Consider the following 57671-nt stretch of genomic DNA (forward strand, 5'->3'; position numbering starts at 1 on the left):
GTTTTAATCATTTGATCTCATTGTTAATGAACGTTGCTTAAATTAGTAGACAACTTTAAAGATTATAAATATCTAACTTTATTAATGTAAAGGTATTCATTTATTTTTAAGTTGTGATATTATGCAATTGTGAGTTTAAAATTAATCGTTAGGAGAGAGAATTAGTGTGAAAAAGAAAATGACATGGATAATTTTAATCATTGCGGCAATTCTACTATTATTTATTATCGCAATCATTGTTAAAAATGCTGGAGGCACATCAAATAAGGAAAATACATATAGTGTCTATAAAGCTAAAAAAGAAAGTCCGCTAACTATGCAAGGTAAAGCTTCTCCGGAAACAGTGAAGTCTTACCAAAATAATTCAACTATCGGTACATATATCAATACCACTGTTTCAAATGGTCAAGATGTTGAAAAAGGTCAACAAATTATCAGCTATGATACGAGCCAGAATCAACGTCAAAGCTTACTTGATAAAGTGAACCAATCAGAACGTGCAAGACAAAAAGCGCAAGAAAGTGTCAATCGTGCACCAAATGATGAGCAAGCCAACGAACAACTATCAGAAGCACAAGCAAACTTAAATAAAGCGAACCAATCATTAAATCAATTTGATCAACAAATTAACGATAGCTTATTTGCGGCTTTCCCAGGAAAGATAGAAATTATGCAAGAGGATTATCCTAATGAAGGTGAAACGATTCTTCAATTAATTTCAAAAGATCCGCAAATCAAAACAACAGTAACTGAATATGATTTGAATAAAATTAAAGAAGGACAAAAAATTGAATATAAGGTCAATAGCACAGGTGATAAAGGGACAGGTGAAGTTATAAAGATATCTGAACTTCCAACAAGTTATGAAGACAGTCTGAATGAAAATGCGATGAGTGGTGCTTCTGCTGCAGGTGCTTCTGAAGAAGAAGGAGCAGGACAAGCTTCGAATCCTGTTATGAATGATGTATCAGGTAAAGACAGCTCAAAAGATGCTTCGAAATATAAAGTGCTTATTGGTCATTTATCTTCTCCAGTACGTGCAGGTTTATCACTAGATGCTTCTGTCGCTACTGACAAAATTAAAATTCCTCAAAATGTATTGGACAAAGATAATACAATTTATGTTCTAAATAAAGAAAATAAAATTGAAAAACGTAAAATCAAAGTAGAAAAGAAAGAGGGTTCTATTTACGTTAAGTCAGGATTGAAAGAAGGAGAACGTTTAGTTCAAAATCCTAAATCATCTCTAAAAGAGGGAGATAAGATTGAGGTGAAAGAATGATTAAGTTAGAAAACATCAATCGTTCTTTTAAAAATGGAGATAAAGTGAATCATATCTTAAAGGATATTTCCCTGGAAATAAAAAAAGGCGAGTTTATCGCAATTATGGGACCTTCCGGTTCAGGTAAAAGTACGTTGATTAATATCATAGGTTTCATTGATAGAGGTTATGAGGGCGAATACTTATTTAATAACAACAATTATAAAAAGAGTTCGGATAATCAATTAGCTGAAATTAGAAACCAAGTTGTAGGTTTTGTCTTTCAAAATTTTAAATTGATACAAAATAACACAGTGCTAGAAAATGTAAGTATTCCTTTAGTTTATGCAGGTATCGGAAGTCAAGAAAGAAAGAAGCGTGTTTTAAATACACTGCATAATGTCGGGCTCTACGATAAAGAAAATTTTGTGCCAAATAAATTATCTGGCGGTCAACAACAACGGGTGGCAATTGCGCGTTCCATAGTGAATCAACCAAAGTTTATTATCGCAGATGAACCTACGGGTGCACTCGACTCAAAAACTTCAGAAGATATAATGGAATTATTTATACGTCTGAATCAAGAACAAGAGACAACGATGATTATGGTGACACATGATAGAGCAGTAGCTGAAAAAGCAGATCGCATCTTCCACATCTTGGATGGGCGCATTCAGGAAGAAGAGGTGATAAAATGAGTCGATTATCTAATATACTCATTGTTTCACTACGTTCAATCATGAAAAATAAGCGGCGTAATATCTTCACGATGATTGGGATTATTATTGGTATTGCGGCTGTGATTACTATCATGGCTTTAGGAAATGGATTCAAAAAGACCGCAAATGAACAGTTTTCAGATTCAGGTGCGTCTAAAGATGCTGCGCTTATTAGCTTTATGCAGTCTACGGATGCTGATATAAAAACAGAGCCTTTTGCACCTAGTGATATTCAATTAGCGGAAAGAGAAAAAGGAGTAGAAAAAGCACAGATTAAAAAAGATAAAGATCAAGCATTTACAGCTAAAGTGACGAATTCACGTAAAAATGGCAATGCAAATATTTACGTGAAGGACCAATTTAGCAATGTAGATGAAGGTCACGGTTTTAATCAAGGTGATAATGCGATTGAAAACAAAGTTGTAACCATTGATAAGAAATTAGCTGAGGATTTATTTGATAAACCTAAAAAAGCAGTTGGACAATCACTATATATTAATGGACAAGGATTTAAGATTGTCGGTATAACCACGGGTGATGGCTTTGAAAATAATGTCGTACATATGCCGACACAAACGCTTGAACATTATTTACCCAATCTAACGCAAGATTTTGCACAGTTAGAAGTTAAGATCGAAGATGGTCATAACAAAAAAGAAGTAGGTGAACGTGTCGCAAAGGTGTTATCGAAAAAAGGAAGCGGCCAAGCAGCAGGTAGTTATCAATATTCAGATATGGAAGAAATGATGAAAGGCATCAGTAAAATATTTGATGGAATTACGTACTTTGTAGCAGCAGTCGCAGGTATATCTCTATTCATTGCAGGTATTGGTGTGATGAATGTGATGTACATTTCCGTTGCGGAGCGTTCAGAAGAAATCGCAATACGTCGCGCGTTCGGTGCTAAAGCAAGAGATATTGAGATACAATTCTTAGTTGAAAGTGTCGTACTTTGTTTAATAGGTGGCATTATCGGATTATTATTAGGGATCGGAATTGCTTCGCTTGTCGATGTAGTCACACCTGATTATATCAAGAGTGCTGTAAGCTTAGGATCTGTTTTACTCGCAGTGGGTGTATCAACTTTAATTGGTATTATATTCGGTTGGATACCAGCACGTGCAGCAGCTAAAAAAGAATTGATTGATATTATTAAATAAAAAGAAAGCAGACCGAGAGTTGAAAAGTTCTCTGGTCTGTTTTTCTGGATATATAGCACTTCAGCAGTTGATATTATAAAATAGTGGTATATGTGAAAAGAAAGAAATTGTAAAAAGAGAAGGGGCACAAACATGGATATTAAACAAATGGGATATTTTATTGCAGTTGTACAACATGGCGGTATGACAAATGCCTCTAAAGAACTTTATATTGCACAGCCCACAATCAGCAAAGCAATCAAAGATTTAGAAAACGAACTGGGCAGTGCGTTATTTGATCGTAGTAAACGTCATTTAACTTTGACAGACAGCGGAGAGATTTTCTATAAGAAATCATTGGAAATTATGAATTTGTTTGAGAACCTGCCTAAAGAAGTGAATCAGTTAAAGGGACTTGAAGCGGGTCATATCAGTATTGGATTATCAGCTGTTATGAACATGAATAAATTCATTGATACACTAGGTAATTTCCATCAAATGTATCCAAATATTACGTACAATTTGGTAGAGAATGGCGGGAAGGCATTAGAATCTCAAATCATCAATAATGAAATTGACATTGGCATTACAACTTTGCCTGTAGACAGTGCTATCTTTGAATCTATTCCACTTTATACAGAGGATATTTTGTTGGTTGTTAGTGAAACACATCCATTCGCTGGACGTGAAATGGTAGAAATGCATGAGTTAGCAAATGAAGATTTTATATTGTTTAATGAAGATTTCTATTTAAACGATAAAATTATTGAAACAGCTAAACGTTCTGGTTTTGTGCCTAAGACTATTTCCAAAATTTCGCAATGGAACTTTATCGAAAACTTATTAACAGCTGGATTAGGAGTCAGTATCCTACCAGAAAACATTGTGAAAATGCTGCGTGGGCCTATTCATAGTGCGAAAATTAATGATGCTTCTATGAGATGGCAACTAGGTGTGATTTGGAAAAAAGAAAAGTATATCAACTATGCGACAAGAGAATATATTGATTACATGAAATCATCATTAACTATATAAAAAATTAGACAAAGGATGTCACTTTTTGCGACAGCATAAGGGCGTCCTATTTTTATTGGATTGTAATATACCTAAAGGGGGTATATGATAAATGTGGGAGTAAAGAAAGGGTGAAAGGTATGTTAAAAAGAATCGGAATGGTTATGTTAACGTCGTCTCTGATACTTACCGCTTGTTCAAATGATCAAGAGGACACACAAACCTCAAGTCAAAATGCTCAAAATACAACACAAGATAAACAGACTTCAAAAGAGGGAGAACATCACATGGGGCATCATCATGGTCAAATGCCTGAACATATGCATCATGCACGTCACAGTCAGTTTGATGAGGGGGATGATGTTAGATTAAAAGAAGGCCACATGCCAGGCATGATGAATGCTGACGGTAAAGTTAAAGGCGCTTATAATACATGTGTGTACGAAGTCAGCTATCAACCAACTGATGGCGGTAAAAAAGTTTCTCATCACAAATGGGTCGTGAATGAGGAAATAGAAAATGCACCGAAAGAAGGTTTCAAAAAAGGGGACACTGTTACTTTGAAAGCGAATCATATGAAGGGTATGAAAGGTGCGAAAGCAACAATCGATAAAGTAGAAAAAACAACAGTTTATACAGTGGACTATAAAGATAAAGATAATGGCAAGATGGTTAAGAATCATATGTGGATGACTGAAGATGAATTGTCACCAAGATAAGTAAAGTTCACTAGAATGTCATAATGGGGTATAAAGCGAATGTTTAAGAGGTTGCACAGATCATACAATTATATTTAACGGTATTTTCAATGCTTTCATTTCTAAAGCAAGACAGTTGTTCGGTAAAATGAACAGCTGTTTTTGTGTGCTTTTAAATTTATTGTTAAGACTGTCAGAAAGGGGTATATACGTTATGGAACAAGATTGATGGTAACAAAAGTTCGTATTTGGAAGAAAAGTAATCGATGTTATCGCTTTCATAGAAAAAAGTAATAGGTAGTATCTAAAATCGATATTTTTATTATACACAGAATTGTCATAGAATAAGGAATGTAAGTCAAAAGAATGTGTATAAATAGTGATGGACACTAGATTCAGACACCAGAATTGATTTGGAAATGACCATTTATACGCTTATTTTTAAGGAAAGGTGTTAGCTTATGACATCGAAGGTTTTAAAGATTATCTTCCAAATTATCTTGATTATGGGCATCACGTATTTAGGCAACACCCTTCAGCACCTTTTGCATATTCCATTAGCTGGAAGTATCGTCGGCCTTGGACTCTTTTTCCTACTATTACAATTTAAAATTATACCTGTCAAATGGGTCGAAGCGGGTTCCAACTTCTTGCTAACAACGATGGTGTTTTTCTTTATCCCTTCCGTCGTTGGTGTAATGGATATCATAGGTGACATACACCTCAACTTTATTTTGTTCTTCGGCGTCATCATTCTCGGAACAATAGCTGTCGCTTACGTCTCTGGGCTAATTGCTGAGAAGATGGCCAGAAGACAACATGGTGGTAAGGGGAGTCACACATCATGATTATTTTAAAAGACATCATAATGATAGTACTGACAGTGGTTATGTATCTTGCAGCGAAGAAGCTGCACAAGAGATTTCCTAGCCCATTCTTAAATCCAGCCCTAGTTGCTTCAATTGGAATTATAATCGTGTTATTGTTGTTCCGTCAGAATTATAATTCTTACATGGCAGGCGGCCATTTAATTAATTACTTGCTGAGCTGTACGGTTGTTTGCTTAGCTTATCCGCTTTATATCAATCGTCATAAAATATTTGAAAACTTCAATATTATTTTCACAAGCGTATTGACTGGCGTATTACTCAATTTTGTGTTAGTTTATTCGTCGTTGAAGATTTTAGGCTTCAATAAAGAAGAAATTGTCACATTATTACCGCGTTCCATCACAGCAGCGGTTGGTATCCAAGTATCTCACCAAATGGGCGGTGCAGATACAATTACAGTACTATTTATTATTACCACTGGCTTAATCGGCAGTATGCTTGGCTCATTGCTGTTGCGTATGGGGAACTTTAGAACTTCCATTGCAAAAGGGCTTGCATTTGGAAATGCATCACATGCGTTCGGAACAGCAAAAGCCTTAGAATTAGATTTAGAATCAGGTGCATTCAGTTCAATTGGTATGATTCTGACTGCAGTCATCAGTTCAGTGTTGTTACCAATCCTGATTATTCTTTTTTATTAGCATTAGAATATATAGACACACTTTGCATAACGCAGCATCAAACACTAACTAAAGGGTAGTTTGAATACAGTTACTTTTTTAATGAATAGAAAGGGGCTATTTTTAAAATGGCAAAAATTAAAGCAAATCAAGCACTTGTAGAAGCTTTACTACAATGGGATATTGATCACTTATATGGTATCCCAGGCGACTCTATCGACGCAGTAGTTGATAGTTTACGTACAGTAAGTGAACAAATTAAATTCTATCATGTTCGTCATGAAGAAGTAGGAAGCTTAGCAGCTTCAGCTTACACAAAACTTACTGGTAAAATCGGCGTGTCATTAGCAATCGGTGGTCCAGGTGCGATTCACTTATTAAATGGTATGTATGACGCTAAAATGGATGGCGTTCCTCAATTAGTGCTAGTAGGTCAATCTAATAGTACTGTACTTGGTACTAAAGCTTTCCAAGAAACAAACTTATTATCATTATGTGAAGATGTTTCAGTATACAACCGTCAAATCTCAGAAAAAGATGACGATATCTTTGGTATCGTAAACGAAGCTATTAAAACAGCTTACGAGAAAAAAGGTGTGGCAACTTTAATCTTGCCTAACAACTTATTAACTAACAAAGTTAAAGATACAACTAATAAAGTTGTAAACAAAAAACGCCCAACAATCCCAGCACCAAACACAGCTAAAATTAAAAAAGCTGCAAAATTAATTAATAAAGCTAAAAAACCTGTAATGTTAATGGGTACTGGTGCAAAACATGCTGGACCTGAAGTAGAAGCTTTAATCAATAAAGCACAAATCCCTACAATCATCACTTTACCAGCTAAAACAATCATTCCAGATGACCACCCATATAACTTAGGTAACATCGGTAAAATCGGTACAAAACCTGCATATCAAGCAATGCAAAATGCTGACTTATTAATCATGGTAGGTACAAACTATCCATATGTTGACTACCTTCCTAAGAAAAATATCAAAGCCGTTCAAATCGACATTGATCCAAGTGCAATCGGTCACCGTTTCAAAGTAAATGCTGGAATTATCGGTGACGCTAAAATCGCGTTAACTGAATTAACAAACCTTGTTAAACCAGTTAAAAACCGTAAATTCTTAAAAGAAGCATTAGATAACATGGCTACTTGGAAAGAATGGATGGAAAAAGACCTTAACAATGATTCTTATCCAATCCGTCCAGAACACTTGATGCAAGCTATCAACAGAGAAGCAGACAATGACGCTGTATTCTCAATTGATGTTGGTACTTCAACAGTATGGTCAACACGTTACCTAAACCTTAAACCAAGTAACGAATTCATTATTTCTAGTTGGTTAGGTACAATGGGTTGCGCGTTACCAGGTGCAATTGCATCTAACGTAGCATTCCCTAACCGTCAAGTTATCGGTATCGCTGGTGACGGTGGTTTCCAAATGGTAATGCAAGACTTCGCAACAGCTGTTCAATATAACATGCCAATGGTTATCTTCGTATTGAATAACAAACAATTAGCGTTCATCAAATACGAACAACAAGCAGCTGGTGAATTAGAATATGCAATCGACTTCTCAGATATGGATGTTGCTAAATTCGCTGAAGCATGCGGCGGTGCTGGTTACACATTAGAAGATCCAGCAGACATCGATACTGTTGTTGAAGCTGCATTAAATGAAAACAGACCAACAATCGTAAACGTACATGTTGATGCGAACGCTGCACCACTTCCAGGTAAAATTGTACCGGATGAAGCAATCAACTATGCTAAATGGGCATACAGATCTATTACTGAAGATAAAAAATTAGACTTTGATGAAATCCCACCACTTTCAGTAGCAGCTAAACGTTTCTTATAATATTTAAGAAATGAACTGAATACTCAATTTCGACGAGTAGTGCATTTTGCATTACTCGTCTTTTTTTACATCGAATTGATATTGAAATATTCTGTCAACTCCACTATACTCTAGTTATTCATGAAAAAATACATAGAGTGAAAGCGGGCGATACATGTGGACTTTTTTTATTTTCCAGTAGATGAAGACATAAAGTTAGCACAACCTGAAACATTCATGGCTGAACCTTTATTTCAAGTGATTGAACAAGATAGAGCATTTCTTTCAACGTATTTACCGTTCATTGATCATACATTAACGGTGGAAGATGAACTCAACTTCATTAAGTTAATGTTGAAGAAACAGGCTGCAGGTGAACATCGCCTTTTTGTGATTTACTATCGAGACCAAGTAGTTGGCACTATTGATATACAGCAAATTGATTTAGAAAATAAAAAAGCTTTTGTAGGATATTGGTTGCAGAGTAAGTATAATGGCTTAGGAATCATTGCCCGTTGCCTACATAAAATCTGTGATTTTGCATTCAATACTTTGGATTTAAATAAGTTATCGCTGCACATCAACACTAAAAACAAAGTCAGTCAAAAAGTCGCAGAACGTGCAAACTTCCGTTTTGTTGGAACGGATAAAGATGAGTCATTTGAACGTGGACAATTTGAAGACTTTCATAGATACGCTTTGCTGAAACATGAATTCAATACAGAAACTTCATTGTAAATTAAGATAACACTTATCAACTTTATAAAAACGTTGTTATACTGATGTTATAAAGAAAGATAGGAGTTGTCGGTGTTGAGCGAACGTAAATTAGTGGCAGAAACAGAAATTGAAGTAAACGGCTATGATATTGATGCGATGGGTATCGTCAGCAATATTGTCTATGTCCGTTGGTTTGAAGATTTAAGAACAATATTTGTAAATAAGCATCTTACCCCTTCTGAAATGTTGAAACAAAATATTTCACCTATACTTATGCATACTGAAATTGATTATAAGATACCACTTACTATTCACGACAAACCCGTTGGCAAATGCTGGTTAACGAAAATCAGTCGTTTAAAATGGGTGTTTGAATTTGAAATCAGTACAGGTAATCAAATCCATTGCCAAGGTATGCAGTATGGCGGGTTCTACAATATTGTTGAACAAAAAGTAGTACCAGTACCTGATGCATTCAGAGTTTTATAAGCTACATTAAATCTTCGGAAAATGAATGTTTTTCGAAGATTTTCATATACATAGAAAGAGGATTGATAGTCATGACTGAACATCCGCATTTAAAAGCTATAAAAGCAGCATTTCCTCAAACAATTCCAATTTTCGCAGGGTTTTCATTTATTGGTATTGCTTACGGTATTTATATGCATTCATTAGGATTCCCACCAATTTATGCGATGCTGATGAGTTTGTTGATTTTTGCAGGATCCATGGAATTTGTGGCCGGAAGTTTATTATTAGTTCCATTTAATCCATTAAGTGTCTTCGTATTGACACTTATGCTGAATTCCAGACACTTATTTTATGGTATTTCCATGTTGGATCGATTTAAAGGGACAGGAAAATATAAGCCATACTTAATTTTTGGGATGTGTGATGAAACCTTCGTAATTAATAATATGGCGAATGTACCTAAAAATGTCGATAAGACCTTATTTATGTTCTATGTCACATTATTAAATCAATTTTATTGGTTTTTCGGTACGACAATCGGAAGTCTGTTCGGTGTCTTTATTAAGTTTGATACAAAAGGCTTAGATTTTGTGATGGTCGCTCTTTTCGTTGTAATCTTTTTAGAGTCTTGGTTGAAAGAAAAGAATCATGTAAGTTCATTAATTGGGTTGGCTATCCCTATAGTTTGTTTGGTCATCTTCGGACCTAATCAATTCATCTTACCTTCAATGATTTTAATTGTGCTCGCATTGACTATCCTCAGAGGATATTTCGCAAGAAAGGGTGTGGCTTAATATGACCTTAACCCAACAAATTTTAACGATTGCGGTTGTTGTGATTGGAACGATGTTGACACGCTTCTTGCCGTTTTTAATCTTTTCTAAAGATAAAGAAACACCAAAGTTTGTACAATATTTAGGCGCTGTACTTCCTGCAGCGGTATTTGGTTTCTTAGTCGTTTATGCGTTACGTAAAACGCCTATCTTAACTGGCAATCATGGGCTGCCAGAGTTGATGGCGATTTTAGTGATTATTATCTTGCATGTGATTAAACGTAATATGTTGATTTCAATTGCGGGTGGTACAATCGCTTATATGATATTAGTTCAATTTGTATTTTAAAAAGCAATCCTTACATTTACTTATTTTTAAAGTGAAACGTAAGGATTGCTTTATTTTAGATGAAGGTAAGGAATTGTTATGGTAAGAAAAGTTTTGAATACTCCCGCAACTGTTGTTCTTCAAAGTGATTAAGTTTCCAAATAATCACAGATACTAACCAAAACAATAAGAATACGCCAACGAGCAGATAACCTAAATGATTAAATTCAATTGATGCAACTTCATCCCAAAAAGGACTGTGCAATTTAAAATGTTCACCAATCATTTGTAGTATTTCTACAGTACCGATTATCAACGCAGCTATGACGGAGATAGCGGTAATGGTAATATTGTAATAAATTTTACGAACTGGTTTTAGAAATGCCCAGTGATAAGCAGACTTCATGAGCGCGCCATCTAGTGTATCTAATAAACTCATGCCTGCCGCAAATAATAATGGAAGTGCGATAATGCCAGCAAAAGGTAATGACTGTTCAGCAGCTCCAGATGATAATGCAAGCAAAGCAATCTCACTTGCAGTATCAAAGCCTAATCCAAATAGGAAACCTAATGGTAAAACGTGCCAACTTCTGTTGATGAATTTAAAATAAGGACCAACAAATCGTTGAATAAGCCCTCTAGAAGCTAACAATTGATCCAGTTCATCGTCAGAAACTTGTTCAAAGCGTAAACGCATAAATAAACGAATCAATGACACTAAGATAATTAAGTTCAAAATACCAATTAGTAGTAGAAACAGACCAGAAACCATCGTTCCGATGATTCCACCAATAGCTTGAAAGAGGGGCATCTGTCGCTGTGCCCATGATACTGAAACACCTAATAAAAGTGCCATGATAAAAACTACGCTGGAATGGCCGATAGAAAAATAGAAGCCAACACCTGACGGATTTTGTTTTTCTTGCATCAGTTTGCGAACTGTATTATCAATAGCTGCAATGTGGTCAGCATCAAATGCATGACGTAAACCTAGTGTATATGCTAAGATACCCATTCCGAATAAAATAGGGTGTGTATGTGCACCCATCCATAAACAAGTAACACCTATCAGGTGCAATAATATAATAATGATTAAATAAGGAAGCATATCTTTAATATGAGTAGTCCTGATGTTCAATAGCGTCATCTGCTTTCTGTATTTTATAATTTAGTCAATATAATAAATTAACTATGAAAGAACTCTATTATTTTAATACGAATAAACAAGTAAGTAAATAACTAAAAGAGAATGGAGCTATTGTATTGAAAAAGTGATTTTCAAGTCTGCATAGGGTAAGTGAAAATAAGGATATATAGTGAAAGAGAGGTTTTTATCTGTGTCAGATATTGATTATATTTCATCTTTTGATGGTGTGAATCTCTACAGTAAAATTACGTTAGGTGAACAGCCAATGGCTAATTTGATTATTGTACAAGGATTGTCAGAAGAATTAGATGATTATGATGGTGTGGCTTCAACATTTAATGAATATGATTATAATGTCATTCGTTATGATCAACGAGGTCATGGTAAAACTCCTGGTGACAAAAATCTTTATGAACATGTAGATATCGTCGTAGAAGATTTAAAGGCTGTTGTAGATTATGTTAAAGCACAATTGACAGGAAAAATATTTATTTTAGGCCATGGTGTAGGCGGTACAATAGCGACATTATTTGGTATACGTTATCCGAATGCAGTGCACGGTTATATTTCTGCAGGTGGTTTGTCTCCAACGGGGCAACCTGTCTTTCGTGATGATGTCGTAGATCATTCAGCAGAAATAGAAAATCAGGATGAAGAAACGGATATTGAGAAACATAAAAGAATCAAAGCATTTAGAGAAGCGGTCCGAGATATGGATATCGAATTTTCGAAGTTTGAAGACAAAGTGTTGATTATGCATGGCGGCAGTGACCGCATTGTAAGTTCTGATGATGCAATCCAATTCTTCAAAGAAGCTAAAACCACACATAAATCATTAAGAATTTATGACGGGTTAGATCATGAGTTATTAAATGTAAGTTCATATCGCGGTATGTTATTATCAGATATTGTAAATTGGTTAGATTTTGAATTATCTATGGAGAACATTGATAAGTAAGCACACCAAGAATAAACAACAATTCAACTGATTCAAGGAGTTTGAAAGAAAATGAAGAAAACACAACCGACCTTACATGATATTGCGAGAATTTCTGGCTTGTCGATTGCGACGGTCAATCAAATATTAGAAGATAAAAAGCATGTTTCTAATGATCAAGCACGTGCACGTGTAGTGGAAGCATTAGAAATGTTAGGCTATGAACCGAGTCGATATATTCAATCTTTACGCGGAGAAAGTATTAAAACAATCGCATTTATTATACCGAGACACGATGCTTATTATGCCTCTGTCATTGATGCGATTGAGCATCAACAAGGTTCAGAGTCTATTCGAATTATTGCGATGGCATCTAATGAACAAGTACAACGTCAAGATGAACTGATTGATTGGTTTGTATCACAACAAGTAGATGGTATTATTGTTTCGCCAGTTTCAGCACAAATGCGTATTTCAAAACGTTGGAGAGACATTCCAATGGTAATTATTGATAATCAAATTGAGGATGAACAGATACCTTACATTGGATTAAATCATGAAGATACAGCCTATCAAGCTGCTGAACATTTATTGAAACAAAACCATCAATCAATCGCTTTAATTTTAGGTAATCCTGCTTCTAGTGCAACAGCTGATACAAGAATGGGATATAAAGCAGCATTAGAAGATTTTGAACAACAAATGGATGAACGACTAATTTCATATCAATATACTGATTTAAGTTTACAAGCTACAGAAAAATACGGCTATGACACTGTCCAGCAACTCTTTGCGCAATCAAATCATCCAACTGCATTGATTGCTTCGAATCATGCGATGTTGTCTGGTATTTTACAAGCACTTAAAACAAAGGAATTAAAAGTGCCTGAAGATGTTGCAATTGTTACATTAGAAGAGAATAGTTGGAATAAAGTACATTATCCGTCATTAACCGTTGTAGGTATTCATGCTGAAACTATCGGCGCATCAATTTTTGCACGCTTAAAACAATTTTTTGAAGGAGAAAGTGAACAAATTCAATCAGATTGGTTAATGGCACAGTTAAATGTCAGAGACTCTAGTGTGCGCTTATCTAAAAATGAATAAAAAATAAACAGACTTAGAAACAATGTCTTAAAGAAAGGGAGAAAAGACAGGTTTCTAAGTCTGTTTTTTTAGGGATTTTAGAAATGATATACTAGGGATTTTTCAATCAAACGTCATCTCGGTTTGGGACAACTGAACGTGCATTTTGTCTGCATACGTGAATAAGGGCAATAGTAGAGACAACAATACTCATAATAATGGCTATGACAGCACCCGATTCTGGATGGTCAACGTGTCCTGTTTCTGGCAAGTCAGCGTATGATGCGGTTTCACCCTGATAGTGTGAGCCTGCATCTTCACTTTTTGAAGTTGTTGCTGATGCTTGATGCGCATAGGTTTGTCCTGCTGTTGCTTTTGAGGTTGTGGACTCAGTATCTGCTTCTTTACGATTTCTTTCTGCATCTGCGACATTTGTCTTTGAAACATTTTCTGCAAGGGAAGGATCGGGTTCAACATCAGCAGCTTGAGCCACATCAGTTGGATGCGATGTAGGGATAAATGTTTCAGTTGTTTGAGCAGTATCAGTATTTTCGACCAAAGCGGATAATTCAGCGGACTGTTCATTTGCGTAATCATGACTTTCAGCAGCATTCATCACTCCAGGCATATTAAAGAATAGTAAACCGCTTAAAACTAGCGTAGAAACATGAAGCAAGCTTTTCTTTTTACTTAACTTCATAGGCATGAAAACAACACTCCTATTTCAAAATGAAAGTGTCATGTCATCCATGGTGTTATGAGTATGAGGTATAAACTGTCGGATGAAACAGACAAAACGACAACGAAGAAAATTGATATACACATGCGGATATGTGAGAGATAGATTTCTGGTGTACGGCTTTATGGGATAGTATTGCTTTCCGCAGTGATTCGGCGTTATCATCAATTTCTTCACTTCAAGCATGGCATAGGAATATTAAGCTAACTTAAAATTGAGTTTAAAAAAGGATAAACTTCGTAAATTTTCAGTATATTAGAACTTTTTAGGTATTAAATTGCTCAAAATCCTACGGTATCAAGCATTTTAGCTTTTACCCGATAAAATCACCCGAATTTGTTGGTTTAAAGTTATTTACTAAAGTGTTATAGTTGCTAATGGAAAATAATTTGTATAGACAAATAACAATAAAAGTCTAAAGGGAGTCTTTTAATGTTGTTTTAGGGTTAACAAGATTATTTTTATTAATGGTAAGTGTTTAAATTAATTGCTATCGTTTAAACTAATTGTGACAACTTTATAAACGTTATGATTATAATTACTCTTTATATTTAAAAATAAAGAGTAATAATAGTCATAATAAAGAGTTTGTGAAATTATTCGCAATTTGTTCACAAAATGTTTGCAAAAGGTATTGAAAACACTTTATCAAAGGTAGTATGATGTCGGTGGTAGGAAAATTAAATATATAGTAGGAAAAGAGGTCATTTGGCATGGATATTATTTTGGGAACTGGGACGTTGTTGCTAGTCCTTCTAGCAATGTCGTTATTCTTAAAATTTGCTCCTTATGGTAAACAGGGGCTACAAGCACTTTCAGGTGCAGCATGTGCAACATTTTTACCGCAAGCATTCTTAAGTTATGCGATCGGTGGCGTGTTCCACTTGGAATTCTTCCAAAGAATTGGAGACTTAGCAGGAAGCTTAAGTGGTATTGCAGTAGGTATTTTAACTGGTTTGAAATTGGGAATCTCTCCAGTCTTCGCAGTTATCATTGGTTTAGTTTTACATGATCAAAAATTATTACCGGCATTTATCGCTGCTTACTTAGTGAGCTTCTTGATTAAATTGATCGAGAAAAAAGTACCAGAAGGCTTAGACTTAATTGTCGTAATCTTAGTCGCTCCGGCATTAGCATTCGGAATCGGCGGATTAATTTCACCAGGAGTAATGGCTGTGTTAAGACAAATCGGTGGTGCGATTACAGCAGTTGGTGACAATAATCCTTACGCTTTAGCAATTATTTTAGGCTTAATCATTCCGGTGGTAGGTATGACGCCATTAAGTTCTATGGTATTAACAAGTTTACTTGGTTTAACAGGTGTTCCGATGGCTATCGGTGCATTAACAACTACAGGTTCATCATTCGTTAACTTTATGATGTTCAGAGCACTTAAAATCGGCGGCTTAGGTAAAGCCTTCGCAGTTGCAGTAGAACCTTTAACACAAATCGATACAATCGCAAAATATCCGATTCAACTTTACGGCGCAAACGCCATAGTCGGTATGTTTACAGCGACAATTGTTACGATTGCAGGTTTAGTTATTAATGTAACGGGAATGGCAACACCAATAGCTGGTGCAATTGTATTGTTTGGATTTAACAAACCAATTCCATCACTTATTACTATCGCAGCTGTTATCGTGACAGCAATTATCCTTGGTTGGATTTTAGGTAAGATTATGAGCAAAATCAACTTCAAGAAACTATCAGACAAATTACCTGAAGGCAAAGCAGAACCGTCAAAAGCAAATTAATTAAGCATTTCTTATAAAGAGATTAAGGAGATGACAATACGCTATGGCACGTAAACATGATTACCAAAGCGCATTTGATATAATAGGTCCAGTTATGATGGGACCATCAAGTTCACACACTGCAGGTGCAGTAAAAATCGGTAACGCAGCAAGAATGGTACTTCAAGGAGAACCTGAAGATATTGAAGTTCATTATTATGAATCATTTGCACAAACACACTTAGGACACGGTACAGACGTTGCAATCGTTGGTGGCTTACTAGGATTCAGCACTTTCGACGAACGTATCAGCAATGCAGTAAACATTGCTAAAAACGATGGTATCGATGTTCGTTTCATCGAAGAAACAGGAAGAAGTTTAGGAGAGCATCCTAACTGTGCATTAATTAAAGCAAAACAAGGTGATCGTCACATCGAATTGAACGGAATCTCAATCGGTGGCGGAACTATTAAAATTAAAAGCATTAACGTCAATGGTCAATGTATTCTAATGAACCACGGCTTACCATTATTAGAAATCGATGGACCAACTGACAATGCGACAATCAACCATTTAATCAATGATTTAATCGAACACGGTGCAGACATCAACGAAGAAATCAAAACGATTAATCCAGATGGCTGTTTAATGGCTTTACACTTAAACAAAGCCTTACCAGAAGAAGCACTTAGCGATTTAAGAGAGAAATATAGCGACTTAAACTTTGCATATATAAAATAAAGAGGTGTAATGTATGTTTGATTCAATTAAAGAGATCATAGATTATGCGAATAAACATGATATGAAATTCTCAGAAATTATGATTGAAGAAGAGAAAGAATTAAGTGGGAAATCACGTGATGAAATCCGTGAACAAATGAGACAAAACTTACAAGTAATGCGCGACGCAGTTGAAAAAGGGACAACTGGCGAAGGCGTTAAAAGTGTAACAGGGTATACTGGTCAAGACGCAATTAAAATTAAAAACTATAACGAAAACAACCATGCGCTTTCAGGTAATGAAATGATGAGTGCCGTTATGGGTGCAGTTGCGACAAACGAAGTGAACGCAGCAATGGGTATCATTTGTGCTACTCCAACAGCTGGTTCCTCCGGTACAATTCCAGGTACACTATTCAAATTAGAAAAAACACATGGCTTAACTGAAGATCAAATGGTGGACTTCTTATTCACAGCAGCTATCTTCGGCCGTGTTGTAGCAAACAACGCAAGTGTTGCTGGCGCAACAGGCGGTTGCCAAGCTGAAGTTGGTTCAGCATCAGCTATTGCTGCAGCAGCTGCAGTTGAAACATTCGGCGGTAAACCAGAAGCTTCAGGTCAAGCAATGGCTATCGCAATCAGTAACTTATTAGGTCTAGTTTGTGACCCAGTTGCTGGTTTAGTAGAAATTCCATGTGTAATGCGTAACGCAATCGGTTCAGGTAACGCATTAATCTCAGCTGACTTAGCATTAGCTGGCGTGGAAAGCCGTATCCCAGTAGATGAAGTAATTGAAGCTATGGATAAAGTTGGACGTAACTTACCAGCTGAATTACGTGAAACTGGTCTTGGTGGTTTAGCAGGTACACCGACAGGTGAAGCAATCAAACGTAAAATCTTCGGTGACTCACAAGTTAAATCATAATTGCCTGATGAATATGTAAATTTCATTAAAAGTTAAATTGATAAATTCTAGAAACACGCAACCTGAAAAAGGTTGCGTGTTTTTATTTATAAAAACATAAGTTGTCACAAAATTCAAAATACATATTGCAATTTGTATCTTTTATGGGTAAACTAGTCAAAAGGGGATGATGGGATATGATAACAAGATTACTATACATTTTTATTGCTTTCTTCATTAACTCAGCCATTACGTTTTACCTGACAGATATCGGTACAATGATGAATAGTCTGTTGAAATCAATGTCTATCAGTATGATTATTGTATTCTTATTCTATTACACAAAGTTAATGATGGAGACCAAAGGGGAATAACTAAATAGTACGACTTAAAATGAGATGACTTCGGGGTACATCTCATTTTTATTTTGAATGAAAGGAAGGATTATCATGTCCACATTAGTAATTATTGCACATCCTGATATTCAAGAAGGCGACGTTAATCAAGTATGGAAGAAAACATTAGAAGATCGTTCTGATTTAGTGACGGTACATGACTTGTATCAAACTTATCCAGATGGAAACATTGATGTTGAATATGAGCAAGCGTTATTACAGAAACATGATTATATTATCTTTCAATATCCCATGTTTTGGATGAGTTATCCGCCACTTTTACAGCAATGGTTCGATGAAGTCTATACACATGGTTTTGCGTTTGATGGCGGTGACGCTTTAAAAGGAAAACATTTCGCATTAGCCATTTCATGCGGCCAACCAAAAGCACATTATAAAGAAGATGGACCGATAGGGTATACGATTGACGAAATTTGTAATCCATTAAAAGGTGTTGTTAATTTAATCGGTGGCCATTTCTTTGGCATTCATGCGATTTACCAAACGGATGACATCGATAATTTTGCGACTCTTGCAGAAAATGCTGATGAATATGTGGCATTTGTTGAAAGACTTCAAAAACAGTAACCACAAGCATTTTCCTTTAGACTCCTTGGTAGGTTCACTATACTATAGGTGACTACATAAGATGAGGAGCGAAAATAGTAATGGAACAACAAGCAATACGCGATCAAATTTTACAAGCATTTAATTTTAGACATGCGACAAAACGTTTTAATCCAGACAAAAAAGTGGGTGCAGAAGATTTCCATACCATTATTGAAGCTGGACGTCTTTCACCAAGCTCAATCGGTGCGGAACCATGGCGCTTTTTAGTCGTTCAAAATGAAGACTTACGTCAAAAATTAAAAAAAGTATCTTGGGGTGCACAAGGCCAATTAGATACAGCCTCACACTTTGTGATTTTACTTGCGCGTAAAAACGTACGTCCGGGTACAGAATATTTAACACATATTATGAAAAAAATAAAAAATGTACTAGATGATGTATTAGAAGATATGAATAAACGTTATGAAATGTTCCAAAATGATAGCTTGGATTTATATGAAAGTGAACGTTCATTATGGGACTGGGCAAGTAAACAAACATACATTGCCTTAGGTAATATGATGTCAGTAGCCGCATTTTTAGGTGTAGACTCTTGTCCAATTGAAGGTTTCAGTATGAAAGAAGTCACACAATTGCTTTCTGATGAAGGAATTATGAATGAAGATGAGTTCTTACCATCCGTTATGGTAGCTTTCGGTTATCGTGCAGAAGATCCGAAACGTGTCAAAACTCGTCAAGCATATGAAGATGTCATTGAATGGCTTGAATAGTTATTTAGGAAAGACTTGAGCTTTAACAGCTTGAGTCTTTTTATTTTAATTGTCTGAATCTTGTGTTTCTTACCTTTGTTTCAATGCTATAATATTACCTATATTCTTGATTTATAAAGATGTAATACATATTAAAGGGGAGTTTTAAGATGGTAAGAATAAAAATGTTTGATGTTGCACCTTATGAAATTGACGCAATTAAAAATTGGTCAGCAGAACACCAAGTAGAAGTGGATTATGAAAGCAATCCTTTAACTATGGACAATATTGAACAAGTAAAAGGATATGATGGCTTATCATTATCTCATAATGGGCCATTCAATCCTGAGATTTATAGTAAATTAGAAAGCTATGGTATTAAACAAATTGCACAACGTAGTGCTGGATTCGATATGTATGACTTAGAAGAAGCCAAAGCACATAATTTAATCATTACAACAGTACCCAGCTATTCACCAAGTTCTATTGCTGAATATGCAGTCACAGGCGCTTTGTATTTTGTGAGACAGTTGCCACTTATCAAACAACGTATGGAGAATCATAACTTTGTATGGGATGCACCATTGATTTCACGTCCTGTCAAAGACTTAACTGTAGCGATTATCGGTGTAGGACGCATCGGCAGTATTTCAGCGCAATTGTTCTCAAATTTCGGTTGTAAAGTTGTTGGTTACGATATCGAAGATAAGCCGGAATTAGAAAATATTGTTGAATTTAAAGATTCGTTAGAAGAGGCAATCGCACAAGCAGATATCGTTTCACTTCATGTCCCGGGAAATAAAGAGACGTACCATATGTTTAATCAAGCAACATTTAATCAGTTGAAAGATGGTGTGATCTTTGTCAACTGCGCACGTGGTATGGTTGTTGAGACACAAGCTTTGCTAGATGCATTGAATAGTGGTAAAGTAGCGGGTGCTGTTATCGATACGTATGAAAATGAGGCGCAATATTTCCGAAGAGATTTTTCAAATAGAGAGGTTCAAGATGAAACCTTACTAGAGTTGATTGAACGTGATGATGTGTTAGCTTCTCCTCACATCGCATTCTTTACACACGAAGCTGTAAAAAATCTTGCTGAAGGCGGATTGAACAGTACTATGGAAGTATTAGAAACAGGAGATGCACAAACAAGAGTCAACTAAAATGCTGTTGATAAATAAAAAGATAAAAGAAAGGAGGAAGTGATGAGATGAAAGTGTTTATGCATTTAAGCTGGTTTTTTAAACAAGAGAAGTTGAAGTATATTGGCGGGCTATTAGTATTACTCTTTATCGCATTATTTCAGCTTATTCCGCCGCAAATCATCGGTAAAACGATTGATGCGATTGCAGCTGATCGTTTAACGGGAAGGCAGCTATTTACTTATATGATGATACTTGCTTTTGCGGCAGTGATGATTTATATTCTACGCTACTCTTGGCGTGTTCTGATTTTTGGAACAAGTAATAAGTTAGGGAAGATTTTGCGTAACCGTTTATATGAGAAATATACTTCTATGAGTCCATCTTTCTTCCAAAGACGTCGAACAGGTGACTTGATGGCCCATGCGACCAATGATATTAATGCTGTTCAAGGTGCCGCAGGTCCAGGTGTGTTAATGATTGGCGACTCTTTAATTACAGGAACATCAATTTTAATTACGATGGCACTGACAATCAACTGGAAATTGACGTTGATAATTATGCTGCCTTTACCTATTTTAGTCTTATTAACAAGTTATTATGGTCGTTTGATGAGCAAAGGCTTTAAAAAAGCACAAGCGGCATTCAGTCGTTTAAATGATAAGACACAAGAAAGTATTGCTGGTATTAAAGTTACTAAAACAATGGGTTATGAAAAAAGTGACCAAAAGGACTTTAAAACTATCAGTGATGATGTGGTTCGAAAAAATTTAAAAGTTGCGCAAATTGATGCCTTATTCAGTCCAACGATTATGTTAGTGATTGGTACAAGTTACTTCCTTGCATTAGTGTTTGGGACATTTATGATTTTCAATCATACAATTACGTTGGGTCAGTTAATTACTGCAACAACGTATCTTGGTATGCTAGTATGGCCGTTACTTGCGTTAGGTTTCTTCTTTAATATTATTCAAAGAGGTCATGCATCCTATGAAAGAATTAGTGGTATTTTAGACACGGAAAATGAAATAGATTTAACTTATAAAGTAAATGGTTATCCATCAGGACCCATCACTTATCAAATTAAATCTTTTACTTTCCCGAGCAGTGAACATCCTTCGTTAAGAGATGTACACTTTACTATTGAAGAAGGTATGACTGTCGGTATAGTTGGGCGTACAAGTTCAGGAAAGAGTACGTTATTACGACTATTAGTACGTGAATTTGATACGCAACGTCCTGAAGATATTACTTATGGCGGTATTCCAATCCGTGATTATGAAATCCAACATTTACGTGCAATGTTTGGTTATGTACCGCAAGACAACTTCTTATTCTCTACAACTATCCGAGAAAATATTGCTTTTGCGGTACCGAATAGTACAGAACAACAAATTCAACAAGCAGCTGAGACCAGCTATGTTCATCATGATATTTTAAATTTCCCTCAAGGGTATGACACGGTTGTTGGAGAACGTGGTGTTTCATTATCAGGAGGTCAAAAACAACGTGTTTCTATCGCACGTGCAGTCATTTCGGATCCGCCTGTCTTGATGTTTGATGACTCTTTGTCAGCAGTTGATGCAGATACAGAAGAACATATTCTTAATAATATGAGAGACCAAAGACAAGGCAAAACGAATATTATTACTGCCCATCGTATGAGTGCAGTGAGTCATGCGGATTTAATTATCGTGATGGATGAAGGTACAGTGGCAGAACAAGGGACACATGAACAATTGATGCGCAATCAAGGTTGGTATGCGAAAACTTATCAGTCACAACAATTACGCGATCAATTAACTAAAAAGTTAGATGAAGCGGCACATGAAGAGGAGGGTGATTATCATGGCTAGAAGACAGAAAATGCATGGTGATAATCAACTCAGTGCGCGTGATCAGTGGCATACATTAATGCGCTTGATGCGTTATACCTTTCCGTTTAAATGGTTGATTTTAGCTGCCTTTGTGATGCTTGGGATTTCCACAGCAGCAGGTGTGGCAGTGCCTTATATTGTGAAAGTGTTTATTGATGATTACTTAACACCAAGACACTTTCCGCAACATGAAATCATTTGGATGATTGTTATCTTTATCAGCATTGAATTGATTGGTGCGATAACAACATATATTAACATTTATATGTTCCAAAACTTCGCATTTAAAATTATCCAACAATTACGTATTGATGCGTTTGATAAAATGGGCGAACTCGGCATGAAGTATTTTGATGAGGTGCCAAGTGGAAGTATCGTGTCACGATTAACGAATGACACAGAAGCCATCGTTAACATGTTTGTCGGGGTGTTTTCTTCCTTTATGATGGCATTATTTACAGTCATTTCAAGTTTTATTATGATGTTTATTCTAGATGTCAGACTTGCGTTAATGGCTTTATGTTTTATGCCGATTATTATTATTATTTTAGCTTTATATCGTAAATATGCTTCAATATTCTTTGCGCAAGCACGTCAACGGTTATCTGATTTGAACGCGAAACTTGCCGAATCTATTGAAGGTATCCGTATGATTCAAGTCTTTAACCAAGAACGCAGACTACAAAAAGAATTTGATGAAATTAACGAAGAGCACTATCAATATAACTTGAAAACGATTCGCCTAGATGGTCTATTATTACGTCCAGCCATCGGTATGTTAAGTATCTTTGCGACAGTAATGATACTAAGTTATTTCGGATTATTAAGCTTCTCTTCGACTGTGACGGCAGGGGTTGTTTATGCGTTCGTACAATATATGCAGCGCTTCTTCGAACCCATTAACCAAGTCAGTCAAAATTTGAATATATTCCAACAAGCTATTGTCGCAGCTAACCGTGTCTTTACATTACTAGATAACGACACATTAGAACCTAAACAAAATGAAATCGCTGACCATCATATCACAAAAGGTAAAATTGAATTTAAAGATGTAACCTTCAGTTATGATGGAGAACACAATGTATTAAAACATATTACATTTACTGCTAATCCTGGTGAAACAATAGCGCTTGTAGGCCATACAGGTTCTGGTAAAAGTACGATTATTAATTTATTTATGCGCTTTTATGAATTTCATCAAGGTGAAATATTAATTGATGGTCAATCTATCAAATCAATTCCAAAGCAAGAATTGAAACAAAAAGTAGGGCTAGTTCTGCAGGATCCGTTTATCTTCTATGGAACAGTCTTATCTAACATCCGCTTATATCATCCAACAATGACATTCGAACAAGCAAAAGCTGCTGCAGAATTTGTGCATGCTGATCGCTTTATTGAACAACTGCCAGATCAATATGAGCATAAAGTAATAGAGAAGGGTAGTGCATTCTCTAGTGGTGAACGTCAATTAATCGCATTTGCGAGAACGATGGCAATTGATCCTAAAATTCTTATTTTAGATGAAGCAACTGCTTTTATTGATTCTGAAACAGAAGAGCAAATACAAAACTCATTGAAAGATATGCGTAAGGGACGTACAACGCTCGCAATTGCACATCGATTGTCGACGATTCAAGATGCAAATCAAATTTTAGTGTTAAATCAAGGTGAGATAGTCGAACGGGGTACTCATGAAGAATTACTTGCGCAAAAAGGCATCTATTATAATATGTATTTGCTGCAAAATGGATAAAAGAATAAGCGTAACAAAAGAAGCACCTAAAGCCGTTTGAACTTTAGGTGCTTCTCTTTAGTTTATGTAAGTGTTATTCCTTACCAGCTAAGAATAGTTTAAACTCTGGGAATTGTTCAATCACACGTCTTGCGAATGAACAGCTCGCAGTGATTTTAAGTTGATTTGCATTCGCGTAATCTACTACTTTTTCAACGAGTTTCGTTCCGATACCTTGGCCGCCTAATTCATCACTGACAGCAGTATGGAAAATATCAATCACATTTTCTTGCTCATCTCTGAATTCAATGATGGCGCTCGGTGAACTTTCTTCCCCAATAAAGAACTTATGGTCGCCTTGCTTTAAATCTGTCATAGTCATAATCCCCTTTATCTATTTAATGTTACTCCTATCTAAATGGTACAAAACAAAGCGGGTCAGAAACAAGGGTTATTACAAAAATTATATGTTTTCTTTAATGTAAGCGTTTTCTTTAATTTATAAATTTACAAAATAATTAGCACCAAATTAAAAAGAGTACTTTTCTCTTTAATGTGTATATGAATAGTGAACCTAACTGTTTTTTAATTATAAAATATTAGGTTGAAAATTTCAGAATTCTGAGAATCTAAAAGATTTCATGAATACCATTGCAATTTAGTGTATTTAAGGGTATAGTTTAAAACATAATGATTACGATTTGGAGGGACCTTTTAAGATGAAAAAGACACTTTTCATAATGTTATCTTTAGTCTTAACAGTTGTATTAGCAGCTTGCGGTAATGGTGACAGCAGCAAAGACAGCGGTAATAAAGACAGTAAAGATGCTAAGTACAGCGAAAGCAATAAGATGAAAGTTAACACAACTGTATTCGCATTCCAAAGTTTTGCGGATCAAATCGGCGGTAAATATGCAGATGTGAAATCAATTTACCCACCAGGTACAGACTTACATAGTTTTGAACCAACACAAAAAGAAATCATGAACATTTCTAAAGGCGACTTATTTATTTATACAGACAAAGAAATGGACCCAGCAGCGGGTAAAATTGCGAAAACAATTAAAGACAACAAGAAAGTGCTTGAGTTAACAAAAGGCTTAGACAAAAACGCGATTCTTCCTGGTGAAGAACATGAGCATGAACACGAACATGAACATGGTGACCACGAAGAAGGTGAACACCACGAACACGGTGATCATGAAGAACACGGTGAACATGAAGAGCATGGTGATCACGAAGAACACCATCATCACCACGGCAAATACGATCCACATATTTGGTTAGATCCAGTAGCAGATAAAACATTTGCGAAAGAAATCAAAGATGAATTTGTGAAAAAAGACCCTGATCACAAAGATTACTACGAAAAGAACTACAAAAAATTAGTTCAAGACATCTCAGATGTAGATAAAGAATTAAAAGACGTTTCTAAAAACAAAAAACGCGACAAAGTGATTATCTCTCACGATTCATTAGCTTACTTAGCTAAACGTTATGACTTCGAACAAGAAGGTATTAATGGCATGAACAACGATGAACCAACACAAAAAGAATTAATGGCTATCGTTTCTGATATCAAGAAAGAAAAACAACCATATGTATTATACGAACAAAACATCACTTCTAAAGTGACAGATATCATCAGAAAAGAAACTAACACGAAACCATTACCATTCCACAACTTATCAGTTTTAACAAAAGATGAATCAAAAGATAAAGATGTTACTTATCAATCATTAATGAAGAAAAACATCGAGTCACTGAAAAAAGCTTTAGACAACTAATGTGATTAACGTTTATGATACGCATTTCCGGTTAAATCGGAAGTGCGTATTTTTTATTTACATGAAACAAAATACTGGTATAAAAATTATACTGGTGTTATAATGAGTTTAACAAAGTAAGTATAATAATTATACTGAATAAAGGAGGTTTCCATATATGGAAAATATTAAACGCATACATCATATTTCAGCAATTGTAGGTGACGCACAAGAGAACTTAGACTTCTATCGTAATGTACTTGGCTTACAATTGATTAAACAAACAGTAAACTTCGATGACCCAGGTGTTTATCACTTATACTTCTCAAGACAAGATGACGACAAACGTATGGTAATGACATTCTTTAACTGGCCAAATCAACATAAAGGTCGAGTGGGAAGCGGACAGGTTGGACGTATCGCATTCAGAATTCCTAAAGGCTCAATGGATGCTTGGGAAGCACATTTAAATGAACAAGGTATTGAAACTAAAATTTCTGGTTTGTTTGACGAAGCAACATTAGAATTTAATGATGTGCATGGACTAGCTTTAGCATTAGTTGAAGGACAAGAAGAAGCTGAAGATAATGCTATTATAGGTTTCCATGGTACAGAACTATTATCTGCAGATCCAGCAGGTACTCGCAGTACATTAGTTGATGATATGGGATTAAGAGTTGTTAACGAAAACCTTCTAAAATCCACTTAGAAACAGAAGGCGAAGAAAAACACCAAATCATTATGTCTGCACAACCATTGCCAAAAGGTTTATTCGGTGTAGGTACAGTGCATCATGTGGCTTGGTCTATCCCAACAGAAGCAGAACATTTAGAATGGCAAAAACACATGGAAGACCATGGTTACTTTGTGACAGAAGTTAAAGACCGTAACTACTTCAAAGCGATTTACTTCAAAGAAAAAGGTGACATCGTATTTGAAATGGCGACAGATGGTCCAGGTTTTGCGGTAGATGAGCCGAAAGATCAATTAGGTCAACATCTTCAATTACCGCCACAATATGAAGATAGACGCGAAGCTTTAACGCAAAATCTTAAACCGTTGAAATTATAATATCAGTTATATAAAAGAACTCCTGTGCTTACTTATTTAGAGTAAGTGACAGGGGTTTTTTCGTTTGAATAATGATAATAACAAGATGAGGAATTATTTTTTAAAGGTGCAAAGTGCCATAAATATTTTAACTTCGAAACATTTGGACATATAAAAGAAAGATTTGGATATTCTATTGTTTTCAGAAAAATGATAACGTTTACATGAATAGAAAATTAATTATTTGAAGGTACAAAGACAACACCAGAAATAACAATCTATAGATAGAGGTGAAAGGATTGGAAAGAAAATTAACGCGCTTTGAAAAGTATGCATTTGGATTCGGAACAGTAGGAAAGGACGCCATTTTTAATATTGTCAGTTTGTTTTTAATGTTCTATATTACGGACATTGTTGGACTCTCACCCGCATTCGTCGGAGTGTTGTTCTTCGCAGCACGTATTTGGGATGCGATTAACGACCCGATTATGGGCATGATTGTTGATAATACACACAACCGCTTCGGCAAATTCAAAACATGGCTCGTTATTGGTACATTAATTAACGCTGTCATCACAGTATTACTCTTCACAAACTTTGATTTCGCAGGCAACGGCATGTACATTTACATCTCAATCATGTACATCATATGGGGTATGACTTATACCATTATGGACATCCCATACTGGTCTTGGTTGCCGAACCTAACAAATAATCCGCGTGAACGTGAAGAAGTTGCGGTAGTGCCACGTTTCTTTGCGAGCTTTGCGGCATTTGTGATCGGAAGCTTCGGTTTAATGTTCATCCATAAATTAGACGATTTCTTAGGTCAACCATTCAGAGGTGCAGGTATTTTTGCGCTTGCAATCATCTGTAGTATTACATTTATCATTACTATTGGTATTACAGTATTCTTCGTTCATGAAGACACTGAAATTGAAAGACAAAACGCAATTAAAGTCCGTTTTAAAGATATTTGGCGTATTCTCTTTAAAAACAAAGAGTTGCTTGCGGTAATTGGTGTAATCTTAGCATTCAACTTATGTGGACAAATGATTAACGCAATTATCTTGTATTACTTTAAATATGTGGCTGGCGTAGAAAGCTTATTCTCTGTCTTTAACACAATGATTATTATGGAAATGGGATCATTATTGATTTTCCCATACTTAGTTAAGAAAGTCGGACGTAGTGCAGTATTCAACTACGCTGTATTTGGAATTATTATTGGTTTAGTAGTTATCTTGCTTGCAGGCTTTATTGCGCCGCACGCAGCAATCTGGGTAATTATTGGCGGTGCATGTATCCGCTTCGGTACAGGTACACTTGTCGGAATCAACACAGTCGCGTTAGCTGACGTAATCGACTACAGTGAAGTGAAATTCGGTCAACGTAACGAAAGTGTCATCACATCAACACAAACATTCTTAGTAAAATTAGCACAAGCATTTGCGGGATTAAGTGTCGGTGTCGGTTTATCAATGATTGGTTATGTGCCAAATGTTGAACAAACAACAGATACAATCTGGGGTATCAGAATCGGTATGATTGGGGTACCAATCTTCTTTATCATCATTTGTAGTATTTTATATCATAAAGCCTTCAACTTAAAAGGCGACTTCTTACGTGATATTCAACAAACACTTGAATTTAAACGTAAAAGAGAAGGACGTCCGCCGATTCATAAAGAAGAAAAACTGTAACAATACAATAAGCAGTGTTAGAGCTTTTATTCATAACTCTATCCACTGCTTTTGTTTTACAGCAACAAAAAAGTAGCTGCTTGATAGTTTCATTTATTCAGATTGCAATGCTTTTCTGGCCTTATAATTTTTGCGGTATTGCGTAGGTGGACAGTTAAAGTACTTAGAGAAAGCCTTGGAGAAAGCAAGTGACACATCATAATTAAGTTCATCTGCAATGGCTTGCACAGTTTTATTTGTGAATTTCAGCTGTTCAGCCGCAAAAGCCATACGAAGATCGGTGAGATATCTGCTTGGTGAAGCGCCAAATTGCTTTTTGAAACGTTTATAGAGCTGACTACGGCTCATGTTTGCGACTTGAGCAGCATTATCAACAGTAGTATCTTTGCTTTTGAAGTTGTCATTGAAATATTCTAAAGCATCTTTTAAATCTGTTGCTTCACGTTGATCAGGAATTACAATTTCTTTTTGGTTTTGTTGTGTTAGGAAATATAACAATTCAAATAGTCTTATCTTTAGTAAGATATCGTGGGTGTCCTCAGGGGTATGGCTGTTTGCCAGAATGCAGATTTTAAAGATTAATTTAAACAGTGTTTCAGTGTTTTGATTTAAGAGGACGAATTCATCTGATAAAGAAGTACGTGTAATAAAACTGATGGCATGTGTGCCGCTGAAGCCGACCCACATATAATGCCAAGGTGTTTCTCCTGTCGCATGATATTTGACATGCATGCCTTTGAGCAATAAGAAGACATCACCTTTCTTTAAATGGTAAGTCGTATCATTCACAGTAAAGGTGCCGGTTCCTTGTGTCACGATATGCAAGACAGCAGGTTTAGTGACTTCATATTCATAGCCGTTACCTACGTATAAGTTTTCTTTGCCGCATTCATCAACTTGGGCTTCGTAGCTTGTTTTTTTAAGTTTTGTCCAAAAGACTTGCACTTGTCTCACTCTCTTTCTCTCTATGATAGAGCCATTATAACACGTATATTTAACAAAATTATATAATTTTTGAAAAATACTTAGGAGGGTCATACCGTGAAATTAGATTTACACTATAACTTAGAACAATTACATGTTAATACATTACCTTATGCCGCTTATTTTATCCCAAAGCCGCAACAACACAATACTTCTGTAACACAGTTATCTGGTGACTGGAACTTCGGTTTCTTCAACAGTGTGGCAGAGTTCGAAGCAAGCCGTCATAAAGCGACACAAACTTTACCGGTACCGTCTGTGTGGAATTTACATGGATTTGACCAAACACAATATGTCAATATTAAATATCCAATCCCATTTGATCCGCCGTATGTACCAGAAGATAATCCATGTGGTTATTATGAACGCAACTTTACCATCGATTCTATCTATGACAATGACCATCAATTTGTGTTGAACTTTGACGGTGTCAGCAGTGCGTATTATGTATGGATCAATAATACATTTGTAGGCTACAGCCAAGTTTCACGCAGTGCGTCACGTTTTGATGTCACATCTTTTGTTCAAGAAGGGGACAATACGATTCAAGTATTAGTCGTTAAATATTCAGATGGTACGTATTTTGAAGATCAAGATATGTTTAGACATTCAGGTATCTTCAGAGATGTGTATATTGTAGAACGTCCTAACAATCGTATTGAAGATTATACGATTCAAACGACAGTCGATACAGCTGTACAAACAGGTGCAGTCCATTTAGATGTGACGCAAGTAAATGGTAAACCTGATTATACAGTAGCGCTGCTTGACCAAGAAGGCGGCGTCATTACTGAACAAAAAGGGACAAATGAAGATGTTTTAGTATTAAATGTAGAAAATGCTGCTTTTTGGAGTGCTGAAACACCTTACCTTTATACGCTAGTCATCACAACTGCGGATGAAGTTATCACTGAACAGGTCGGTTTACGTGAAGTTGAAATTAAAGATCAACAGTTATGGATTAATGGTAAATCTGTGAAATTGCGTGGGGCTAACTATCACGACAGCAACCCGGAAACGGGATATGTCTTAACTGAAGCGCAAATGCATGAAGATTTGACATTAATGAAACAAGCCAACTTTAATGCGATTCGTACAGCACACTATCCGAAAGCGCCTCGCTTCTATGAGTTAGCTGATGAATACGGGTTCTATGTGATGAGTGAAGCGGATATAGAAACACATGGCGTAGTGCTGTTTTATGGAGATGAAAATACCAAAGACTTTAATATTATCGCAGATGACCCGCAATACGAAGCACCGATTTTAGATCGGATTGAAGCGTCTATTGTACCGCTGCGCAACTTCTCATCTATTATTATGTGGTCATTAGGTAATGAATCTGGATATGGTGTCAATATTGAGAAAGCAGCTGAACTTGCGAAGGATTTAGATGCAACACGTCCGGTCCATTATGAAAGTGCCTTTTACGCAGAAGGTGGGGAATATTTCTCTAAACTAGATATGATCAGTCGTATGTATCCGTCACCTGAAGAAATTAAAGAGCGTTATTTAGATAATCAAAATATTACACAACCCTTTATCTTATGCGAGTATGCACATGCGATGGGGAATTCACCAGGCGGTCTTTTAGAATATCATGAATTATTAGAAGCGTATCCAAGCTTTATTGGTGCGTTTGTTTGGGAATGGTGCGACCACGCAGTAAATATCAGTCAAGATGAAGCGCAACCAGTCTTTCGTTATGGCGGAGATTTCGGAGAAGATTTACATGACGGCAACTTCTGTGTAGATGGTATCGTGTCGCCAGATAGAACGCCGCACGAAGGTTATTATGAATTCCAACAAGTGAATCGTCCGGTGATTTTATCTCATTATGATAAACAGACGTTAACGTTTTATAATCGTCTCGATTTTATTGATGCAGATGAAGTCTTGCAATTACGTTTTACGATTACGACATTATCAGGTGAACAATATGAAGAGTATGCAGATTTAACAGGATTTGAACCACATACTGAAATTTCTGTGGAACTGCAGACGTTTATTGATGAAGCGATTTTAAACCAAATCAGTGATATTTTAGTAGAGTATATTTCACTTAAAGATCAAACAATTTTAGGTCATGATCAAATCGTTCAAGAACGTTTGGAATTTGAAACAGTAACAGAGCATGAAGCTGCTTATCAAGTTTCAGTGGATGATACAGCACATACTATTCACATTTCAGGAGAGAATAGTGATTATGCGTTTGATACGCGAACTGCTTCATTAACGCACGTTACACAAGCAGGTAAGCTCGTGCTTCATGAACCTACTGCAATCCGCATTTGGCGTGCACCGACAGATAATGACATTAATATTCGTAAGCAATGGGAAGAAATGGGTTACGAACATGCGCATACGCGTGTATATGATTATTCGATTGTCGAATCTGAAGGCGGCGTAAGTATTCAATTCCAAATCAGTATTGTGCATAAACGTGTGCCGAAAATCTTAACGGGTACTTTAACTTGGTTAGTGCATGCGGATGGTAAGATTGAAGCGGATTTAGAACTTGAGAAGAATGCACGTATGCCGTTCTTACCGAGACTTGGCTTAGAATTCAAGTTATCAAATGACTATCAAAAATTAGCATACTATGGTCATGGACCCTTCAGCAGTTATGATGATAAGCAGCTTGCGAGTCATTTAGGTTACTTTGTTTCTACAGTCAATGATAATTTCTGGCCGCATATCAGACCGCAAGAAGACGGCAGTCACAATAATACAACACATGTGACATTAAACAATACAACAACACAAGTTGCGTTTAACGCTGAAACACCATTCAGTTTCAATGCGAAGCCTTATTCAGATGCGCAACTTACAACAGTAGAACATGCGGATCAATTACACTTAGATGGTTACACATATGTTAATATCGATGTCGGTCAAAGTGGTATCGGTACAAACAGTTGTGGACCGGAATTACCAGAACGTTATCGTATGGATGATGTAGAGTATCACTTAAACTTTACATTGCAGTTCAATGCATTATCTTAAATCCTAGTACACGAGACAAATCACAAGCTATAAAAATAAGATATAACCACAAAAAAGCAGAAGGTGACGTTTAATCAGTCAACCTTCTGCTTTTCTTTATGGTTATTAATCTGTATAGCGATGAGACATAAGTTCTTTTAAGTTGCGGATTTCTTCTTTGATGAATTGTCCTGTGTTCGTATCGCGGATACGTTTACGTTGAAGTTCTTTATCGACAAGACGTTTTGTAGATAATTCATCTGCACCGTATCGTAATACGTTTTCTTTCGTGTTGAAGTGTTGGTGTGCCACTAGCTGCATACCGTAAGAGTTGTACAGTAACGTATAACCCGCAATACCTGTTGTAGATTGATACACTTTAGAGAAGCCGCCATCAATGACGATCATTTTACCGTCGGCTTTAATCGGATCTTCACCATCAATTTCTTTGACTGGTGTATGCCCGTTAATGATATGACCTTGTTCAGGATCTAAATCAAAGTCTTCTAAGAGTTTGCCTACAACTTTAGGGTCTTCACGTAGTGAATAATATGGGTTCTTTTCTTCTTTATGAGTTGCTTTATCTTTAATGAAATAACGTTCGAATGTTGTCATGGCACGTTTTCCGAATAATGAAGAATATTTACCTGTCCATAAATACCAAACTAAGTCAGTTGCTAAATCATCGGTAATATCTTTATTTCGGAATGCTTTACGCATATACATTTCGAATTGGTCTAATAATGGACGGCCAGCATAGAATGTGCCATCAATTTCCATGCCTTCCATATTGCCATGTTCATCAATCGGGATACAGCCGTGAATTAATAAATTACCGTTGTAAGGTAAGTAAAGTGAACCTTTATCCATTAAGAATGTCATATGACGTTTAAGCTTTTCTGATTCTTGTACAGAAACTAATAATTTATCAATGACTTCTTGTTCTTCTGGTAATAATTTAGCTGGGTCTTCTGGATCTACCGTTACGAAACATGTATCTGTTAATTCATGTGTTTGGCCATGTAATGTATACGTTAAGTTATCATAGTCAACATGTTCTAAGACTAAGCGTTCTTCCATTTCGAAAGAAGGACGACGTTTGATAATCGGCATTTCTAATTTGAATTGAATCATCGCAATGGCTTGATGAATTTTAGTGATTTGAAGTTGTTCTTGTTCAGATAAGTTAGAATCAGAACGTAATTTTGGACGGAAAGCTGGGTTATCACCATAGTATTTTTCAGCTAAGTTTAATAATGGACGTAAGTTGATACCGTAAGCATCTTCAACGATATTCAAGTTATCGTAACGTGCACAAATACGTAAGATGTTAGCTAGGCAGACACGAGAACCGGCATAGGCACCAATCCAAATCGCATCGTGGTTGCCCCATTGGATATCAACAGAATGATAGTTGATTAATGTTTCTACAATTTTTTCAGGTTCAGGACCACGATCATAAATATCACCGACAACATGTAAGTGATCTACGACTAGACGTTGAATTGTGTAAGATAAACCGATAATTAAATCGTCTGCTTGTTGAGTTTCGATGATTTGACGCATCAACGTATTGTAGTAAGGTGTTTTATTCTCAAGTTCGTTAGTTTTATAAAGTAACTCTTCGACAATATAAACAAACTTTTTAGGTAATGCTTTACGTAATTTAGAACGTGTATATTTTGAAGCGGAATATTGAACCATTTGAATCATTTGGTCAATACGTGTTTCATACCAACGGTTTAATGGCTCTTTTGTTTCGAAGCTGCTTTTAACCATTCTTAATTTATCTTCTGGATAATAAATTAAAGCAGTGAAGTCGCTGATTTCTTGGTTCGACATTTTATCTTTGAAGATGTCGTTGACTTTCGTACGAACATTGCCTGAACCGTTACGTAAGACATGTTGGAAAGATTCATATTCTCCATGTAAGTCACTGACAAAGTGTTCTGTACCTTTTGGTAATTCTAAAATAGATTCTAGACTGATAATTTCTGATGCAAGTTGTTCTTCATGGTTGAATTTCTCTGCAAGTAAATCGAAATACTTATTTTTAAGTTCACGTTCGTTGGTAATCATTTGTGCCTCCTGGGTTTAATAATAATAGCGCTTACATTTGATTATTGTACTTTTTTAACAATTTTTCAATGGTGACGTTTTAAAAAACTGAAAAAATAATGTGTGGTTGGATTAGAAAGAGGGAGAATAGAGAAATAAACTAAATATTTGAATCAGCTATGTTAAAATAAAAATAACATAAAAATATCAGGAGGTCTTATGACACCATTATTATCAGTACATCATTTAACGAAACAGTTTTCTAATAGCCGCTTCTCCATCAATGATGTCTCCTTTCAAGTTGATCCAGGTGAAATTGTCGCTTTAATCGGCAAAAATGGTTCAGGCAAATCAACGTTAATTCGTATGATTGTGGGAGATTATCCTTTAACTAGCGGAGAAATCTATTTTTTCGGTCAACGTGTCTCACCTGAAGATACAGCTTACAAAAATGACATAAGTGTTGTATTTGATTCCATGAATTTCACTAAAAATATGACCGTTGATAAGTTGAATCGTATGTTTCAAAAGGTGTTCCGCCATTTTGACAGTACTTTGTTTAATGATTATATCCAGCGTTTTGAACTGCCAGAAAAACAGGCAGTTAAATTCTTTTCAAGAGGTATGTCTATGAAACTCTCTATGGCAGTCGCATTGTCACACAAAAGTCGATTATTGATTTTAGACGAAGCGACAGCAGGATTAGACGCAGCAAGTCGTGATGAGATTCAAGATGAAATTGAAAAGTTTGTGCATGATAGCAATCGTGGTGTGTTGATGACATCTCATATTGCAGAAGATATTGACCGCTTAGCGACAAAGTTAGTTTTTCTGAGACATGGCCAAGTTTATACGCAAATTGACAAAGCAGCATTATTCAACAATTATGCACGTTTAACATGTGATGAAACAGAATTTGAAAAACTTGAAGACGAAGATGTGTTGGCAAAAAAACACCACTTAGGTGAAGTTCAAGCGATTGTGTTAAAAAATGAACGTACTTTATCTTTTGATTTAGAACCTATCGAGTATATTGATCAAGTCAACAAAATAATCTTAAGAGGTGAAGACATATGAAGGGTTTAATTTATAGTCAGTATTATTCAACTCAGAAAGCATTGTGGATCTACCTAGGTATCGGTTTATTGTTAGGTATCGGGTTCACAGCTGTGGATTTAGAAGGGTTTCAACCGTTAATTAGTTTAATCATTTTAATGTTTTCTGTTTCAGCTGCGACTGATAATTTGAAAAATGAAGCAGCAGCGGGTTGGTATAAATATGCGATTACATTACCTGTCAGTCGCAAAGAAATTGTACAAGCACATTATGCATATTATTTTCTGTCTGCTGGATTAGGGTTAGCCATTGTTCTGTTTATTTTTGCAGGCAGATATCTATTAGGCTTCGGTACTATTACTGAATCCCTTTCAGCTATCATGTTAGGGATAGGAATTTGTTTGTTAGTGTCATTGTTTTATCCGTGTACTTATGTGGTTGGTGCAGATAAATCGAATATAATTCAAATGATTATCACAGGAATTATAGTAGTTACATATATCGTGTATAACACTGTAACACTTATCATTGGCGGTTATATGTATGGCTCAGGTAATGATGCCATGCAACATACTGGTTTTGAACTGGGACGCATGTCTATCTTCCTTGTCTTTGCGCTAATACTTGCGCTGTTTGGTTACTTCATAGGTTTGAACAAGTTTAAAAATCAGAATTTCTAAAAAAGCAAAATAAATCATAACAAATAGATAAAGCACACTTCATTTTTTTGAAGTGTGCTTTGTTTTCGTATTGTTTAGTTTTGTCTATGACGGCGTTTCGCATTGTAACGGTAAGCAAAGTATACTAACGCAATTGCGATAATAGCATACATGATATATGAGTATGTATGCATTACATTTAAAATATCGTGCCAGTTATCGCTTAACGATTTACCTAAATAGATTAAACCGAAGTTCCAAATTGTTGTGCCGACTAATGACAATGTCGCAAATGTGACGATGTTCATTTTGTTGACGCCTGCAGGAATAGTAATCAATACACGTAAGACTGGAACGAAGCGACAGATAAAGACTGCGATTGCACCGTATTTTTTAAACCAATTGTTGGCACGTTCAACGTCTTTACCTTTAAGTTTAATCCATTTACCGTATTTGTCTACGAAGCGGTAAAGTTTCTGTTCATTAACTAAGCTACAGATGTAATACAGAATCAATAGCCCCATAAATGAAGCGACTGTTGCGATAATCAATAGCAGCCAAATAGAAATATGTGATTTTGCGGCTAATACACCTGCGAAAGTCAGCACAATTTCTGAAGGCACGAAAGGCAGGATATTCTCAGCAAGAATTAAAATGAAAATTGCGAGATATCCCCAACGCGAAATAAAGTCAGTCAGTATTTGTTCCATGGTAATGCGATGACTCCTTTTTATGTACAAGTTTTATAATGTTTTAATTTTATTTAAAGAACACCTGTGGTTTTGTGTCCAAGCTATATTGTACTAAAAATAGAATCAAATAACATCTATTTATATATCCAGCATAAGCATGTCCAAATTTAAAAATCGTAAAAGTCAGGCGTAATCATGGTTTATTCGAGGTGTTTTATAAATAACGAAATAATATTGTGTCATTCATAGTGTTCAAATTTCTGTAAAAAAGTTATTGTGAACGGTTTCAAATAGTGGTAATATTTACTAGAACAACTTAGGTCATATGATGACCTAATGTATTTTGAACACAGAAAGTTGGGATATCTATGAGTGAAAGAAAGAGTAACGTACGATGGTTCTTCGCATTTGCGTTCTTTATTATTGGGGTTATTGCCTATATGGACAGATCTAACATCTCCTTAATTGCGGCACCAATGATGGAAGATTTACATATGACGAAGGCTCAGTTTGGTTTATTAGCAACATTCTTCTCAGCGGGCTATGCGATGATGCAAGTCCCATCCGGTATTCTTGCGGAAAAATTCGGACCGCGAAAAATGTTGACGATTGCGTTGATTTGGTGGAGTGCATTTACGATTTTAACTGGTTTAGTTAAGAACCACGGTTTATTATATACTGTGCGTTTCTTATTCGGTGTAGGGGAAGCGCCGATGTATCCATCAAACGCAGTATTCAACTCATATTGGTTTACTAAAAATGAAAAAGGGCGTGCATCTAGTGCGTTGCTTGCAGGGTCATATTTCGGTCCGGTTATCGCACCGATCGTGACAGTATGGATTGTAAGTTTATTTAACTGGCAGGCCGTATTCTATATCTTCGGGGCAGTTGGTTTTGTGATTGCGTTATTGTGGGTGATTATCGCAAAAGACTTACCTGAACAACATAAAATGGTTAACAATGCTGAAAAACGTTATATCATTCAAGGTCGTGACGTGGTTGATGCAGGTGAAAAACAATCTGCACCATGGAGCGCATTCTTTAAACATTTCAGTTTCTATGCGATTGCAGTTCAATATTTCGTAGTACAATTTATTGTTGGTTTATTCTTAATTTGGTTATCGACTTACGTAATGGAACAATATCATGTTAAATATACAGCATTAGGCTTATTGGCAGGGGTGCCATGGCTTGCGATGTTTATTTGTATCATGATTGCTGGTGCAATTTCAGATAGAATTTTACAAGCTGGCAAATCACGTTTTGTCGCTCGTGGTTCAATTGCGATTGTAGGTATGGTTGTCTTTAGTATTGGTTTATTATTCGCAATCCGCAGTGAAGTATTAGAAGTGAATATCGCTTGGTTAGCAGTATGCTTAAGCGGTATGGGTGTCACTACTGGTATGAGCTGGGCAGCAGCTGCTGACATCGGACGTAACTTCTCAGGTACAGTTTCAGGTTGGATGAACTTATGGGGTAACGTCGGTGCGATGTTAAGTCCATTAATCGCTGGTATTTTAGCTGATTTGATCGGTTGGACTTGGACATTACAATCATTAATTATTTTAGTTGCGATAGCTATATTAATGTGGTTCTTCGTTAAACCAGATAGTCCGCTTGTAGTCAATCGTTCTAAAATGTAAGCACAAGTATAAAATAAGATAGTAAATACAGGTCATGTTACGATGAATGAGAGAAAGGGTCTTATCAAGCGTAGCATGACCTTTTAATTTTATTATGGTTCGTTGAATTATTTTAGGGGAAAGAAAGTACTGGTAAAATATAGAAATTGGAGAGGGAAAATATGATTACAGTAATTGTTAAAACAAAAGTCAACGATATGAATTATGATAAATATACACAATTAATGGGACAATTAGTCGCAGCATCACAAGCTGAAGCATCAAATATCAGCTATGAACATTATGAAAATGCGAATATCCCAAATGCCTTTGCGATTATTGAACAATGGAGTTGTGAAGAAGGCTTTGAAAATCATAAGAAATCTGATCATTTCCAAGTGTATTGGCAAGAAATCGTACAACTTTGTCTAGATGAGCCAGAAATTATTGTCTTTGATAACCAAGAAACACTCACAGAAAATTAAGCAACAAATAAGGCAGGGCATGACTTTAGTGCTATAATAGGACATAAATAGACAAAGACATAAAAATGTCTGTCATGTCAAATCAGTAAGGAGAATGAAGAGTATGATTTACCAACATGGAACTTTGGCGACGTTAATGGCTGGAATGCTTCAAGGCACAGTATCTGTAGATGAGATGCTTGAACAAGGAGATATGGGCATCGGTACATTGACAGGTTGCGACGGTGAAGTCATTTTTATTAACGGTAACGCTTATCACGCAGATGAATACGGCGGTTTCAGACACTTAGACGGTCATGAGATGTTGCCGTTTGCGACCATTACGAAATTTGACCCTACACAGGCATTTGAAGTGTTGAATGTTACAACTCAAGATGAATTGTACGATCAAATTATGGAACGCATGAAGAGCCGCAACTTATTCTCAGCAATCCGTATCACAGGCAGTTTCAATCATGTCCATGTACGTATGATGCCGAAACAAGAGCCGCCATATACGCGATTAATGGAATCAGTGAATCGCCAACCAGAACACCATTATGATTATTTAAATGGTACAATTGTCGGTTTCTTCACACCTGAACTGTTCCACGGTGTTGGCTCAGCAGGTTTCCATTTACATTTCGTGGACCAAGACCGTACAGTAGGCGGCCATATTTTAGGCTTTGAATTAGAACGAGGCAGTGTAGAAATTTCTGATGCAGAAACGTTCGAGCAACACTTCCCAACTAAAGATGAAGCATTCTTAGAAGCAGATATTGATTACGAAAATATCGATGAAGAAATCAGAATGGCAGAATAAGCGAAACAACATCCTAACGTCAGGATATAATACGCGGGTATTATGTTCTGGCGTTTTTTATTTTCATATAGGACATAACCATCTGATAAGTTAAAAGATAGATGACTTTAATATTTGAGAGGAGAAATCGTATGGCGCACTATATCAAGTCGCTATTTAAATTTAATAAACACAATGTGAATTACAGTAAAGGAATAAGACAAGGCTTATTGATGCTGACACCGTTACTGTTAGGATATCTGTTAGGTTACTTCCAATTTGGTTTATTAATAGCGACAGGGACATTGGCTAATATTTATGTCTTTGGCGGATCTGATAAATCTAAATTACGTATTTTATGGTGGTGTGCTGTCGGGTTTGCGTTATGTATTACATTTGGAACACTGACAGTTGCAACACCGTTGCTGTTTGGAATATTGTTGCTGCTTGTTACTGTTGTAGCATACTACATATTCAGTGCTTTAGAAATTCCTGGTCCTTCAGCAACTTTCTTCATTGTAACGTTTGCGTTACCGATTAACATGCCGATTGCGCCGGAACAAGCATTGACACGTGGCGTTTTTGTATTTATCGGCGGTATCTTTGCGTTAGTAGTTGTAGCAATACTGTTAAAATTACAAGAGAAAAATACACAAGAGCGTGCCATTGAAGCGGAGTATCAAAGCTTATTAAAACTTGTTAAAGAATACGCAGATAGTGAGAAATTCAAGAAAAATACTGAGCAGTTGGTTAATCAGTTTAAATCTACAGATAAACAGCTGATTACTTCTTTTACTTCTAATAAGAAACAATCTGAACAATTACATCGTTTATATTTACTGCATAATAACGCAGAAGGTATCTTTGCTGAATTGTTAGAGTTGAAGACTAAAGAAGTCGAAACATTACCAGATGTTTTAATTGAAATGATGCAGTATATTGAACGAAGTGTTTCTTCAAGGTTAGAAGAACAAGAAATCATGCAGTGGAGAGAAAAAATAGAGCTGCCGGTTAGCTTTCAACGTTTAGAAAAACAGATTTATCGTACAGATGAAATCTTACATAGTCCGACAGGTCAAATTGAATACGAAGCGAATCTAAGACAACCATTATACGGACAACAGTTAAAATATAACTTAACATTAGATTCACTCGTATTAATGAATACTTTACGTTACAGCATGATTATGGGTGCCGCCATCTTTATCGCGTTGATGTTTGATTTTGATAAAGCGTATTGGATTCCATTGACGGCACATACGATACTGATTGGAACGAATACGATTCATAGTATGGAACGTGCCGTTGCCAGAACAATTGGTACGTTTATCGGGGTCCTCTTATTGACCGTTATTTTATCCCTTCACCCGCATATGATTGTTAGTATTATTGTACTTGCGTTAAGTGCGACGATTACTGAAGTTATTATCGGTGCGAATTATGCGATAGCGATGATTTTCATTACAACGCAAGTTATTATGTTGAACGGCCTTGCATCAGGTAAGTTATCTATTTTAATTGCTTTACCAAGGGTTGTAGATGTAGTCATCGGTGTGATTATCGCAGTCATCGGTCTCTTAATACTAGGCAGAAAAAATGCATCGCAAACATTACCAGATGCGATCGCTGAAGTGGTTCGTTATGAAATGTCTTTCTTCTATTATGTCTTCTCAAGAAATGAACATTTAGCAAAACAAGCACCGAAGTTCAGTGAATTAAAATTACGTATCAAACTAAGCAATATGAATAGTATGTACCAAAACGCACATGGTGAGTTATTTGCGGATAGTACAAAAATCAGTGCGTATTATCCAATTATCTTTGCGTTAGAAGAAATCAGCTTTATGTTATCAAGAGCGCAAAACAATCCAAAACCGCAAACGATTGATGATGTCGTTATGGGTCAGTATTTAATTGCGTTTGAAGGTATCGCGACGCACTTTGAACAACATGTACCGCTTTATCAAGGCACAGGCTTACCTTCTTTACCGCAATATACGAATATTCGCACTGCACTGTTGAATATCCAGCAGTATGCACGTTTAAGAAATTCGGACAAGATTGGAAATCCTCAATAAGTGGTATAGCAATATTAAGTGATATTGAAGAGGAGGGCGTTATATGCCTTGGACATTAGATGACTATCCAAATACTTGGAAGAACTTAGATAAGTTAGAACGCAAGAAAGCGATTGATATCGGTAATGCGATGTTAAAAGATGGTTATGACGAAGGTACATTGATTCCGATTGCGACAAAGCAAGCTGAAGAATGGTATAAAAATGCGTCGAAAGAAGAACTTGATGAGTTGAAAAATAAAAATATTACAAGTCATCAAAAAGATAAAGACGCGCGTCCGGAATTAAATGAAAATGATGTCGAAGTCTATAAAGAAGATAACGAGTGGAAAGTCAGAACGCATGGTGCGAAACAAGCTGCAGATAGTTATGATAAGAAAGAAGAAGCGGTTAAACGTGCCAATGAAATCGCAGATAACCGTGGCACAAAAGTACATGTGAAATCTTAAATTAAGTGCACGATAATGATTATTTAAAACAGGACTTGGGTATTTTAAAAGTACCGATTCACAGCATGCAATATAATAAGAAACTGAGCGCGTTGCATAGTGAATCAAGGGAGCAACAGATACGTTATTATAGAAGAAAGCCTCTTAACAAATTGCGTTAAGAGGCTTTCGTTTGTCTAATATACTGTTGTTTATGCTTGTGTGATTTGCCATCCATAAGGTTCTGGTAGTTGAGACCAATCTTGATCGTATTCTTCTGTTGTTAGTAAGCATTCATCTAATGATTTTGTTAATGCTTCTTGGTCTAAGTCTGTACCGATAATCACAAATTGTGTATGGCGGTCGCCAAACTCAGGATCCCAGTTTTCACGCACATCTTCACGTTCATGCAAGATTTCACGTTGTTGTGCTTCAGACATTGCCGCAACCCAGAATGTAACAGGGTGGATAGAGACTGAAGAACCTGCTTGTGACATTAAGCACGCCACATGATTATATTGTGCTAACCAAACAATACCTTTAGCACGTACAATTGTATTCGGCATATTTTCTAACCACTTATGGAAACGTTCTGCGTGGAATGGCATACGACGTTCATATACAAATGAAGAAATACCGTATTCTTCTGTTTCTGGTGTATGTGTCGCATGGCCGCCTTCTGTTAATTCTTGAAGCCAGCCTGCAGAGTTTGATGCAGCTTCAAAGTCGAATAAGCCAGTGTTTAACACATCGCTCAGTTCAACTACTGAGTTTTGTGTACGGATGAATTTCGCAGTTGGTTGTAATTTGCGTAAAATACCTTCTAGTTTGTTTAATTCTTCTTCTGAAACTAAGTCTGTTTTGTTTAAGACTAAAACGTCACAGAATTCGACTTGGTCAATTAATAAATCAGCAATAGTACGTTCATCTTCTTCACTTGTACCTTGATCACGGTCAACTAATAAATCTTCTGATTTGATGTCGTTGATGAAGCGGTTCGCATCAACAACAGTAACCATTGTGTCTAAACGGCAGATGCTTGTTAAATCGATACCAAGTTCTTCATCGATATATGAGAATGTTTGTGCGACAGGTACAGGTTCAGAAATTCCTGTTGATTCAATCACGATTTGATCAATGCCGCCACGTTTAACAATATTTTCAACTTCTTTTAATAAGTCTTCACGTAATGTACAGCAGATACAACCGTTAGAAAGTTCTACTAATTTTTCATCAGTACGTGAAATGCCCCCGCCTTCAATTACTAAGTCTTTATCGATATTCACTTCACTCATGTCATTAACAATGACCGCAATGCGTAAGCCTTCTCTATTTTGTAAGATATGGTTTAATAAAGTTGTTTTACCTGAACCAAGGTACCCACTCAGTACCGTTACTGGTATTTTAGCCATAAATAAATCCTCCTATTTATATATACACGCGTTTAATCGTAATTATTACGATTTATATTGTATAGAAAAAAAGAACGGTGCGCAAGGTGATGAACCTAAACTATGAATGTTTAAAAATAAAGAATTGTCTATTAAATATGCAGAGACTCGTTTTGTATCTTTTGAAAAATTATGCGCAAATATTCGTTTGTGAATTACAAATAATTAATTTTAACTACAAACTTCGTTATAATAAAGATGTCTGAAGAACGGGGGATTATTATGTATGTAGAGAGAAGAGAAACACTTAACCTTAATGCGCTTAAGGAAGATTTAAAACGTAATATCACAAAGTTTCAAGAACAAAATTATCGAATTGAAGAACTCGTGGACTTTGTGAGCTTACATCATTTGTATGCATCAGCGTTAGAAGAAGTCAGTACGAAGTTGAGTATTTTAGATAATGACTTCCAAATCTTATATGAACATAATCCAATTCATCATATGGAACGACGTGTTAAAGAAATCAGCAGTTTAGTACGTAAGCTGGAAACAAGGGGATTGCCAGTAACGACTGACTCTGCACGTCAAAATATTACAGATATCGCTGGAATTCGTGTGGTATGTAATTATTTGGAAGATATTGAAGTCGTAGCTTCTTTATTATTAAGACAAGCTGATGTTAAATTATTAAAACGTAAAGATTATATAGAAAATCCTAAAGAGAATGGCTATCGCAGTTTACATCTTGTAGTATCAATACCGGTGTTCTTAACAGATACGGTTGAGTATGTACCAGTCGAAATTCAAATCCGTACGATTGGTATGGATATGTGGGCCAGCCTTGAACATAAATTACGTTATAAAAATGCGACAAATACAGAAGTTTATAAAGATACATTAAAAGAATGTGCTAAAGAGATCGAAACAGTAGAGTATAAGTTGCAGAAAATGCATGGAGACATTTTAAAACAAGTCAGCCATGAAGATTAATCGGAAAGAAGTTGAGTCTATGAAGATTCAACTTCTTTTTTTATGAAAAAATCAATGTAATGTACACAGAGGTACTCAGATGGTTGGTAAATTAGTTATTTGGTATATTTAACCGAAAAAATCCAAAAAAACTTAAAAAACTTTGAAAAATGCATATTTAGTACTTGATTTATGCATAAATATGCGTTATAATTACATATGTAAGGTTGATAGAGGCGATAACTAAAGGAATTAAGTTATTTGACTTTAATTGACCAAATAATAATTATACAAATTTTAACTTGAAAACAAGACATGAAATTGCAAGGACACAATAGATAATGTAGAAGTAGAGAAATAAAAAGAACATGTAATATTAAAGTGTTTTGAATCTTTGACAAGGTGGGTATATTTGAAATGTAAGAAGTAGTTTATCTTGTCAACTAATTGAATATCTGAATTTAAAGCACTTATCTGTTAATAATATGACACGCACAGCGAAAAAGTATTGTGTACTTGCCACAGGAAATAACATGAATGGAAGTGTAAAACAGTTATTTTAAGTCAGACAGAGATTCTTAAAATAATGGATTTTTACCAATTAACGGAGGTTATGAATATATGAATAACGGATTTTTCGGAAATGAATTTGACTCAATTTTTAGAAGAATGATGCAAGATATGCAAAATGCAGATGGAAATAAAAAATATTATATTAATGGTCGTGAAGTATCACCTGAACAATTACAAGCATTACAACAACATCAAGGTGGTCACCCTTCACAACAAGTACAAAGTGCACAACCAGGACAAGCTGGCGGTGGACAAGGCGGCGAAGACTACTTAGAAAAAGTAGGCCGTAACTTAACTGAAGAAGCAAGACAAGGCTTATTAGATCCAGTAATCGGACGTGACAAAGAAGTTCAAGATACTGCAGAAGTATTAAGCCGTCGTAATAAAAACAATCCAATCTTAGTCGGTGAAGCTGGTGTAGGTAAATCAGCAATCGTTGAAGGATTGGCACAAGCAATTGTGAAAGGTAATGTACCAGCAGCAATTAAAGATAAAGAAATTATCTCAGTAAACATTTCTTCATTAGAAGCAGGTACTCAATACCGTGGTGCTTTCGAAGAAAACATTCAACAATTGCTAGACAGCGTTAAAGAACGAAAAAATGTCATCTTATTCTTTGACGAAATTCACCAAATCATCGGATCAGGTTCTACTGGCGGAGATTCAGGCAGCAAAGGCTTATCTGATATTATCAAACCAGCATTGAGCCGTGGTGAAATTTCAGTTATCGGTGCAACTACTCAAGACGAATATAGAAACAACATCTTGAAAGACCCAGCTTTAGCACGTCGTTTCAACGAAGTAGTTGTTAAAGAACCATCAGCACAAGATACAATCAAAATCTTAGAAGGTGTTCGTGAAAAATTCGAAGAACACCACAATGTAACATTACCTGATGATGTATTGAAAGCTTGTGTAGACTTATCTATCCAATACGTGCCACAACGTTTATTACCGGATAAAGCATTAGATATCTTAGATATCACAGCTGCACATTTAGCTGCACAAAATCCTGTAGTAGACAAAGTGGAAGTTGAAAAAGAAATTAAAGAATTAGAAGATAAAAAATCTAAAGCAGTCAGTGAAGAAGCTTATTCTGATGCAGACAAATATCAAAAAGAAATCAAAGAATTACAAGACAGACTTGAATCAGGTCATGGTGAAGGTTCAACAGCAACTGTTCAAGATGTAGCAGACACTGTAGAACGTATGACTGGTATTCCGGTATCACAAATGGACGACAATGATATTGCTCGTTTGAAAAACATTTCTAAACGACTAAAAAGCAAAATCATTGGTCAAGATAAAGCAGTAGATATGGTAGCTCGTGCCATCCGTCGTAACCGTGCAGGTTTCGATGAAGGTAACAGACCAATCGGTAGCTTCTTATTCGTAGGTCCTACTGGTGTAGGTAAAACTGAATTAGCAAAACAATTATCAATCGACTTATTCGGTAATAAAGAAGCGCTTATTAAATTAGACATGAGTGAATACATGGACCGTACAGCTGTATCTAAATTGATTGGTACATCTGCTGGTTATGTAGGTTATGATGATAACTCTAATACTTTAACTGAAAAAGTTAGACGTAACCCTTACTCAGTCATCTTATTCGATGAAATCGAAAAAGCGAACCCACAAATCTTAACTTTATTACTACAAGTAATGGATGACGGTAACTTAACAGACGGTCAAGGTAATGTCGTAAACTTCAAAAATACAATCATCATCTGTACTTCAAACGCAGGTTTCGGTGATGAAGATGAAAAAGATCGCGAAGCATTAATGGACGACCTTAAAAAATTCTTCCGTCCAGAATTCCTTAACCGCTTCAACGGTATCGTAGAATTCGTTCATTTAGACAAAGATGCATTACAAGATATCATCAACTTATTATTAGATGATGTTGCTGATACACTTGATAAAAAAGGTATCTCACTTGAAGTAAGCCAAGATGCTAAAGATTGGTTAATTGATCAAGGTTACGATGCAGAACTTGGTGCACGTCCATTACGTCGTGTGGTTGAAAGAGAAATTCGTGACCGTATCACAGACTACTACCTAGAACACACAGATGTGAAAGACATCGAAGTAACACTTGATGGCGATGACATCTTAATCAACGGTGAAAAAGTAGATTCTCTATAATCCACCACGATTGAATAATTAAATCACATTTAAATTTCACGCTCTCATCTATAGAAATATGGATGAGGGCTTTTTTATTACTTTCTTGTAAGCGATTGCAATCTTCGAAACTTTGTATTAATATACTTGTATACAAGTATGTAGAACGAAAAGAGGTGCGTGATGGAAAAACAATATCCGAAACAATGGTTAGCGAATATGACAACAGGGGAAACAGTTGCGGCTGAGTTACGTTTGAAGATTATCAATGGTGAATTGACATCAGACGATGCCTTGACTGAAAATCAAGTCGCTAAACAATTCAATGTCAGTCGTTCTCCTGTGCGTGATGCGTTTAAATTATTGAAACAAGATCAATTGATTCGTTTAGAACGTATGGGGGCAGATGTCTTAACATTTGGAGAAGCTGAACGTCGTGAAGTGTATGATTTACGCATTATGATGGAATCTTTTGCGTTTGCGCGTATTAAAGATGAAGAACGTGCAGCGTTAGCTAAAACTATGCGTAAGCATTTAGAGATGATGAAAGTAGCGGTACAGTTTGAAGATGCAGAATCTTTTACTGAACATGATATTTTGTTCCATGAAGTGTTAATTCATGCGACGAAGCACCGTTATTTACTCAGCAGCTGGAATAATATTAAACCTATTTTATTGTGTTTAATCTTGTTATCGATGCGAGATAGAATGCAGACGGACCCTGATGATTTTGAAAGAATTCATGCCAACCACGAAGTATACGCACAAGCCGTTGAACATAACGATACGACATTATTACGCGATGCATTCCATCGTAATTTTGATGATGTCGGAGATTATATCAGCGCATTATTTTTAGAGAAGAAATAAGGAGGTCAAACCATGCAGTATATGATTGGAGTCGATATTGGCACAACGAGTACGAAAGCTGTTCTTTATAATGAAAATGGTCAATATTTGTTAAAACATAATATTGGTTACGACATGCAGACACCAGATGTCGATACCTCTGAAGAAAATCCAGATGAAATTTTTGATGCCGTTTTAATGACGATTAAAGCAGTCATACGAGAAGGCAAAGTAGGACCAGATGATGTGAAGTTAATCGCATTCAGTGCACAAATGCATAGTTTAATTGCGATGGGCAACGAACAAAAACCATTAACACAAAGTATTACTTGGGCCGATAACCGCGCAAGTCGTCATGCTGAAGAAATTCGTCAACAACATCACGGACACGAAATCTATAAACGTACAGGGACACCGATTCATCCAATGTCTCCGTTATCTAAAATCTATTGGTTGAAAGATGAGCATCCAGAGATTTATCAACAAGCGACAAAATATATTGATATTAAAAGTTATGTCTTATACCAACTTTATGGACGCTATGTGATGGACCATTCTATCGCTTCAGCAACAGGTATGATGGACCTTGAAACATTGACATGGGATAAACCAGCATTAGATTTGCTTGGGATTACACCAGAACAATTACCAGAACTTGTGCCGACAACATATATTTTAAAAGGAATGAAACAACGCTATGCGACACTATTAGGTTTAAACAAAGAAACACCTGTAGTTATCGGCGCAAGTGATGGCGTGTTATCAAACTTAGGTGTGAACAGCTTCAAGAAAGGCGAAGTAGCGGTTACTATCGGTACATCAGGTGCGATTCGTACTGTGATTGATCATCCAAGAACAGATGAGAAAGAACGTATTTTCTGTTATGTCTTAGATGAAGGACAGTATGTGATTGGCGGTCCAGTAAATAATGGCGGTATTATTTTACGTTGGTTGCGTGATGAATTGCTTGCGAGTGAGGTAGAAACAGCGAAACGTCTTGGTGTCGATCCTTATGATGTTTTGACAAAAATCGCAAGCCGTGTAGAACCAGGTGCGAAAGGTCTGATTTTCCATCCTTACCTTGCGGGTGAACGTGCACCTTTATGGAATGCGGATGCAAGAGGTTCGTACTTTGGTTTAACGTTATCACACCAAAAAGAACATATGATTCGTGCAGCGCTTGAAGGTATTTTATACAATCTGTATACCGTTTATCTTGCGTTAATTGAGATGATGGGTGAAACACCAACGGCCATTAAGGCAACAGGTGGTTTTGCGAAGAGTGAAATGTGGCGCCAAATGATGTCGGATATTTTTGACACGGATTTAATTGTACCTGAAAGTTATGAGAGCTCTTCTCTTGGTGCGTGTGTTCTAGGCCTGAAAGCATTAGGAGAAATTGAAGACTTTTCAATTATCGAAGACATGGTCGGAACAACACATGCACATCAACCGAACCAAGAAGCGGTAGAGATTTATCAGCAATTGATTAGTATTTATATTGATTTGAGTCGTAGTTTGGCTCCGCAATATCGTAAGATCGCAGATTTCCAAAGAAAACATTTATAAAAACAAAAAGCCATGAGCCACTGAGAAAAAGCAGTTGAAGTGTCTACCCATAATTATTAAGCACTTCGGCTTTTTCTTTGACTACTGATGTAAACGCTGTCAGTAAAGGTGCTCATAAGGAAAGCGAGGAAAAGTTATGTTTACAGAAATTTGGCCGTTAATCACGGTGGTCATTGGTATTTTAATTTTATTAGCACTCATTATTGTATTGAAGTTGAACACATTTATTTCCTTAATTATTACATCAATGGTCACTGCGTTGATGTTAGGTATGCCGTTAGATAAAGTCGTTGAAACCGTCGAAAAAGGTATGGGCAGCACGCTCGGACATATCGCAATTATCTTCGGTTTAGGTGCAATCTTAGGTAAGTTGCTCTCTGATGGTGGCGGTGCAACACGTATCGCAGATACCTTAATTGATAAATTTGGAGAGAAACATGTCCAATGGGCAATGGTTGTCGCTGCCTTTGTGATCGGGATTGCGTTGTTCTTCGAAGTTGGACTTGTACTATTAATTCCTTTAGTCTTTACTCTAGCAAAACGTACGAAAGTATCTCCACTTAAAATAGGATTGCCGATGATTACAGCGTTATCTGTAACGCATGGCTTCTTGCCACCACACCCTGGTCCAGTCGTTATCGCGAAAGAATTACATGCTTCATTAGGAGAAGTATTATTATATGGTTTCATTATCGCGATTCCAGTTACGATTATTGCAGGTCCGGTATTCGGTAAAATTGCACAAAAATTAACACCGACTGCTTATACAAGAGAAGGTGACATTTCATCATTAGGTGCACAAAAAGAATTTAAAGACTCAGAGATGCCGGGCTTTGGTATCAGTGTGTTAACTGCGACACTTCCTGTTATTTTGATGTTAATCGCTACAGTTGTTCAATTGATTACAGGGAATGTAGACAATTCTAAAAATGCATTTATCGGTATTATCAACTTTATCGGTACAGCTGATACAGCGATGTTGATCGCGGTACTCTTTGCGATGGTTACAATGGGTATCCGACAAGGCCGCAACAACAAAGCGATTATGCAGTCTGTAACAGATGCGATTTATCCAATCGGTATGATGATCTTGATTATCGGTGGCGGCGGTACATTTAAACAAGTACTGATTGATGGCGGTGTCGGTGATACAATTGCGAAGATGTTCGAAGGTTCAACGATGTCTCCGATTTTACTAGCATGGATTGTTGCGGCAGTTCTACGTCTTGCGTTAGGTTCTGCGACAGTTGCGGCAATTTCAACAACAGGTATTGTATTACCGTTGCTTCAAGCCAGTGATGTCAATGTCGCATTAGTTGTGCTTGCGATTGGTGCCGGCAGTGTGATTTTATCTCACGTTAACGATGCAGGATTCTGGATGTTTAAAGAGTACTTCGGTTTAACAATTAAAGAAACATTCTTAACTTGGTCATTACTTGAAACGATTATTTCTGTTTCAGGACTTATCTTTATTTTATTCTTAAGTTTATTTGTATAGATTTAGAACGCACGTGTCTTTCATTAGATGCGTGCTTTTTTGTTATAGTAAAGATGAAGAGGTGAAGACCATGACACGCATTGTGATAATAGAAGATATTTCGCTTACCGCAAAATACATATTAGAGACTTTGAATTCGGGACACTATGAAATTGTTGTTGTATATGATTCAAATCGAGAACCTGATCAATACCCAGGTATAATTTATCAACCAATGAATTATTTAGACTTAGCGCATTGGCAGAAATACATAGAAAAAGAAGATATCGTGCTGATGAATGCATTGCCTGAAATGTTTGGAGATGGTTTGTGGCATGGTAAGCCTCATGTCCTACGTCAATTAATTAAAGATTATGTATGTGCGGCTGGACCACTTGAAGTGATTGAGTATCATGACATTATCGCATATCAAAAAGTGAAGACGAAACAAGCTGCGTCACTTCAACAAATGTCGGTATCTCAAGACTATACAGCTCATCAAAGTATTACTGCTTATGCGCATTACTTAAAGAAAATGTCTTTAGGTCTTATTCAAGTGAAAGGACAACCTGAACGCTTTGATATTCACTTACTCAATATGAAACGTCCTTTGATTGCGATGAATCAAGTGCCATTAACGCATGGTGTCAAACTTACGCTTCAAGCAAACAGCTTGTTGTATCAACCTAAAAGTAACGCCTCAGTTTTTTATTTTATTCAAAAGCAACAATCGCTATATACCTGTTTAACGCATTTTACGCCGCATTTACCTTGGCGCATTTATCAATCTACACAAGCAGTGATACATGAATGGGTGATGCGAGGATTTCGCAGTTATTTAAGACGCTTAAATCAGGGTAACGAGAAGTGAAACAAACATAAAACAAACAATCACATTTAGAAAGGAAGAGGAACATGGAACGTCGCTTATTTGAGTTGTTGAAATGGTTAGTGGAACATCCTACAGAAAGTCCGCCAGCACGTAATACAGATCCGTTGCAAATAGAAATACAAAATTACTTAGAAGGATTAGGCTTTGAAGTCAAACGTGAACCTTTATATGAGAATGACAGTATAGTGGTTGGTGTATTAGCGGGTGAAAATAAGGATGCACCGAAGTTGATATTAAACGGTCATGTAGATGTCGCAAATGTAGAAGATCCTAAACATTGGCAATATCCGCCATTTAAATTAACTGAAGTAGATGATGCAGTGTATGGTCGAGGTGTCAGTGATATGAAAGGCGGCATGGCTTCGCTCTTTTATGTTTTAGAACAACTGCATGCACAAGGATTAAAACCAGAAGGTGACATCATTGTACAATCGGTTGTGGGAGAAGAAGTCGGAGAAGCAGGTACTAAGACGGCATGTGAATTAAGTCCTAAAGCTGACTTGGCATTAGTATTAGATACAAGTGATTCACAAGCGTTAGGGCAAGGTGGCGTGATTACCGGCTGGATTACAATACAAAGTAAAACGACAATTCATGATGGTGCACGTAGCCAAATGGTACATGCAGGCGGTGGCCTACATGGAGCGAGTGCGATTGAAAAGATGGCTAAAATCATTACAGCGTTAAAAGAGCTAGAACAACATTGGGCAGTTATGAAATATTATTCAGATATGCCTGCAGGTGCTAATACGATTAATCCAGTGGTTATTGAAGGCGGTCGAAATCCTGCCTTTATCGCAGATACTTGTCGTTTATGGATCACAGTTCATTTCTTACCGGATGAAGATTATCATGAAGTGATTAAAGAAATTGAAGCGTATTTAAATCGTGTGGCTGAAGCGGACGTCTGGTTAAAAGACAATCCACTTCAATTTGAATGGGGCGGTACTTCTATGATTGAAGACCAAGGTGAAATCTTCCCAAGCTTCACACTGCCAGTAGAACATGAAGGTTTCAAAACCTTAGCAAAAGCCCATGAAACTATTCATCACACACCGCTTGAGACAGGCATGTCCACAACAGTGACAGATGGTGGTTGGCTTGATGATTACGGTATTCCGACGATATTGTATGGTCCGGGATTATTAACAGAAGCACATAGTGTGGATGAGAAAATCAATAAACAAGATTTAACGGAGTATAGTGCGGTATTATTGGAATTCTTAAAAGATTGGTATCAACATCCTCAGTCAGCATCAACCATGAAAAAGCAGTAGGCAGAAGAAAATGGAAAATAGAAATGAATAAATGAAAAGACCCGCGGCTTGCGGGTCTTTGCTTATTTCTCACACTTTATTGATATGAGACTTATCTTAAGATTTAAATGTATTTTTTAAACGTGAAATCCAATTACGTCTTGGTTGAGACGTACCCTTGGGACGCGCCTCAGTAAATGGTGTTTTGTGTTTGATAGCTTTCGCTAATTCAACTGCTTGATGCATCAAGTAAAGTTGTGAATTTAAAGGCAGTTGATTGTTGTTAACGTAATGGTAGACGCCATTCTTATCTTGATAACGACCTTTTTGGTTATCAGATAATTGTAAGTTCACAAAGTTTAATAAGCGTTCTCTGATTTTCGCATCATGAACAGGGAATAAAATTTCTACACGTTTAATCATGTTACGTGTCATCGCATCTGCTGATGATAAATAGATTTTTTCATCTCCATTGTTATGGAAGTAGTAGATACGAGAATGCTCTAAGAAACGACCTACAATACTTACAACTTCGATATTGTCGCTCACGCCTGGAACACCAGGTTTCAAACAGCAGATACCACGGATAATCAATTGAATTTTAACACCTGCTTGTGATGCTTCAAATAACTTTTTGATAATCGTTTTATCTGTTAAAGAGTTCATTTTCATAATGATATGACCATTGCCATATTCTTGATGATTTTTGATTTCAGTTTCGATACGTTCTACGAATACATCACGAATATCAAACGGTGCTACAATCAATTCATTGTAGTGAGGTTTGATTGAATAACCGCTTAAGTAGTTGAAGAAGTTAATCGCATCTTCAGCAATACCTTTATGTGTTGTGATGATACCCATATCTGTATAGATTTCCGCTGTTTTATCGTTATAGTTACCAGTACCTAAGTGTACAAAGGGTACAAGACGACCTTTTAAGCGTTTAACCACTAATGTAATTTTACTGTGTGTTTTCAGATGTGTCATACCGTAAATTACATGACAACCTGCATCTTCTAACATACGTGCCCAATGGACGTTGTTTTCTTCATCGAAGCGGGCTTTCAATTCAACAAGAACAGTGACTTGTTTACCTTGTTCAGCCGCATATTTCAAACTTTTGATAATCGGTGAATCTTTGCTGACACGATACAATGTTTGTTTAATCGCAATTGTATCAGGATCTTCAGCAGCTTCACGGATGAAGTCGACAATCGGTTCAAATGATTCGTATGGGTGATGGAAGAAAATGTCACGTTTTAACGCTAAATCATAGACATCATTGTAACCTAATGATTCAGGAATTTGCGGCGTATAACGGTCATAACGTAAGTTTGGCAGTTGTGGTGTTAAATAACCAACTAAACCAAATACCATTGTTAAATCTAATGGACCATCCACAAAGTAAACATCATCGTCATGAATTTCTAATTGTTCTTTTAGACCTTCAATGTCTAATTCATTTGTATTACGTGAATCAACTTCTAGACGTACAGCTGAACCGCTTTTACGCATTTTCAAGAAGCGTTCGATTTCGATTAATAAATCTTCAGCACCGTCTTCATGAATTGTTAAGTCAGCATTACGTGTAATACGGAATGTGAAAGTTTTTCTGATGTCATAGCCTTGGAAGAGGAATTCAATGAAATAATCGATAACATCCTCAACCATTAAAACGTATTGTTTATCTTCATCTTTTAAAATCATGAAACGATCAATTAGTGATGGAATTTGAACAATTGCTGTATTTGTTGTTTCATCAGTATCTAATTCTACAAAGATATTCAAACTTTTATTAACAAGCTTCGGGAATGGATGATATGCATCAATGCCCAGTGGTGTTAACGTCGGTAAAATATTATTTTTGAATTCTTGTTCTAATTCATTTTGTAACGTTTCATTTAAATCTTGTGGTTTGGTAGTAATCACATTATATTCGCGTAAACGATTCGTCAATTCGTTATAGCGTTCGTACTGTAAATCAACAAGTGGCGTATTTTTTTCTTTTATAGCAGCCAGTTGTTGTTTAGGTGTCATTTGAGATTTGTTCTCGGGTTTGTTGAAGTTCATTTTAACTTGGTCTTGCAGCCCAGCTACACGGACCATAAAGAACTCGTCTAAGTTAGATGCGAAAATCGCAATAAAATTTAATTGTTCTAATAAAGGATTTGTTTTGTCGCTCGCTTCTTGTAAGACACGATAGTTGAAGTCGAGCCAGCTTAATTCTCGGTTATTGTAAAACTCTGGTTTGTTGAGATCTTTTTCAACGACTTGATTTTCCATAATGACCACCCCATGGTAAGTAAATAGACTTTATTTAAATAAAAAAATTGAAATGACTATGTTCTGTGATGTCATTCAGAGATGTCAGTAATTGCAATTTAAATTTTATATTGAACGCTCAAGTGCAACTTGTTGTATAACTTATTTCATTGTATACAAATGCTTAAATCCACAGAAACATCCATTTGTAACTTAACATATTAATGTTAAGATTTTGTAAAGTTTATTGATACTTTTCCTTTTAATACTTTTTCTAAGTGTTTCTTTTGACGGTTTGCTTGATATTCTTCTGCAATCGGATGACCGGTGTAATAGGCATTTAAAGTATAATGCTCTTTATCATTTTTCACGAGTTCAATACGTTTGATTGGATTGGTATGTGACACATTCAAGGCATCGATGAATTTTAAAATACCGCCAAGAGATTGTAAGTCGCTTAGTTGGTCACTGTTCAACCAACCGGTTTCATCATTATAGAATTTTAATAAGCTTTTATTTTTAAAGCTTGCCATTAACGCTAATTGAACACGATCATGGTGACTAAAACCATCAATCATTGAGTTTGAGATAATGTAATACGTATGTTGTGATGCTGAATCGGCATCGATAAAACGACCTAAATAATAAATATAAGCCGCTTGTTTAAAAAGGCGTTGGTCTTTCTCAGATAACTTGATAATGTCCTGTTCTTTTAATTGATCTAATAAGTCACCAGCTAAAACGACACGTTGTTTGGCACCTACACCTTCATGTTTATAGGTGTTAGACAATTGATATAATGCACGGTTACGAACGTTAAAACGATCAAAAGCATCTTTGATCTTTTGGTTGAGTTGATACATCACATAACCTTCACGTAAACCTTTTCTAGAGAAAGTGAATTGTGTCGCATCTACTTGTTTGAATAATGCTTTAAAGACAGCGACAGCAGGTAGAATGATATCTACACGGTCACGACTTAAGCCGTCTAAGTTTGTTAAGTCGTCACGTGAACTGTCTTCAATTAAATCAAAAACTTGATTTAAGTCATCACCCGTCATGGTATAACAATGCACGCCGCCAATAGGGTAAGCGACTTCAGATTGATGGATACGTGCTACGTTACGTGCAGAACCGCCGACACCGACTAAAGCTACTTTTTGGTTATTGATCCAATCAAGTGAACCAAAGGCTTTGTCTAAGAATTTCTGCATTTTTTTAATCGCATCTTTGTCATTATGATCTTTACCTTCAAAGAATTTACGAGATAAAGTAACGACACCGAATGGGAAACTGTGAGAATGAATTAACTCTTTTCCTTTAAATAACGTAACTTCAGTAGAACCACCACCGATATCGACAGAAAGTCCATCTACAATGGCAGTAGAGTTAATAATCGCATAGAAACCGTAATAAGCTTCATCTAATTCTGGAACAATAGATAGTTTCATACCGATTTTTTTCTTCACTTGTTTTAAAATGTCGTCTCTGTTTTTCGACTGACGAATTGCAGCTGTCGCAATCGGATGCAGTTCGTCTACTTTATATTCATCTGCGACTTTCTTAAAGCTTTGTAATGCTGAAATTAAGACATGAACACCTTCATCGTTCATTGTTAAGTCATCTTCTAAATATTGACTTAAACGTGCAGGTGTTTTTATATTTTGTATTTCCGTAAGGCCTGTTTTACTATCGTATTCAAACACAACTAATCTAATGGTGTTTGAACCGAT

General features: G+C 36.2%; 48 protein-coding genes and 2 pseudogenes (1 of these 50 running past the window's edge). 41 read left to right on the forward strand and 9 right to left on the reverse strand.

Translation table 11 applies throughout. The features are described from left to right. Positions 1 to 166: 166 nt before the first annotated feature. The 12 genes from CD112_RS03730 to CD112_RS03785 all read left to right on the forward strand — a co-directional run bounded on the left by CD112_RS03730 (position 167) and on the right by CD112_RS03785 (position 10504). Entirely contained in the window at positions 167 to 1282 is a 1116-nt protein-coding gene (locus CD112_RS03730) for an efflux RND transporter periplasmic adaptor subunit (RefSeq protein ID WP_103363883.1), read from the forward strand. Then, positions 1279 to 1959, forward strand: coding sequence for an ABC transporter ATP-binding protein (locus CD112_RS03735; RefSeq protein WP_103363884.1), 681 nt, complete (start codon positions 1279 to 1281; stop codon positions 1957 to 1959). The genes CD112_RS03730 and CD112_RS03735 overlap by 4 nt, the downstream gene beginning before the upstream one ends. Further along, positions 1956 to 3140, forward strand: a complete 1185-nt coding sequence (locus CD112_RS03740; protein WP_002479831.1) for an ABC transporter permease — start codon at positions 1956 to 1958, stop codon at positions 3138 to 3140. The genes CD112_RS03735 and CD112_RS03740 overlap by 4 nt, the downstream gene beginning before the upstream one ends. Positions 3141 to 3272: 132 nt before the next feature. After that, entirely contained in the window at positions 3273 to 4154 is an 882-nt protein-coding gene (gene cidR, locus CD112_RS03745; protein WP_002479830.1) for a cidABC operon transcriptional activator CidR, read from the forward strand. Between the two features lie 119 nt (positions 4155 to 4273). Next, positions 4274 to 4852 (forward strand): YdhK family protein, encoded by a 579-nt coding sequence (locus CD112_RS03750; RefSeq protein WP_060803683.1) that lies wholly within the window; start codon positions 4274 to 4276, stop codon positions 4850 to 4852. Positions 4853 to 5292: 440 nt separating this feature from the next. Then, positions 5293 to 5679, forward strand: coding sequence for a CidA/LrgA family protein (locus CD112_RS03755; protein WP_002479828.1), 387 nt, complete (start codon positions 5293 to 5295; stop codon positions 5677 to 5679). Next, the gene (locus CD112_RS03760; RefSeq protein WP_002479827.1) at positions 5676 to 6362 is read left to right on the forward strand and encodes an LrgB family protein; all 687 of its coding nucleotides are present in this window, start codon (positions 5676 to 5678) and stop codon (positions 6360 to 6362) included. The genes CD112_RS03755 and CD112_RS03760 overlap by 4 nt, the downstream gene beginning before the upstream one ends. 107 nt (positions 6363 to 6469) lie before the next feature. Continuing rightward, positions 6470 to 8212 carry a pyruvate oxidase gene (locus CD112_RS03765; RefSeq protein ID WP_002479826.1) on the forward strand — a complete coding sequence of 581 codons (1743 nt, stop codon included), beginning with the start codon at positions 6470 to 6472 and terminating at the stop codon, positions 8210 to 8212. Positions 8213 to 8368: 156 nt separating this feature from the next. Further along, positions 8369 to 8929, forward strand: a complete 561-nt coding sequence (locus CD112_RS03770; protein ID WP_070847751.1) for a GNAT family N-acetyltransferase — start codon at positions 8369 to 8371, stop codon at positions 8927 to 8929. Positions 8930 to 9001: 72 nt separating this feature from the next. Continuing rightward, entirely contained in the window at positions 9002 to 9400 is a 399-nt protein-coding gene (locus CD112_RS03775) for an acyl-CoA thioesterase (RefSeq protein ID WP_037557637.1), read from the forward strand. A 71-nt stretch (positions 9401 to 9471) separates the two neighbouring features. Next, complete coding sequence (locus CD112_RS03780; protein WP_023015109.1) at positions 9472 to 10176, forward strand: AzlC family ABC transporter permease; 705 nt, start codon at positions 9472 to 9474, stop codon at positions 10174 to 10176. 1 nt (position 10177) lies between these two features. Continuing rightward, complete coding sequence (locus CD112_RS03785; protein WP_023015108.1) at positions 10178 to 10504, forward strand: branched-chain amino acid transporter permease; 327 nt, start codon at positions 10178 to 10180, stop codon at positions 10502 to 10504. 76 nt (positions 10505 to 10580) lie between these two features. Here CD112_RS03785 and CD112_RS03790 read toward each other — a convergent pair whose 3' ends face one another. Further along, positions 10581 to 11651, reverse strand: a complete 1071-nt coding sequence (locus CD112_RS03790; RefSeq protein ID WP_373364854.1) for a HoxN/HupN/NixA family nickel/cobalt transporter — start codon at positions 11649 to 11651, stop codon at positions 10581 to 10583. A 169-nt stretch (positions 11652 to 11820) separates the two neighbouring features. On the opposite strand from CD112_RS03790, the gene CD112_RS03795 reads away from it, so the two are divergent. Then, positions 11821 to 12588, forward strand: coding sequence for an alpha/beta hydrolase (locus CD112_RS03795; protein WP_103363886.1), 768 nt, complete (start codon positions 11821 to 11823; stop codon positions 12586 to 12588). A gap of 51 nt (positions 12589 to 12639) precedes the next feature. After that, positions 12640 to 13674 (forward strand): LacI family DNA-binding transcriptional regulator, encoded by a 1035-nt coding sequence (locus CD112_RS03800; protein WP_103363887.1) that lies wholly within the window; start codon positions 12640 to 12642, stop codon positions 13672 to 13674. A gap of 106 nt (positions 13675 to 13780) precedes the next feature. Here CD112_RS03800 and CD112_RS03805 read toward each other — a convergent pair whose 3' ends face one another. Continuing rightward, positions 13781 to 14359 carry a prolipoprotein diacylglyceryl transferase gene (locus CD112_RS03805; protein WP_103363888.1) on the reverse strand — a complete coding sequence of 193 codons (579 nt, stop codon included), beginning with the start codon at positions 14357 to 14359 and terminating at the stop codon, positions 13781 to 13783. A 746-nt stretch (positions 14360 to 15105) separates the two neighbouring features. On the opposite strand from CD112_RS03805, the gene CD112_RS03810 reads away from it, so the two are divergent. The 9 genes from CD112_RS03810 to CD112_RS03845 all read left to right on the forward strand — a co-directional run bounded on the left by CD112_RS03810 (position 15106) and on the right by CD112_RS03845 (position 24242). Continuing rightward, positions 15106 to 16149, forward strand: coding sequence for a PTS sugar transporter subunit IIC (locus tag CD112_RS03810; protein WP_002479817.1), 1044 nt, complete (start codon positions 15106 to 15108; stop codon positions 16147 to 16149). A gap of 43 nt (positions 16150 to 16192) precedes the next feature. Further along, positions 16193 to 16870, forward strand: coding sequence for an L-serine ammonia-lyase, iron-sulfur-dependent subunit beta (gene sdaAB / locus CD112_RS03815; RefSeq protein ID WP_002479816.1), 678 nt, complete (start codon positions 16193 to 16195; stop codon positions 16868 to 16870). Positions 16871 to 16883: 13 nt separating this feature from the next. Beyond that, the gene (gene sdaAA / locus CD112_RS03820; protein ID WP_002479815.1) at positions 16884 to 17774 is read left to right on the forward strand and encodes an L-serine ammonia-lyase, iron-sulfur-dependent, subunit alpha; all 891 of its coding nucleotides are present in this window, start codon (positions 16884 to 16886) and stop codon (positions 17772 to 17774) included. Positions 17775 to 17950: 176 nt separating this feature from the next. Next, positions 17951 to 18127: a hypothetical protein gene (locus tag CD112_RS13560; RefSeq protein WP_002479814.1), complete on the forward strand. Its 177-nt coding sequence runs from the start codon at positions 17951 to 17953 to the stop codon at positions 18125 to 18127. Between the two features lie 75 nt (positions 18128 to 18202). Continuing rightward, complete coding sequence (locus CD112_RS03825) at positions 18203 to 18736, forward strand: NAD(P)H-dependent oxidoreductase (protein ID WP_070848191.1); 534 nt, start codon at positions 18203 to 18205, stop codon at positions 18734 to 18736. Positions 18737 to 18816: 80 nt separating this feature from the next. Beyond that, the gene (locus tag CD112_RS03830) at positions 18817 to 19488 is read left to right on the forward strand and encodes an NAD(P)H-dependent oxidoreductase (RefSeq protein ID WP_103363889.1); all 672 of its coding nucleotides are present in this window, start codon (positions 18817 to 18819) and stop codon (positions 19486 to 19488) included. A 149-nt stretch (positions 19489 to 19637) separates the two neighbouring features. Beyond that, a complete protein-coding gene (locus CD112_RS03835; protein ID WP_103363890.1) occupies positions 19638 to 20633 on the forward strand; it encodes a D-2-hydroxyacid dehydrogenase in 996 nt (331 codons plus the stop codon). 47 nt (positions 20634 to 20680) lie between these two features. Further along, positions 20681 to 22468 carry an ABC transporter ATP-binding protein gene (locus tag CD112_RS03840; protein WP_103363891.1) on the forward strand — a complete coding sequence of 596 codons (1788 nt, stop codon included), beginning with the start codon at positions 20681 to 20683 and terminating at the stop codon, positions 22466 to 22468. Then, positions 22461 to 24242: an ABC transporter ATP-binding protein gene (locus CD112_RS03845; protein ID WP_373364852.1), complete on the forward strand. Its 1782-nt coding sequence runs from the start codon at positions 22461 to 22463 to the stop codon at positions 24240 to 24242. Before CD112_RS03840 ends, CD112_RS03845 begins: the two co-directional genes overlap by 8 nt. Positions 24243 to 24315: 73 nt before the next feature. Here the strand turns inward: CD112_RS03845 and CD112_RS03850 are convergent, their stop codons facing one another. Further along, complete coding sequence (locus CD112_RS03850; protein ID WP_002479808.1) at positions 24316 to 24597, reverse strand: GNAT family N-acetyltransferase; 282 nt, start codon at positions 24595 to 24597, stop codon at positions 24316 to 24318. 343 nt (positions 24598 to 24940) lie between these two features. On the opposite strand from CD112_RS03850, the gene CD112_RS03855 reads away from it, so the two are divergent. From CD112_RS03855 to melB, 3 genes and pseudogenes are all read left to right on the forward strand, one after another. Beyond that, positions 24941 to 26008, forward strand: a complete 1068-nt coding sequence (locus tag CD112_RS03855) for a metal ABC transporter solute-binding protein, Zn/Mn family (protein WP_002479807.1) — start codon at positions 24941 to 24943, stop codon at positions 26006 to 26008. Positions 26009 to 26165: 157 nt separating this feature from the next. After that, a pseudogene (locus tag CD112_RS03860) lies at positions 26166 to 27058 on the forward strand (VOC family protein). A gap of 278 nt (positions 27059 to 27336) precedes the next feature. Then, a complete protein-coding gene (gene melB, locus CD112_RS03865) occupies positions 27337 to 28740 on the forward strand; it encodes a melibiose:sodium transporter MelB (RefSeq protein WP_023015097.1) in 1404 nt (467 codons plus the stop codon). Between the two features lie 93 nt (positions 28741 to 28833). Here melB and CD112_RS03870 read toward each other — a convergent pair whose 3' ends face one another. After that, complete coding sequence (locus tag CD112_RS03870) at positions 28834 to 29694, reverse strand: AraC family transcriptional regulator (RefSeq protein WP_081600380.1); 861 nt, start codon at positions 29692 to 29694, stop codon at positions 28834 to 28836. Positions 29695 to 29781: 87 nt separating this feature from the next. Between CD112_RS03870 and CD112_RS03875 the strand changes: the two genes are divergently transcribed. Continuing rightward, positions 29782 to 32730, forward strand: coding sequence for a glycoside hydrolase family 2 TIM barrel-domain containing protein (locus tag CD112_RS03875; protein WP_103363892.1), 2949 nt, complete (start codon positions 29782 to 29784; stop codon positions 32728 to 32730). A 105-nt stretch (positions 32731 to 32835) separates the two neighbouring features. Here CD112_RS03875 and CD112_RS03880 read toward each other — a convergent pair whose 3' ends face one another. Continuing rightward, on the reverse strand, positions 32836 to 34788 hold the full coding sequence (locus CD112_RS03880) for a fructose-bisphosphatase class III (protein WP_002479802.1): 1953 nt from the start codon (positions 34786 to 34788) through the stop codon (positions 32836 to 32838). Positions 34789 to 34986: 198 nt separating this feature from the next. Between CD112_RS03880 and CD112_RS03885 the strand changes: the two genes are divergently transcribed. Both CD112_RS03885 and CD112_RS03890 read left to right on the forward strand, forming a co-directional pair. After that, a complete protein-coding gene (locus CD112_RS03885; protein WP_103363893.1) occupies positions 34987 to 35844 on the forward strand; it encodes an ABC transporter ATP-binding protein in 858 nt (285 codons plus the stop codon). After that, positions 35841 to 36503 (forward strand): ABC-2 transporter permease, encoded by a 663-nt coding sequence (locus CD112_RS03890; RefSeq protein WP_002479800.1) that lies wholly within the window; start codon positions 35841 to 35843, stop codon positions 36501 to 36503. The genes CD112_RS03885 and CD112_RS03890 overlap by 4 nt, the downstream gene beginning before the upstream one ends. Before the next feature lie 74 nt (positions 36504 to 36577). Here CD112_RS03890 and uptA read toward each other — a convergent pair whose 3' ends face one another. Beyond that, positions 36578 to 37192 carry an undecaprenyl phosphate transporter UptA gene (gene uptA / locus CD112_RS03895; protein WP_103363894.1) on the reverse strand — a complete coding sequence of 205 codons (615 nt, stop codon included), beginning with the start codon at positions 37190 to 37192 and terminating at the stop codon, positions 36578 to 36580. Positions 37193 to 37542: 350 nt separating this feature from the next. Here uptA and CD112_RS03900 point away from each other — a divergent pair, with 350 nt between their 5' ends. The 5 genes from CD112_RS03900 (at position 37543) to CD112_RS03920 (ending at position 42588) form a co-directional block, all read left to right on the forward strand. Continuing rightward, entirely contained in the window at positions 37543 to 38817 is a 1275-nt protein-coding gene (locus CD112_RS03900; protein WP_103363895.1) for a pyruvate MFS transporter, read from the forward strand. 161 nt (positions 38818 to 38978) lie between these two features. Then, a complete protein-coding gene (locus CD112_RS03905) occupies positions 38979 to 39281 on the forward strand; it encodes a putative quinol monooxygenase (protein WP_002479797.1) in 303 nt (100 codons plus the stop codon). A 94-nt stretch (positions 39282 to 39375) separates the two neighbouring features. After that, positions 39376 to 40083, forward strand: coding sequence for an acetolactate decarboxylase (gene budA, locus CD112_RS03910; protein WP_031262481.1), 708 nt, complete (start codon positions 39376 to 39378; stop codon positions 40081 to 40083). 131 nt (positions 40084 to 40214) lie between these two features. After that, entirely contained in the window at positions 40215 to 42140 is a 1926-nt protein-coding gene (locus CD112_RS03915; RefSeq protein ID WP_103363896.1) for an FUSC family protein, read from the forward strand. 43 nt (positions 42141 to 42183) lie between these two features. Continuing rightward, complete coding sequence (locus tag CD112_RS03920) at positions 42184 to 42588, forward strand: DUF2188 domain-containing protein (protein WP_002479794.1); 405 nt, start codon at positions 42184 to 42186, stop codon at positions 42586 to 42588. A gap of 191 nt (positions 42589 to 42779) precedes the next feature. Here the strand turns inward: CD112_RS03920 and CD112_RS03925 are convergent, their stop codons facing one another. After that, positions 42780 to 43979 (reverse strand): GTP-binding protein, encoded by a 1200-nt coding sequence (locus tag CD112_RS03925; RefSeq protein ID WP_002479793.1) that lies wholly within the window; start codon positions 43977 to 43979, stop codon positions 42780 to 42782. A 261-nt stretch (positions 43980 to 44240) separates the two neighbouring features. Between CD112_RS03925 and CD112_RS03930 the strand changes: the two genes are divergently transcribed. The 7 genes and pseudogenes from CD112_RS03930 to CD112_RS03960 form a co-directional block, all read left to right on the forward strand. Continuing rightward, positions 44241 to 44951 (forward strand): GTP pyrophosphokinase, encoded by a 711-nt coding sequence (locus CD112_RS03930; RefSeq protein WP_002479792.1) that lies wholly within the window; start codon positions 44241 to 44243, stop codon positions 44949 to 44951. A gap of 600 nt (positions 44952 to 45551) precedes the next feature. Beyond that, complete coding sequence (locus CD112_RS03935) at positions 45552 to 47651, forward strand: AAA family ATPase (protein WP_002479791.1); 2100 nt, start codon at positions 45552 to 45554, stop codon at positions 47649 to 47651. Positions 47652 to 47813: 162 nt separating this feature from the next. Further along, positions 47814 to 48500 carry a GntR family transcriptional regulator gene (locus tag CD112_RS03940; RefSeq protein ID WP_060803590.1) on the forward strand — a complete coding sequence of 229 codons (687 nt, stop codon included), beginning with the start codon at positions 47814 to 47816 and terminating at the stop codon, positions 48498 to 48500. 12 nt (positions 48501 to 48512) lie between these two features. Beyond that, positions 48513 to 50048: a gluconokinase gene (gene gntK, locus CD112_RS03945; RefSeq protein WP_103363897.1), complete on the forward strand. Its 1536-nt coding sequence runs from the start codon at positions 48513 to 48515 to the stop codon at positions 50046 to 50048. A 136-nt stretch (positions 50049 to 50184) separates the two neighbouring features. Further along, the gene (locus CD112_RS03950; RefSeq protein ID WP_103363898.1) at positions 50185 to 51546 is read left to right on the forward strand and encodes a gluconate:H+ symporter; all 1362 of its coding nucleotides are present in this window, start codon (positions 50185 to 50187) and stop codon (positions 51544 to 51546) included. 70 nt (positions 51547 to 51616) lie between these two features. Then, entirely contained in the window at positions 51617 to 52396 is a 780-nt protein-coding gene (locus tag CD112_RS03955; protein ID WP_103363899.1) for a hypothetical protein, read from the forward strand. A 41-nt stretch (positions 52397 to 52437) separates the two neighbouring features. After that, positions 52438 to 53694, forward strand: a pseudogene (locus tag CD112_RS03960) (acetylornithine deacetylase); the annotation flags it as partial. A gap of 96 nt (positions 53695 to 53790) precedes the next feature. Here the strand turns inward: CD112_RS03960 and CD112_RS03965 are convergent. After that, the gene (locus CD112_RS03965) at positions 53791 to 55959 is read right to left on the reverse strand and encodes an RNA degradosome polyphosphate kinase (RefSeq protein WP_002479785.1); all 2169 of its coding nucleotides are present in this window, start codon (positions 55957 to 55959) and stop codon (positions 53791 to 53793) included. Positions 55960 to 56165: 206 nt separating this feature from the next. Next, positions 56166 to 57671, reverse strand: partial view of an exopolyphosphatase gene (gene ppx / locus CD112_RS03970; RefSeq protein ID WP_031262477.1) — the 3' portion only. It continues 24 nt past the right edge of the window; the window shows 1506 of its 1530 coding nt (coding positions 25-1530); its start codon lies beyond the right edge, outside the window; it ends in the stop codon at positions 56166 to 56168.

It is taken from the genome of Staphylococcus simulans (assembly GCF_002902285.1).
Lineage (GTDB): Bacteria > Bacillota > Bacilli > Staphylococcales > Staphylococcaceae > Staphylococcus > Staphylococcus simulans.

Bases quoted from the DNA above. Each gene is read 5' to 3' on its own strand.
- CD112_RS03915 (WP_103363896.1), top strand. From the start codon at position 40,215: ATGGCGCACTATATCAAGTCGCTATTTAAATTTAATAAACACAATGTG.
- uptA (WP_103363894.1), bottom strand. From the start codon at position 37,192: ATGGAACAAATACTGACTGACTTTATTTCGCGTTGGGGATATCTCGCA.
- CD112_RS03785 (WP_023015108.1), top strand. From the start codon at position 10,178: ATGACCTTAACCCAACAAATTTTAACGATTGCGGTTGTTGTGATTGGA.
- CD112_RS03800 (WP_103363887.1), top strand. From the start codon at position 12,640: ATGAAGAAAACACAACCGACCTTACATGATATTGCGAGAATTTCTGGC.
- CD112_RS03850 (WP_002479808.1), bottom strand. From the start codon at position 24,597: ATGACAGATTTAAAGCAAGGCGACCATAAGTTCTTTATTGGGGAAGAA.
- CD112_RS03805 (WP_103363888.1), bottom strand. From the start codon at position 14,359: ATGCCTATGAAGTTAAGTAAAAAGAAAAGCTTGCTTCATGTTTCTACG.
- gntK (WP_103363897.1), top strand. From the start codon at position 48,513: ATGCAGTATATGATTGGAGTCGATATTGGCACAACGAGTACGAAAGCT.
- CD112_RS03925 (WP_002479793.1), bottom strand. From the start codon at position 43,979: ATGGCTAAAATACCAGTAACGGTACTGAGTGGGTACCTTGGTTCAGGT.
- CD112_RS03950 (WP_103363898.1), top strand. From the start codon at position 50,185: ATGTTTACAGAAATTTGGCCGTTAATCACGGTGGTCATTGGTATTTTA.
- CD112_RS03955 (WP_103363899.1), top strand. From the start codon at position 51,617: ATGACACGCATTGTGATAATAGAAGATATTTCGCTTACCGCAAAATAC.
- CD112_RS03760 (WP_002479827.1), top strand. From the start codon at position 5,676: ATGATTATTTTAAAAGACATCATAATGATAGTACTGACAGTGGTTATG.
- CD112_RS03845 (WP_373364852.1), top strand. From the start codon at position 22,461: ATGGCTAGAAGACAGAAAATGCATGGTGATAATCAACTCAGTGCGCGT.
- CD112_RS03830 (WP_103363889.1), top strand. From the start codon at position 18,817: ATGGAACAACAAGCAATACGCGATCAAATTTTACAAGCATTTAATTTT.
- CD112_RS03905 (WP_002479797.1), top strand. From the start codon at position 38,979: ATGATTACAGTAATTGTTAAAACAAAAGTCAACGATATGAATTATGAT.
- CD112_RS03920 (WP_002479794.1), top strand. From the start codon at position 42,184: ATGCCTTGGACATTAGATGACTATCCAAATACTTGGAAGAACTTAGAT.
- CD112_RS03935 (WP_002479791.1), top strand. From the start codon at position 45,552: ATGAATAACGGATTTTTCGGAAATGAATTTGACTCAATTTTTAGAAGA.
- CD112_RS13560 (WP_002479814.1), top strand. From the start codon at position 17,951: ATGATAACAAGATTACTATACATTTTTATTGCTTTCTTCATTAACTCA.
- CD112_RS03965 (WP_002479785.1), bottom strand. From the start codon at position 55,959: ATGGAAAATCAAGTCGTTGAAAAAGATCTCAACAAACCAGAGTTTTAC.
- CD112_RS03825 (WP_070848191.1), top strand. From the start codon at position 18,203: ATGTCCACATTAGTAATTATTGCACATCCTGATATTCAAGAAGGCGAC.
- CD112_RS03780 (WP_023015109.1), top strand. From the start codon at position 9,472: ATGACTGAACATCCGCATTTAAAAGCTATAAAAGCAGCATTTCCTCAA.
- sdaAA (WP_002479815.1), top strand. From the start codon at position 16,884: ATGTTTGATTCAATTAAAGAGATCATAGATTATGCGAATAAACATGAT.
- CD112_RS03900 (WP_103363895.1), top strand. From the start codon at position 37,543: ATGAGTGAAAGAAAGAGTAACGTACGATGGTTCTTCGCATTTGCGTTC.
- sdaAB (WP_002479816.1), top strand. From the start codon at position 16,193: ATGGCACGTAAACATGATTACCAAAGCGCATTTGATATAATAGGTCCA.
- CD112_RS03880 (WP_002479802.1), bottom strand. From the start codon at position 34,788: ATGATTACCAACGAACGTGAACTTAAAAATAAGTATTTCGATTTACTT.
- CD112_RS03835 (WP_103363890.1), top strand. From the start codon at position 19,638: ATGGTAAGAATAAAAATGTTTGATGTTGCACCTTATGAAATTGACGCA.
- CD112_RS03890 (WP_002479800.1), top strand. From the start codon at position 35,841: ATGAAGGGTTTAATTTATAGTCAGTATTATTCAACTCAGAAAGCATTG.
- CD112_RS03940 (WP_060803590.1), top strand. From the start codon at position 47,814: ATGGAAAAACAATATCCGAAACAATGGTTAGCGAATATGACAACAGGG.
- CD112_RS03855 (WP_002479807.1), top strand. From the start codon at position 24,941: ATGAAAAAGACACTTTTCATAATGTTATCTTTAGTCTTAACAGTTGTA.
- cidR (WP_002479830.1), top strand. From the start codon at position 3,273: ATGGATATTAAACAAATGGGATATTTTATTGCAGTTGTACAACATGGC.
- CD112_RS03765 (WP_002479826.1), top strand. From the start codon at position 6,470: ATGGCAAAAATTAAAGCAAATCAAGCACTTGTAGAAGCTTTACTACAA.
- CD112_RS03750 (WP_060803683.1), top strand. From the start codon at position 4,274: ATGTTAAAAAGAATCGGAATGGTTATGTTAACGTCGTCTCTGATACTT.
- CD112_RS03735 (WP_103363884.1), top strand. From the start codon at position 1,279: ATGATTAAGTTAGAAAACATCAATCGTTCTTTTAAAAATGGAGATAAA.
- CD112_RS03810 (WP_002479817.1), top strand. From the start codon at position 15,106: ATGGATATTATTTTGGGAACTGGGACGTTGTTGCTAGTCCTTCTAGCA.
- budA (WP_031262481.1), top strand. From the start codon at position 39,376: ATGAAGAGTATGATTTACCAACATGGAACTTTGGCGACGTTAATGGCT.
- CD112_RS03755 (WP_002479828.1), top strand. From the start codon at position 5,293: ATGACATCGAAGGTTTTAAAGATTATCTTCCAAATTATCTTGATTATG.
- CD112_RS03885 (WP_103363893.1), top strand. From the start codon at position 34,987: ATGACACCATTATTATCAGTACATCATTTAACGAAACAGTTTTCTAAT.
- CD112_RS03840 (WP_103363891.1), top strand. From the start codon at position 20,681: ATGAAAGTGTTTATGCATTTAAGCTGGTTTTTTAAACAAGAGAAGTTG.
- CD112_RS03740 (WP_002479831.1), top strand. From the start codon at position 1,956: ATGAGTCGATTATCTAATATACTCATTGTTTCACTACGTTCAATCATG.
- CD112_RS03930 (WP_002479792.1), top strand. From the start codon at position 44,241: ATGTATGTAGAGAGAAGAGAAACACTTAACCTTAATGCGCTTAAGGAA.